Source organism: Noviherbaspirillum album (assembly GCF_035916955.1).
Taxonomy (GTDB): domain Bacteria; phylum Pseudomonadota; class Gammaproteobacteria; order Burkholderiales; family Burkholderiaceae_D; genus Noviherbaspirillum; species Noviherbaspirillum album.
In genome coordinates this window covers 310,950-368,620 of the sequence record NZ_JAWIIV010000001.1, presented here as the reverse complement: position 1 = coordinate 368,620, position 57,671 = coordinate 310,950, and the positions used below count along the sequence as shown (strand labels likewise).

General features: G+C 61.3%; 48 protein-coding genes and 1 pseudogene (1 of these 49 only partly in view). 31 read left to right on the top strand and 18 right to left on the bottom strand.

Going from position 1 to position 57,671, the window contains the following annotated elements; genetic code table 11:
• Positions 1 to 337: 337 nt before the first annotated feature.
• From RY831_RS33170 to RY831_RS01575, 3 genes are all read right to left on the bottom strand, one after another.
• Positions 338 to 529 (bottom strand): helix-turn-helix domain-containing protein, encoded by a 192-nt coding sequence (locus RY831_RS33170; RefSeq protein WP_367576072.1) that lies wholly within the window; start codon positions 527 to 529, stop codon positions 338 to 340.
• A gap of 249 nt (positions 530 to 778) precedes the next feature.
• Entirely contained in the window at positions 779 to 1,477 is a 699-nt protein-coding gene (locus RY831_RS01580; protein ID WP_326504574.1) for a potassium channel family protein, read from the bottom strand.
• Entirely contained in the window at positions 1,467 to 2,795 is a 1,329-nt protein-coding gene (locus RY831_RS01575) for a TrkH family potassium uptake protein (protein ID WP_326504573.1), read from the bottom strand. The genes RY831_RS01580 and RY831_RS01575 overlap by 11 nt, the downstream gene beginning before the upstream one ends.
• Before the next feature lie 1,142 nt (positions 2,796 to 3,937).
• Here RY831_RS01575 and RY831_RS01570 point away from each other — a divergent pair.
• Both RY831_RS01570 and RY831_RS01565 read left to right on the top strand, forming a co-directional pair.
• Positions 3,938 to 4,405, top strand: a complete 468-nt coding sequence (locus RY831_RS01570) for an acetyltransferase (RefSeq protein WP_326504572.1) — start codon at positions 3,938 to 3,940, stop codon at positions 4,403 to 4,405.
• A complete protein-coding gene (locus tag RY831_RS01565; protein ID WP_326504571.1) occupies positions 4,380 to 5,084 on the top strand; it encodes a dienelactone hydrolase family protein in 705 nt (234 codons plus the stop codon). The genes RY831_RS01570 and RY831_RS01565 overlap by 26 nt, the downstream gene beginning before the upstream one ends.
• Before the next feature lie 145 nt (positions 5,085 to 5,229).
• Here RY831_RS01565 and RY831_RS01560 read toward each other — a convergent pair whose 3' ends face one another.
• Both RY831_RS01560 and RY831_RS01555 read right to left on the bottom strand, forming a co-directional pair.
• The gene (locus RY831_RS01560; RefSeq protein ID WP_326504570.1) at positions 5,230 to 5,838 is read right to left on the bottom strand and encodes a class I SAM-dependent DNA methyltransferase; all 609 of its coding nucleotides are present in this window, start codon (positions 5,836 to 5,838) and stop codon (positions 5,230 to 5,232) included.
• 231 nt (positions 5,839 to 6,069) lie between these two features.
• Positions 6,070 to 6,519 (bottom strand): carboxymuconolactone decarboxylase family protein, encoded by a 450-nt coding sequence (locus tag RY831_RS01555; RefSeq protein ID WP_326504569.1) that lies wholly within the window; start codon positions 6,517 to 6,519, stop codon positions 6,070 to 6,072.
• Between the two features lie 678 nt (positions 6,520 to 7,197).
• On the opposite strand from RY831_RS01555, the gene RY831_RS01550 reads away from it, so the two are divergent.
• Entirely contained in the window at positions 7,198 to 7,824 is a 627-nt protein-coding gene (locus RY831_RS01550; RefSeq protein WP_437126202.1) for an ankyrin repeat domain-containing protein, read from the top strand.
• Positions 7,825 to 7,868: 44 nt separating this feature from the next.
• On the opposite strand, the gene RY831_RS01545 is transcribed toward RY831_RS01550, so the two are convergent.
• Positions 7,869 to 8,114: a hypothetical protein gene (locus RY831_RS01545; protein WP_326504567.1), complete on the bottom strand. Its 246-nt coding sequence runs from the start codon at positions 8,112 to 8,114 to the stop codon at positions 7,869 to 7,871.
• 271 nt (positions 8,115 to 8,385) lie between these two features.
• Between RY831_RS01545 and RY831_RS01540 the strand changes: the two genes are divergently transcribed.
• Positions 8,386 to 8,724: a DUF6173 family protein gene (locus RY831_RS01540; RefSeq protein WP_326504566.1), complete on the top strand. Its 339-nt coding sequence runs from the start codon at positions 8,386 to 8,388 to the stop codon at positions 8,722 to 8,724.
• A 184-nt stretch (positions 8,725 to 8,908) separates the two neighbouring features.
• On the opposite strand, the gene RY831_RS01535 is transcribed toward RY831_RS01540, so the two are convergent.
• Positions 8,909 to 9,880 (bottom strand): tripartite tricarboxylate transporter substrate binding protein BugD, encoded by a 972-nt coding sequence (locus RY831_RS01535; RefSeq protein WP_326504565.1) that lies wholly within the window; start codon positions 9,878 to 9,880, stop codon positions 8,909 to 8,911.
• 403 nt (positions 9,881 to 10,283) lie between these two features.
• Here RY831_RS01535 and RY831_RS01530 point away from each other — a divergent pair, with 403 nt between their 5' ends.
• On the top strand, positions 10,284 to 11,990 hold the full coding sequence (locus RY831_RS01530; protein WP_326504564.1) for a DUF4214 domain-containing protein: 1,707 nt from the start codon (positions 10,284 to 10,286) through the stop codon (positions 11,988 to 11,990).
• Between the two features lie 135 nt (positions 11,991 to 12,125).
• On the opposite strand, the gene RY831_RS01525 is transcribed toward RY831_RS01530, so the two are convergent.
• Entirely contained in the window at positions 12,126 to 13,136 is a 1,011-nt protein-coding gene (locus RY831_RS01525) for an AraC family transcriptional regulator (protein WP_326504810.1), read from the bottom strand.
• Positions 13,137 to 13,386: 250 nt separating this feature from the next.
• On the opposite strand from RY831_RS01525, the gene RY831_RS01520 reads away from it, so the two are divergent.
• The 8 genes from RY831_RS01520 to RY831_RS01485 all read left to right on the top strand — a co-directional run bounded on the left by RY831_RS01520 (position 13,387) and on the right by RY831_RS01485 (position 23,750).
• The gene (locus RY831_RS01520; protein ID WP_326504563.1) at positions 13,387 to 15,099 is read left to right on the top strand and encodes an AMP-binding protein; all 1,713 of its coding nucleotides are present in this window, start codon (positions 13,387 to 13,389) and stop codon (positions 15,097 to 15,099) included.
• 292 nt (positions 15,100 to 15,391) lie between these two features.
• Positions 15,392 to 18,670, top strand: coding sequence for a fused isobutyryl-CoA mutase/GTPase IcmF (icmF, locus tag RY831_RS01515; protein WP_326504562.1), 3,279 nt, complete (start codon positions 15,392 to 15,394; stop codon positions 18,668 to 18,670).
• Between the two features lie 84 nt (positions 18,671 to 18,754).
• Positions 18,755 to 20,560, top strand: coding sequence for an acyl-CoA dehydrogenase family protein (locus tag RY831_RS01510; protein WP_326504561.1), 1,806 nt, complete (start codon positions 18,755 to 18,757; stop codon positions 20,558 to 20,560).
• 16 nt (positions 20,561 to 20,576) lie between these two features.
• Positions 20,577 to 20,837, top strand: a complete 261-nt coding sequence (locus RY831_RS01505) for a hypothetical protein (protein WP_326504560.1) — start codon at positions 20,577 to 20,579, stop codon at positions 20,835 to 20,837.
• Positions 20,838 to 20,901: 64 nt separating this feature from the next.
• A complete protein-coding gene (locus RY831_RS01500; RefSeq protein ID WP_326504559.1) occupies positions 20,902 to 21,678 on the top strand; it encodes an enoyl-CoA hydratase in 777 nt (258 codons plus the stop codon).
• A complete protein-coding gene (locus tag RY831_RS01495) occupies positions 21,671 to 22,399 on the top strand; it encodes a nitroreductase (RefSeq protein ID WP_326504558.1) in 729 nt (242 codons plus the stop codon). Before RY831_RS01500 ends, RY831_RS01495 begins: the two co-directional genes overlap by 8 nt.
• A gap of 155 nt (positions 22,400 to 22,554) precedes the next feature.
• Positions 22,555 to 22,827 (top strand): hypothetical protein, encoded by a 273-nt coding sequence (locus RY831_RS01490; protein ID WP_326504557.1) that lies wholly within the window; start codon positions 22,555 to 22,557, stop codon positions 22,825 to 22,827.
• Between the two features lie 383 nt (positions 22,828 to 23,210).
• Entirely contained in the window at positions 23,211 to 23,750 is a 540-nt protein-coding gene (locus RY831_RS01485) for an RNA polymerase sigma factor (protein WP_326504556.1), read from the top strand.
• Between the two features lie 340 nt (positions 23,751 to 24,090).
• On the opposite strand, the gene RY831_RS01480 is transcribed toward RY831_RS01485, so the two are convergent.
• Positions 24,091 to 24,708, bottom strand: coding sequence for an HAD family hydrolase (locus tag RY831_RS01480; protein ID WP_326504555.1), 618 nt, complete (start codon positions 24,706 to 24,708; stop codon positions 24,091 to 24,093).
• A gap of 38 nt (positions 24,709 to 24,746) precedes the next feature.
• Here RY831_RS01480 and RY831_RS01475 point away from each other — a divergent pair, with 38 nt between their 5' ends.
• Both RY831_RS01475 and gdhA read left to right on the top strand, forming a co-directional pair.
• Positions 24,747 to 24,926, top strand: coding sequence for a hypothetical protein (locus tag RY831_RS01475; RefSeq protein ID WP_326504554.1), 180 nt, complete (start codon positions 24,747 to 24,749; stop codon positions 24,924 to 24,926).
• A gap of 227 nt (positions 24,927 to 25,153) precedes the next feature.
• On the top strand, positions 25,154 to 26,497 hold the full coding sequence (gdhA, locus tag RY831_RS01470) for an NADP-specific glutamate dehydrogenase (protein ID WP_326504553.1): 1,344 nt from the start codon (positions 25,154 to 25,156) through the stop codon (positions 26,495 to 26,497).
• Positions 26,498 to 26,605: 108 nt separating this feature from the next.
• Here the strand turns inward: gdhA and RY831_RS01465 are convergent, their stop codons facing one another.
• A complete protein-coding gene (locus tag RY831_RS01465) occupies positions 26,606 to 30,715 on the bottom strand; it encodes a DUF4214 domain-containing protein (protein WP_326504552.1) in 4,110 nt (1,369 codons plus the stop codon).
• Between the two features lie 660 nt (positions 30,716 to 31,375).
• Between RY831_RS01465 and RY831_RS01460 the strand changes: the two genes are divergently transcribed.
• From RY831_RS01460 to opgC, 4 genes are all read left to right on the top strand, one after another.
• Complete coding sequence (locus RY831_RS01460) at positions 31,376 to 33,466, top strand: TonB-dependent receptor family protein (RefSeq protein ID WP_326504551.1); 2,091 nt, start codon at positions 31,376 to 31,378, stop codon at positions 33,464 to 33,466.
• Between the two features lie 319 nt (positions 33,467 to 33,785).
• Complete coding sequence (ahpC, locus tag RY831_RS01455; protein ID WP_194721761.1) at positions 33,786 to 34,349, top strand: alkyl hydroperoxide reductase subunit C; 564 nt, start codon at positions 33,786 to 33,788, stop codon at positions 34,347 to 34,349.
• A gap of 204 nt (positions 34,350 to 34,553) precedes the next feature.
• The gene (gene ahpF, locus RY831_RS01450; protein ID WP_326504550.1) at positions 34,554 to 36,134 is read left to right on the top strand and encodes an alkyl hydroperoxide reductase subunit F; all 1,581 of its coding nucleotides are present in this window, start codon (positions 34,554 to 34,556) and stop codon (positions 36,132 to 36,134) included.
• Positions 36,135 to 36,477: 343 nt separating this feature from the next.
• Positions 36,478 to 37,710, top strand: coding sequence for an OpgC domain-containing protein (opgC, locus tag RY831_RS01445; RefSeq protein ID WP_326504549.1), 1,233 nt, complete (start codon positions 36,478 to 36,480; stop codon positions 37,708 to 37,710).
• Here opgC and RY831_RS01440 read toward each other — a convergent pair.
• On the bottom strand, positions 37,672 to 38,355 hold the full coding sequence (locus RY831_RS01440) for an SGNH/GDSL hydrolase family protein (protein ID WP_326504548.1): 684 nt from the start codon (positions 38,353 to 38,355) through the stop codon (positions 37,672 to 37,674). The two genes, opgC and RY831_RS01440, sit on opposite strands and share 39 nt — an antisense overlap.
• A gap of 406 nt (positions 38,356 to 38,761) precedes the next feature.
• On the opposite strand from RY831_RS01440, the gene RY831_RS01435 reads away from it, so the two are divergent.
• The 3 genes from RY831_RS01435 (at position 38,762) to RY831_RS01425 (ending at position 40,601) form a co-directional block, all read left to right on the top strand.
• A complete protein-coding gene (locus tag RY831_RS01435; RefSeq protein ID WP_326504547.1) occupies positions 38,762 to 39,118 on the top strand; it encodes a bleomycin resistance protein in 357 nt (118 codons plus the stop codon).
• Positions 39,119 to 39,155: 37 nt separating this feature from the next.
• On the top strand, positions 39,156 to 39,653 hold the full coding sequence (locus RY831_RS01430; RefSeq protein WP_326504546.1) for a GNAT family N-acetyltransferase: 498 nt from the start codon (positions 39,156 to 39,158) through the stop codon (positions 39,651 to 39,653).
• 114 nt (positions 39,654 to 39,767) lie between these two features.
• Positions 39,768 to 40,601, top strand: coding sequence for an NAD-dependent protein deacetylase (locus tag RY831_RS01425; RefSeq protein WP_326504545.1), 834 nt, complete (start codon positions 39,768 to 39,770; stop codon positions 40,599 to 40,601).
• A 26-nt stretch (positions 40,602 to 40,627) separates the two neighbouring features.
• Here RY831_RS01425 and RY831_RS01420 read toward each other — a convergent pair whose 3' ends face one another.
• From RY831_RS01420 to RY831_RS01410, 3 genes are all read right to left on the bottom strand, one after another.
• Positions 40,628 to 41,038, bottom strand: a complete 411-nt coding sequence (locus tag RY831_RS01420) for a hemerythrin domain-containing protein (protein ID WP_326504544.1) — start codon at positions 41,036 to 41,038, stop codon at positions 40,628 to 40,630.
• Between the two features lie 207 nt (positions 41,039 to 41,245).
• Positions 41,246 to 41,389 (bottom strand): hypothetical protein, encoded by a 144-nt coding sequence (locus tag RY831_RS33375; protein ID WP_437126192.1) that lies wholly within the window; start codon positions 41,387 to 41,389, stop codon positions 41,246 to 41,248.
• Between the two features lie 39 nt (positions 41,390 to 41,428).
• Positions 41,429 to 41,803: a hypothetical protein gene (locus tag RY831_RS01410; protein ID WP_326504543.1), complete on the bottom strand. Its 375-nt coding sequence runs from the start codon at positions 41,801 to 41,803 to the stop codon at positions 41,429 to 41,431.
• Between the two features lie 660 nt (positions 41,804 to 42,463).
• Here RY831_RS01410 and RY831_RS01405 point away from each other — a divergent pair.
• The 4 genes and pseudogenes from RY831_RS01405 to RY831_RS01390 form a co-directional block, all read left to right on the top strand.
• Complete coding sequence (locus tag RY831_RS01405; RefSeq protein WP_326504542.1) at positions 42,464 to 43,498, top strand: efflux RND transporter periplasmic adaptor subunit; 1,035 nt, start codon at positions 42,464 to 42,466, stop codon at positions 43,496 to 43,498.
• Positions 43,495 to 46,617 carry an efflux RND transporter permease subunit gene (locus RY831_RS01400; RefSeq protein ID WP_326504541.1) on the top strand — a complete coding sequence of 1,041 codons (3,123 nt, stop codon included), beginning with the start codon at positions 43,495 to 43,497 and terminating at the stop codon, positions 46,615 to 46,617. The genes RY831_RS01405 and RY831_RS01400 overlap by 4 nt, the downstream gene beginning before the upstream one ends.
• Positions 46,614 to 48,059 (top strand): efflux transporter outer membrane subunit, encoded by a 1,446-nt coding sequence (locus RY831_RS01395; protein ID WP_326504540.1) that lies wholly within the window; start codon positions 46,614 to 46,616, stop codon positions 48,057 to 48,059. The genes RY831_RS01400 and RY831_RS01395 overlap by 4 nt, the downstream gene beginning before the upstream one ends.
• A gap of 97 nt (positions 48,060 to 48,156) precedes the next feature.
• A pseudogene (locus RY831_RS01390) lies at positions 48,157 to 48,399 on the top strand (IS3 family transposase); the annotation flags it as partial.
• Positions 48,400 to 48,958: 559 nt separating this feature from the next.
• Here RY831_RS01390 and RY831_RS01385 read toward each other — a convergent pair.
• A complete protein-coding gene (locus RY831_RS01385) occupies positions 48,959 to 49,582 on the bottom strand; it encodes a TetR/AcrR family transcriptional regulator (RefSeq protein ID WP_326504539.1) in 624 nt (207 codons plus the stop codon).
• 78 nt (positions 49,583 to 49,660) lie between these two features.
• Here RY831_RS01385 and RY831_RS01380 point away from each other — a divergent pair, with 78 nt between their 5' ends.
• The 3 genes from RY831_RS01380 to RY831_RS01370 are packed head-to-tail and all read left to right on the top strand — an operon-like array spanning position 49,661 to position 52,991.
• Positions 49,661 to 51,175 carry a flavin-containing monooxygenase gene (locus tag RY831_RS01380; RefSeq protein ID WP_326504538.1) on the top strand — a complete coding sequence of 505 codons (1,515 nt, stop codon included), beginning with the start codon at positions 49,661 to 49,663 and terminating at the stop codon, positions 51,173 to 51,175.
• Complete coding sequence (locus tag RY831_RS01375) at positions 51,172 to 51,987, top strand: SDR family NAD(P)-dependent oxidoreductase (RefSeq protein ID WP_326504537.1); 816 nt, start codon at positions 51,172 to 51,174, stop codon at positions 51,985 to 51,987. Before RY831_RS01380 ends, RY831_RS01375 begins: the two co-directional genes overlap by 4 nt.
• Positions 51,984 to 52,991 carry an alpha/beta fold hydrolase gene (locus RY831_RS01370; RefSeq protein WP_326504536.1) on the top strand — a complete coding sequence of 336 codons (1,008 nt, stop codon included), beginning with the start codon at positions 51,984 to 51,986 and terminating at the stop codon, positions 52,989 to 52,991. Before RY831_RS01375 ends, RY831_RS01370 begins: the two co-directional genes overlap by 4 nt.
• A 50-nt stretch (positions 52,992 to 53,041) precedes the next feature.
• On the opposite strand, the gene RY831_RS01365 is transcribed toward RY831_RS01370, so the two are convergent.
• Both RY831_RS01365 and tagH read right to left on the bottom strand, forming a co-directional pair.
• Complete coding sequence (locus tag RY831_RS01365; RefSeq protein ID WP_326504535.1) at positions 53,042 to 53,836, bottom strand: PP2C family protein-serine/threonine phosphatase; 795 nt, start codon at positions 53,834 to 53,836, stop codon at positions 53,042 to 53,044.
• A 5-nt stretch (positions 53,837 to 53,841) separates the two neighbouring features.
• Positions 53,842 to 55,293: a type VI secretion system-associated FHA domain protein TagH gene (gene tagH / locus RY831_RS01360; RefSeq protein ID WP_326504534.1), complete on the bottom strand. Its 1,452-nt coding sequence runs from the start codon at positions 55,291 to 55,293 to the stop codon at positions 53,842 to 53,844.
• Between the two features lie 472 nt (positions 55,294 to 55,765).
• On the opposite strand from tagH, the gene RY831_RS01355 reads away from it, so the two are divergent.
• Complete coding sequence (locus RY831_RS01355) at positions 55,766 to 56,698, top strand: diacylglycerol/lipid kinase family protein (protein ID WP_437126201.1); 933 nt, start codon at positions 55,766 to 55,768, stop codon at positions 56,696 to 56,698.
• Positions 56,699 to 56,714: 16 nt separating this feature from the next.
• On the top strand, positions 56,715 to 57,407 hold the full coding sequence (locus RY831_RS01350; RefSeq protein ID WP_326504532.1) for a phosphatase PAP2 family protein: 693 nt from the start codon (positions 56,715 to 56,717) through the stop codon (positions 57,405 to 57,407).
• A gap of 46 nt (positions 57,408 to 57,453) precedes the next feature.
• On the opposite strand, the gene RY831_RS01345 is transcribed toward RY831_RS01350, so the two are convergent.
• Positions 57,454 to 57,671, bottom strand: partial view of a hypothetical protein gene (locus RY831_RS01345; protein WP_326504531.1) — the 3' end only. Its footprint extends 331 nt past the window's final position; the window shows 218 of its 549 coding nt (coding positions 332–549); the start codon falls outside the window, past its right edge — the gene reads right to left on this strand; it ends in the stop codon at positions 57,454 to 57,456.

Sequence of the window (57,671 nt, the reverse complement as noted above, 5' to 3'; positions counted from 1 at the left end):
TCCCCGATTTCGCCGTCGTTGCTGATTCATGGCATTTGAAGCCATTAATGAGAATTGAGCAAACCACAGGCAGGTTTCATGTCCTTTGCTTGACTCGTAATGTGATGGAACTGGTAATACGACAAGGCGGAACAGCGCGCATTATTCCCAAGGCGGTCATGCCAACGAATAGCGGCATAGCCACAACATATCGCTACTGAGCCAGAGCCTTAATTCGTTCAACCTCGCGTTTCACATCGAGAGGGCAACTGTTCGAACCCGAGCAGTTTCCCTTGCTAAATTCTATACTGTCCGCTAATCAAGCAAAGGAAAATCTCCAAAACCATTCAAAAAACCTTTAGCGATGGGCATCCTTAAAGGCGCGGTAGTCCCTTGATAATCGCTGATTACACCAGTAGCGGGGCTTGCTACCCAAGCCCTTGAGGCCATCGCGTTCGAACCATCTCTCCCAACGTGCGACGGTATGACAGGTGGTACGCAGGGCGGCGGCCACCTCGGTAAAGCTCTTGCCTTCCTTCAGATGCGCCAACGCGATATAACTCAGCCGTCATCGCCCGTTCGGTTCTTCCCTAACAAGCAAGTCGAAGTTGTACTGTTGCAGTCGCTGCAATGCTTCAGTCATCAACACGGTCGCCTCCAGCACAGAAACGTGTCTTCTTCAGACCCTGACCACCACACACGGTTCGCTTAACCGTGGGCTTGGTATAAGGCCGCTTGTCAAGCACAGTCGACGTGCCACGGCAATTCACCCTAAATGCATTTGCCGAAAAATCAAACTTTATTTTTTCTTCGTACCAGCGGCAAACGATTCAATTTTACGAGTCGGTCCTGACACGATTAGCAAATCGGCTGGAAGAATGCGGGTGTCTGGTGTTGCATGCTGAAAATCCTCATTCGCACGCTTTACACCAACCACCGTCACTCCAAATTTCTCCCGGACATGGGATTCGGATAGTCGTAGGTTGTGCGTGAGTGGCGGCGCGTGGGTCTTTGCAATGGCAAATCCGTCTTCGAACTCAATGAAATCCATTAGCCGGCCGGTAATAAGGTGCGCGACCCGAGACCCCATATCAGCCTCGGGATACACGACATGATGGGCGCCGATGCGCTGGGCGATCTGGCCATGTTCTTGGGTCATGGCTTTAACCCAGATGTCTTTGATGCCCAATTCAGTGAGCACCATGAGCGTCATAAGGCTTGACGCAAGGTCCGATCCAATTCCGACAATCGCATGCGCGAAGTCGGCGACGCCTAGCTGCAGCATGACGGCCTCGTTGGTCGAGTCGGCCTGGACCGCGTGCGTCAACCTGTCCGCCCATAGTTGTACGAGGTCCGGGTTTTTGTCGATCCCCATCACGTCGTGGCCTAGACGCATGAGCGACTGTGAAACGGAACCGCCGAAGCGACCTAATCCGATAACCACGACACTGTCACCTTTAGAGAAGGCGAACTGCTCCGTAAAAATTCTACCCAACAATTGGATGCTCCTCAGGATACCGATAGGGCATGCGACGTTCAACCAGAACCAGCGACGTTGCAAGCGTGATTGTTCCTACCCTGCCCAGATACATCAATATGATCAAGGTAAGTTGTCCCAGCGGCGGCAGATCGGCAGTGATGCCAGTGGACAAACCAACCGTGCCGAATGCCGAAATGACCTCGAAGATGACTCGGTCTGTAGGAAAGTCTGAAATGCGTAACAGGACCATCGTGCCGAGCACGACCATTGCGCTGCCAAGTACCAGCACGGTAATGGCTTGCCGGTGTGCCGACGCGCCGACACGACGGCCAAACGCTTCGCTGTCGGTATGTCCCCGGATCTCTGCAATGACCATCAATACGAGAATGACGACCGTTCCAACCTTAACACCGCCGGCCGTTCCGGCGCTTCCGCCGCCAATGAACATAAGAAGGTAATGTGAGGCCCAGGATTCTCGCGTCAGTGCGCCTATATCGAGGGCGTTGAAACCTGCCGTTCTTGCCGATACTGACGCGAATATCGCGTTGAGTAATTTTTCGGGTAAAGCCATTGCACCGAGGGTCTTTGGGTTGTCCCATTCGAATGCCAGTACCGCGATAAATCCCGCCAGCAGCAGTACACCTGTTCCGATAAGTGTGAGTTTGGTATGCAGCGACCAATGGCGCGGATCACGAAACCGAAGTCGCAGATCCTGCAATATGGGGAAGCCGATGCCTCCAATGAAAATCGCCAGCATGACGGGCAGCAGGATCAGCGCGTCGGCAGCATACCGGATTAGACCGTCCGCGTGGATAGAGAAGCCAGCGTTATTGAACGCGGATATAGCATGGAACGTCCCGCTCCACGCCGCCTCGCCCCAGGGAAGATCGTACGCCAATCGAAGCCTGAGCGTCAGCAGGACTGCGATAATGAATTCGCAGGCGAAGGTCACGACAAGTACCAGTCTGGTAACGCTTGTAATATCGCCTAGAGCCAGTGAGTGGGTTTCGGCTTGCGTGACTAGTTTGGTTCGAAGCCTGGGCGAGCGGTTCACCATTAGACCCAGCAACGTCGCAGCCGTCATCATGCCGAACCCGCCAATCTGGAACAGCACCATTATGAGAGCTTGCCCGAACGGCGACCAATACGTGCCCGTATCCACCACGGCCAGGCCAGTGACACATACAGCCGAGACGGACGTGAATAATGCAATCAACCACGGCGCCCCTGGCCCTTCTGCCCGGGATACAGGAAGCATCAGAAGTACAGTTCCCACAGCAATTGCAACTAAGAAGCTAAGGGCAACCGCGCGGGCCGGATGAAGTACCGGTCTCATCTAGGGAATATCTCTTTCACTTCGAAAAGCAATCGTTTGGGAGGGGGAAACGAAAGATTACCAATGCGCCAAGGCGCATGAGGAAAAGGATTGTACCGCGTCAAACTAAATGATGCATACGCGGCAATATTAAGTGCTCAATAGGTGGGTTTATGAAGAAGGTCGGCTATTGGCCGGCATGCGATCTATAGGCATCTGGGGTCAACGGCAGCTCGGTGTCGCAAACGACACGTATGCATCACCGTACTGAAGCGGGGGACGCGACCCATTGCCGGCATCCGATTACAACTATTGACAGAGGCATTGGAAGCTGAACGTATACTGGTGCTTTTAACGCCGCACAGCATGCGAATCCGTCCTTATATTCGGGGAGAGCAAGACGCTCTTCTCACCATTTTTCATTCGTCCGTCCATAGGCTTGCCAGCCGTGACTATACGGCCGAGCAGATTGCGGCCTGGGCACCGTCTGTGCTAGATACCGAATCCCAGTGGTCCTGGAATAGTCGGATCGACGCCAACCGCCCATGGGTAGAAGACCCGGACTTCGCCTGTTGTCCCGTTTTGGAGTTTGAATCCCGTGTCCGAACGCTGATCGCAACCAGTTTCGAAAAAGACGCAACTCAGAAATATTGTTGTAGTTATAAGTTTCACGTGTCTTTAAGATTACTGAAATCTGATAATAATCTCAATTCGCGATCGCGGAAGATATACCAAATATATGGGGAAGCGGGACGTCGGCTCTTGGCCTGACTCGCTAGCAAGTTGATTCCGTGCCACGGACGGCTTAGCACTATCTTTCAGCCGTTCGCGGCACAGGCTCAAAGGCGTGCTGTCGACCCTAAGCGGTCGATCACGACCGCTCAAGGCAATGGATACAGACCTACATTGCGGGAGCACCATTTGCTGAAAAGCTTAACTTCAGCGCGTATCAATCACATCATCGCTTTCAAGCATCGTCGATAGACTGTACCGCTGCTTCCACCATTACGCTTTACCGCCGTATCGTAGCCTGAGCGGCCCATGATGAGGTGTCTACGTCAGCTTTGGCCTAGAGTTGCTGAAGGCAATAGACATGAAGTCACCGACCACAGCGATTCGCAGTAATATAGCCGGCCTATTTCGTTTGCTCACTATGCTCCACGATGACCATTCGCCTCGCCTTCAGTGAAGACTTCGAAGAGATTACTGATGTCTGGGAAGCTTCCGTCACTGCCACCCATGACTTCCTAAGCCGTGAAGATATCGCAAACTTGCGAGAAAAAATACGTCACGAATACCTTTCGCTTGTTCATCTCGTGGTTCAAACAGATGAACAGGGCCGCATACAGGGTTTCGTTGGTGTCGCGGACCAAAAGATAGAAATGCTGTTCATTAGGCCTGAGCTGCGGGGCTTAGGTATTGGGCGCGTTCTCCTGCAATTCGCCGTCTCCGAGATGGGTGCCACTCTAGTGGACGTGAACGAGCAGAATCCCCGCGCAATCGGCTTCTATGAACGCATGGGTTTCAGAGTATTCGGCCGGTCCCCACTCGATGGTCAAGGGCGACCGTTCCCCCTCTTGCACATGCAGGTCAGCAAAGTCAAGCTTGGACTACCTAACCATGCTGCTTGAGCATCGATTACCCAAGAGCAGTACGAGTGAACCCCTCCCCGTTCAGGTGGCCATGCGCCTGCTGATTCTTACCGATGTCTTCGGGATTACGCCGGAACTGGTGGCGCTCGCCCACCGTTTTGTCACTAGCCCTGTTCTGCTCTCCCCATACCGCGAACAGCACGAGTCGTTTCCTAACGAGCAGGATGCGTACCAGGCATTCCTGCACAACGGTGGGCTGAATTCTTACCTTGGACGTGTGAAGGATTTGCTGCAAAGTGTTAGGGTTGATGCGTGCGTCGGATTCAGCGCAGGAGCAACTACTGCCTGGCGTGCCACATGCGGTGAAATCGGCAATTTTCCTCCCGCACTCCTTTTTTACGGCTCCCGCATCCGCGAATACGCAGGTCTGCAACCGCACTCTCCGGTGGAGCTTATTTTTGCGGAAAAAGAACCAAGCTTCGATGTCGCTCCACTTGCCGCATGTCTTTCGGACGCAGGTCATGCAGTTTCGGTATGGTCAGGCACGAGGCATGGCTTCATGAATGCCCGGTCACAGGGGTTCGACGTGCAAGCGATGGAGGCTGGCGTAAGAGCAATCGCGTTGTTTCTAGCTAAAGCTTGTCCGTCTTCGGACATTTGTGGTGATGCAGATTGGACCGAAGGATTGGGACCGACCAGCAATTGCAGCCTGCGCTGAAGGACCGGAATTGGCTGCACCCGGCAGTAGCTCGCTTTCGGGCGGTCGGCGGCTATTGACCGCTTTTTGGACCGTGCCAGGTCGGGTGGGATTTGTCGCACGCGACCCAAAGCGGACGTTCGATGATTTTAGCGAACGGCGTTCGTCAGGCAAATCGTTGGACGATGATGTATAGATGCCTCTGAGGATACTGATCGAGTTCGAAATGCCTGCACACGCAACCCGCATCCTTGATGACATCAAGTAGGTCCGGTATGCCGAGAGTGCTGTAGTAGACACTCGGCCCCATCGCTGAATCGACGTGCTCTTGGGGTCCGTCAAGTCCTCCTGCTGAGAAGATGAATACGCCTCCCATCTCCAGTGCACTCATGAGCTTGAGCATCAACGAACGTTGTTCTGCTAGTGGGACATGCCAGATGCTGTCCCATGCGGAGATAAAGCGATATCTACGCGGGGGCTGCCATGCGCAGACATCGGCATGATGCACCGTAACAGTTGGATCTGCTGCTTTAGCCAATGCAACCATCCGTTCAGAGATATCAACACCTTCAATCTCCAATCCACGTTCACGCAAAATCGGGTTGAAGCGGGTATTGCATCCGCAACCAACGTTGAGCGCCCAGCCGCTGATACCTTCAGCGAGAAATTTCAGAGCACGAGTGTGCTGTTGAACGCCGTCGGTGTGGCTGAATCGTTCGTCCAGCCACCGTTCGGCCAAATCATCGTAGGCGAGGGCGACACTGGAATGTCGCATCTCTAGAACTCCTTAGCCAAAATCGTTGTTATGATTTGCCACTGCTGTGTCACATCTACCAATTCTACACCGATTACCTGAAGTACCGTCTGTCCGCGCTTGGCCGGCACACGCCTCGTTGAGATTCGAGAACAACGGCAACTCTGGGTTACGCTCCTGCCATTGATCTCGTCGTACCGACCGGCTGGAGGCGACCCATAGCCGACATTGCTACGACCTTCAAACAAGCCTTTAACTCCTTGCGCGAGGCTTTAGGCGGAAGCTGACACCGAGCCGGTTGATCGCGTTCATGGCCGCAATGGCCAAGGTCAAGTCCACCAAGTCCTTCTCGCCGAACACAGCCAGCGCGGCTGCGTAGGCTTCGTCTGATGCATGCGTTTCGCTCACGCGCGTGACTTCCTCTGACCATGCCAGCGCGGCACGCTCGTGCTCGGTGAAAAGATACTCAGCTTCGTCCCAAACCGGGACCAACACAGCCTTGTCGACCGACACACCCTCTTTGATTAGGTCACGGGTGTGAATGTCGATGCAGTGAGCGCACCCGTTGATCTGTGATACACGCAGGAAGACAAGATGGACGAGGGTGCTGGGCAGGTTCGTGTCGTTAACGACATAGTGATGCAGGGCACCGATTACCTTTGCGCCCTCAGGGGAAACAGCGAACCAATTCGCGCGATTCATGATGTTCATTCCTTTCAAGATGGGGTCTTCGACGGCCGGGAAATTGGCCTATCCCATCTAAGACGGATGACAGCAGCGCGTTGTGACAGATTACGAGAAAAACCCATTACACCGCTTGTTTCCGACCAAGTAGTGCCCGCGACTGCCGAAGTGAATCGCCAAACAGGCAGACCTTCCAAGGGACACGTTGTGAGTGCCCGCTTTTGGCCGTTACTCGCCTAAACGGCTGTAGCGGAGAAAGGCAGGTTCACTGCTGAAACCGGCCATTAGTAGCAGTGCCTGTGCATGTCGACTGGCCATCACACCAGGGCGGCGCCAACGGATGCCCTAATGATTGCCGATGGGATGAAAACCGTCTCCTGCAATTGTCCGTTTCCCCAAAATTTCCGGTTTCGATTGTCCAAATGCTGATGGGCCTCCGCAGGCACTGGAAATTTACAGCATTAATTGTCCATTTTCGACGCTCAATTGTCGGAACCATATTTCATTAGTTCATGACTCGCCCCACTAGGGGGGAAACCGCTCTAAACATTCCTATCTCTGGATTGGTGCGAGAATAGAGCAGTGCAGGAATACAACGACGAGTTTCGCAATTTTGAGGGCGGTTGAAGGAGTCAGAAAATGTCTGTCGTGAAAATGCCGGCTTTCGTCTTCGCCAAGTGCATGCTTGTCGCCTTGATGCTGGCCGCCGCGGCCAGTGTCAGTGTGCTGGCGCAGGAATCGCAGCTCCATGCCGCTGCAAGGAAGGGTGATATCGAAACCATCCGTGTTCTGCTCGGCAAGGGCGCCGGTATCGACGCCCGGGACGCGAACGGTGCGACCCCATTGCTGGTGGCTACGCACCACAACCAGGTGGACGCAGCGAGGGTCTTCATTCAGGCCGGCGCGGACGTCAATGCAAAAGACGGCATCCACGACAGCCCGTATCTTTATGCCGGCGCGCGGGGACATGATGAAATCCTGAAGATGACACTGGCCCATGGCGCCGACCTGAAAAGTACAAACCGCTATGGCGGTACGGCGCTCATCCCGGCCGCCGAGCGCGGCCTCGTCGACACCGTACGCATGTTGATCAACGCCGGTGTGGATGTGAACCATGTGAATAAGCTGCAATGGACGGCGTTGCTTGAGGCAGTCATCCTGGGAAACGGCGGACCGCGTCACACCGAGATCGCGAGGCTGCTGGTGGCGGCGAAGGCCGACGTCAATATCGCTGACGGCGACGGCGTCACGCCGCTCCAGCATGCGCGCCGGCGCGGTTTCAAGGCCATTGAAGACATACTGGTCCGGGCAGGCGCACGCTGAGGGAAACCGGATTCATTGCGGCCGTTGTCGCCGGCGCAACCGGGTTAGTCTTTATCGGAATGTGAAGCAATGCGCATAAGCCGCTGGCCATAGATACCCCATACGGTTTCGATTCCGTCAATGTTGCCAACCAGGGCCCAGCCCGTACCGATCTTTCGCGGCTCCACCGACACGCCCAGTTCATTGCCGACCTGTTGTGCCCATTGCCTGGCGGCGCCCTGGCCCTTGAATAATTCCTGCCCTTCGAAGATGACGGTGCTTTCGAATACGGGCTTGGTAAATACGCTCATACGTGGTTCCTGCAGGTTTGCTCGCCGCACTGGCCGCTTGGCTAGAGAGTGGAGAGTAGATCTTCCTCGGTCACGGTAGGATAGCCCGTCCGGGCAGCTCTTGCAGCAACTGCGGAATCGATGGATACGGCCGCCGGTATGCGTCGGTCTCGCGATCACGGGGTCGCATGATGTTTATCCGTGTCCCTGCAGAAAGCGTCGGATATCATTTACTTTTATCCGTACTCGAGCGGCGAACGCATCGCGCTTGGGGCGACCAAGGAAATCAAAGATGGATCAACTTATTCCGCAAACGAACATCCCGACCCTGCCGGAAACCAAATCACCGGCAGAGTATGCATTCGAATCCCTGGCGCAGCAGGTCAGGCAGTTTGAAATCCAGACAAAGGAAGAAGAGGTCGTGGGCGCCATGCTGGCATCGTTCGGGCAATCGGTGATTCTCCGTATTCACCAGCTGCGCCTTTGCGGCCAGATGATTTGCATGGAGGGGGTCACCGACGCCGGCGGCCCGGCCACCCTCGTTCAACACTTCTCGCAGGCATCAGTGCTCTTGCTCAGGGTTCCCAAAGCACCCGCGGAGACCAAGCGGCCTATCGGGTTCCTGTCCTGATCGGAAGATGAACTGGCTTAACCCCGCTGCCATTGCAGGATAACTTTGTTTCTGGCCGGTCTCTTTTAGAGACTTCAGAACGCCGGGATGCAGGCGCGATTCAACAAGCTGCAGCAAAAAAAGCGGGGCCGATGGCCCCGCCGTGCTTCGTGCTTTGAATTGAACGATACCTGTCAGCCGTGCATCAGTCCGCGTAGACGCCCGCCTTCTTGATGATCGGGCTCCACTTGTCAATCTCGGACTTGAGGAAGGTGCCCAGCGCTTCCGGCGTGGCGCGGTTCTCCGCGACCGGCTCGGTGCCCAGGTCGGCGAAGCGCTGCTTGACGGTCCCATCCTTCAGGGCCGCCTGAAGCGCACCGGCCAGCTTGTCAACCACCGGCTTAGGTGTATTTTTCGGCGCATACAGGCCATGCCACACCGCAACCTGAAAGTCCGCCAGACCGGCTTCGGCCGTTGTCGGGATTTCCGGCAGCGACGGCACGCGCGCCTTGGTCGTCGCCGCGTACGCCTTGATTTTTCCGCTCTTGATATGGCTGGTGGTGTTGGTGGTCTGGTCGCACATGATGTCAACCTGGCCGCCGAGGAGGTCATTCATCGCCGGACCGGTGCCCTTGTAGGGGACGGTGGTGAGTTCGGTTCCGATGGCCGACATGAACAGCATGCCGCACAGGTGCGATGCCGAACCGACGCCGGCATTGGCATAGGTCACCTTGTTCTTGTTGGCCTTGACGTAGGAAACCAGTTCCTTGAAGTCCTTTGCCGGGAAATCCTTGCGCGCGACGAAGGTCATCGGCACGTCGGTGACCAAGCCGATCGGCGCGAAGCTGTCGATGGCGTTGTAGCTCAGCTTGCGGTACAGCGCGGGCGCGGTGGACTGGCCGATGTGGTGCAGGAAGATGGTATAGCCGTCAGGATCGGCCTTGGCCACGCGTGCCGCGCCGATGGTGCCGCCGGCGCCGCCGACGTTTTCCACGACGACGGTCTGGTTCAGCGTCTTGCCCATGGACTGGGCGATCAGGCGAGCGACCGTGTCGGTGGGACCGCCCGCCGCGAAGGGGACGACCATCGTGATGTTCTTGGAAGGATAGTTGGCTTGGGCCTGAACAGTAGCACTGGCGACCAGGGCGAGACCGGCTGCGATATAGCGAATCTTCATGTGACTTGCTCCTCATTAATGTTTTATAGACACATAGACAGGCAGCGGCATCCTCGACATGCGAACGGGCGGATGAAATTCGGCTGGTAACAGACAGCCTACTGCTGTTTAGTGCACGAATGTTATCAAGCCCGCCGGGAAGCACAACTGTGGAAAACCGTAATTGATGTTCCGCGCGCAAAGCCGGCGCGACCAGTATTTCGCATACAAAACTTGAGAATCATCAAGTCCTACACAGAGCCGAACAAAACTTGTGGTCAATTCATCAACTCTATATACGCTGGAGAGATCCACGCGTGCGCTTGTCATGCCCGTTCCCACGTTTCGTCCATGGCGGCTTGCGCTTCAATTAAAAACATAAGCAATGCCGGCATGACCGGCCCTAAATGGAGCGAAAATTCCCATGTTGAGAAACCTGAAGGCGATGCCGCTGGCTTGCGCAGCGGTCCTGCTCGCGGCCTGCGGCGGCGGCAGCGATGCGGATTACGGTTCGAGCAGCGTGCAGCTGCGGCCGACGATGTATCTTGATGACGGCAGAGTGGTCAACAGCTGCAGCGTCGAGCCGCGCTGCACCGGCCAGTACCTGGTGGTGCCCGGCAGTCATACCGCTTCCACCATCGCGCGCACGCCGACCGGCGCGACCATCACTTCCGCGCAAGGGACCACCATCAATGCACTGGCGCACAACACCCGGCTGGTGTTCGTTGACGGCACGGTCGCCCTCGATATCGACGGCAATGCCGGCCAGGTCTATCGCCTTTACCAGGCGGCGTTCAACCGCAGTCCCGATCTCCCCGGACTCGGCTTCTGGATCTACATGATGGATTCGGAGGCGATACCGACCGTCAGCGACCTGGCCGGCTACTTCTACCAGTCGCCGGAATTCAAGTCCATTTACGGCACCGCGCCGAGCAATGTCGATCTGGTGACCCGCTACTACCGCAACGCGCTGCAGCGCGAGCCCGATGCTTCGGGCCTGGCTTTCTGGGTCGATCTCCTCAACCGCGGCGTGATGACGCCGGCGCAGGTGCTGGCCGCCTTCAGTGAGAGTCCCGAGAACCGCGGACGCGTGCTGCGCGATATCCGCAACGGTATCCTTTATGCGCCGTACAGCGCCGCGCCGCAGCCGCAGCCGAATCCGCCGCAGCCGAATCCTCCGGTCACCGCCGGCGTGACCATGGCGCCGGATAATGGCGCGACGGTGAGCGGCACGGTCCGCCTGGAAATACGCGGCAGCGGCATTGCCAATGCCGAACTGCTGCCGCCCAACGGCTATGCGCCGCGCCTCGGCGTGTTCAGCATTTCGCCCGACCGCACGCTGGCCTGGCTCGATTTCGACACCACGACGCTGCCGAACGGCGCGGCCGACCTGCGAATCAGCGCATTCAACGTGGCGGCAGGCCAGCCGGATGCGGTGGAGGTAATCGCCATGCCTGCGCGCCGCTGGCAGGTCAGCAACGCCGGTACGGCGCCGGCGGTGTTCAATGCCACGCTCGCCGCGGCGCCCGCGAACGGCGCCTCCATCGCCGGCGTCACCCGTCTGGAAGTGCGCGGCAGCGGCATCGGCAATGTCGAACTGCTTCCGGCTACTGGCTATACGCCGCGGCTGGGCGTCTTCAACGTGACAGCCGATCGCAGCTATGCCTGGTTAGACTTTGATACCCGCGCCTTGCCGAACGGACCGCTCGATGTGCGCATCAGCGCCTTCAATGTGGCCGCAGGCCAGCCCGGCGCGGTGGAAATCGTGCCGATGGACCCGCGGCGCTGGAACATCAGCAACGGCTCGACCGCGCCTGTGCCGGTGCCCTTCACCGCCAACCTGACTGTCGCGCCTCCCGGCGGAGCCGTGCTTACCGGCGTTACCCGGCTGGAAGTGACCGGCAGCGGCCTGGCCAATGTCGAACTGCTGCCGGCTACCGGCTATGCGCCGCGCCTGGGTGTGTTCAACGTGTCGTCGGACGGCACCCGCGCCTGGCTGGACTTCGATACGCGCGGTCTGCCGAACGGACCGCTCGAAGCCCGCATCAGCGCCTTCAATGTGGGCGCGGGACAGCCGGGAGCACAGGAGATCGTTGCCATGCCCGCCAGGACGTGGCAGTTGCAACATTGAGGCTGCCTTGCTGATGTACTACTGATGGCTCCCGGACCGGCCGGGAACATCCTGCAAGCCCGTACGGCATACCGTGCGGGCTTGTTCATGTTCGGGCGTGAATTTTCCGGACCGCTTCGGCGGGTTTGCGGCTGTTCACGCCTCGTTCATGCGCTGCCGATACTCGCCGGGGCCGGTGCCGGTCCATTTCTTGAATGCACGATGAAAGGCGCTCGGCTCGGCGAAGCCGAGTTCGATGGCGATATCCATCACGCTTTTCCTGGTGTGGCACAGGTAATCAATGGCCATGTCGCGGCGCAGCTGGTCCTTGATGGCCTGGAAGGACTGGCCTTCGTCTTCCAGCCGGCGGCGCAGCGTGGACGGGGTCATGTGCAGGCTTTGGGCGAAGCTGTCGAAGTCGGGCCACTCGGTGCGGGCGGCGGCGCGCAGCCGACGGCGGATCTGGGCGGCGAGGCCGGCGGTGTTTTTGTATTTGAGCACGATGTTGGCCGGCGCCACGCGCAGGAATTCCTTCACCGTCCGTTCGTTCTGGATCACCGGCAGCTTCAGGTAGCTGCGGTCGAAACAGAGCGCGGTGGCGTCCTGGTTGAAGCGCAGCTGCTGCGAATACATGAACGGGTATTCGGCGCTGCGCGACGGCTCGGGATAAGCGAACGCGGCTGACAGGATGGGAATGCGCCGGCCCACCAGCCAGCAGGCCACGCCATGCTGCAACATCAGCAGCGTTTCATGGCCGAACACCCGCGGCGAACGCGGCCCGGGTTTTTCGCGGATGCTCAGGTAGCCGTGCCGGGCATCGGTCTCCAGTCCGCAGCGGAAATCGTCGAGGATGATGTTGAAGAAGCGCGCCATTCGCTCCAGCGCCTGCTCCAGCGTGGGGCTGTGGATCAGCGTCTGGCACATCATCGCGAAGCTGCCGACCTTCATGCGCCGGGTATCCTGGGCGAACAGTTCGTCGTCGAGCGCGCGCGCCACGCCCAGCCAGAGCGCGCTGAAATTCTGCGCGGTGACCCGGCCCTGCGGCGATTGCAGCAGGGCGGGCGAAATGCCGGCGGCGCGCAGCAGTTCATCGGCGTCGAGGCCGCGTTCCAGGATCGGTTCCAGGGCCGATTGGACGAAATAGATGGAGATGCTGCCTTTTTCCATGCGCTTGAGTTGAACGATCCATGAAGGCAAGACCATGCCGAACGGACAGATTTTATCCCGGATGTCCGCCCCTGCCGGCGAGCGGGCGCAAAAAGTGGCAAATACTTTCAAATGCTTTGATGTTTTTTGACATGGTCCGGCTTATCCTGCTTTTCTATACTGCAGGACAAACCGGCCGCACGGAAAACAAAATCCGACAAGTATCCGTGCGCCGCATTCCATCCTTCATCTCCGAGACAAGGTGAGCCCCATGACCGTCAACCAGTCCACCCAGGCATTTCTCGACGCGCGCGACTTCCTGCAGCGTCACCGCGAAGACTACGACACCGCATACCGCGACTACCGCGCGCCGCAGCTTACCGAGTTCAATTGGGCGCTCGACTTCTTCGACGTGCAGGCAAAGGGCAACCAGGCGCCGGCGCTGTGGGTGGTGGACGAGAACGGCGGCGAGCAGAAGATTTCCTTCGCGGAAATGGCGGAGCGCTCCAATCGCGTCGCCAATTACCTCCGCAGCCTGGGCGTGAAGCGCGGCGAACGCCTGCTGCTGATGCTGCCCAACCGCGTCGAGCTGTGGGAGATCATGCTGGCAGGCATCAAGCTCGGCGCGGTCATGGTGCCGACCACCATGCTGGTGTCCACCGAAGACCTGGCCGACCGGTTGCAGCGCGGTCAGGTCAGGCATGTGATCGCGCAAGCCTCGGAAACGGGCAAGTTCGCGCCGCTGCCCGGAGACTATACCCGCATCAGCGTCGGTGGCAGCGGCAGCGGCGGCAGCGGCGGCACGGCGGAAGGCTGGCATGCGTTCGAAGACAGCGCCGGTGCAAGCGCCGAGTTCACGCCGGACGGCCCGACCATGGCCACCGATCCGCTGCTGCTGTATTTCACTTCCGGCACCACCTCCAAGCCCAAGCTGGTGCTGCACAGCCACCAGAGCTATCCGGTCGGCCACCTTTCGACCATGTACTGGATCGGCCTGAAGCAGAACGACGTCCATTGGAACATCAGCTCGCCCGGCTGGGCCAAGCATGCCTGGAGCTGCTTTTTCGCCCCCTGGAATGCCGGGGCCGCGGTGTTCGTCTACAACTATGCGCGCTTCAACGCGAAGAACTGCCTCGACGTGATCGCCCGCTGCGGCGTGACTTCGCTGTGCGCGCCGCCGACCGTCTGGCGCATGATGATCCAGGAAGACCTGGGCAGTTTCAAGGTGCCGCTGCGCGAACTGGTCGGCGCCGGCGAGCCGCTCAACCCGGAAGTGATCGAGCAGGTCGAGCGCGCCTGGGGCATCCGCATCCGCGACGGCTTCGGCCAGTCGGAAACCACCGCACAGATCGGCAATGCGCCGGGCCAGCTGCTCAAGCCGGGCTCGATGGGCCGGCCGCTGCCGGGGTACCGGATCACGCTGCTCGACCACAACGACGCTCCTGCAGACGAGGGCGAAATCTCCATCCTGCTGGAGCAGCGCCCGCTCGGCTTGATGCTTGGTTACGAAGGCGACGACAGGAAGACCGCGGAAGTCATGCGCGACGGCCATTACCATACCGGCGACACCGCGGTGCGCGACGCCGACGGTTATTACTTCTATGTCGGCCGCAACGACGACGTGTTCAAGTCTTCGGACTACCGGATCAGTCCCTTCGAGCTGGAAAGCGTGCTGATCGAGCACGAGGCGGTACTGGAGGCGGCCATCGTGCCCAGCCCTGATGCGCTGCGGCTGTCGGTGCCGAAGGCGTTCATCACGCTGCGCGAGGGCCATGTGCCGAGCCGGGAGCTGGCCTTGTCGATCTTTCAATTCGCGAAGGAAAGGCTTGCGCCGTACAAGCGCATCCGCCGGCTGGAATTTTCCGACTTGCCGAAGACCATTTCCGGAAAGATCCGCCGCGTGGAATTGCGCAAGCAGGAACAGGCCAATCCCGGTGCGGAACGGCGTCCGAACGAGTATTGGGAAGATGACCTGTCTGCATGAAGCGGGCTTTTGCACATCCATGGCAAATCCTCGCAGCGACTTTGACATTTTCCGGCATGGAAAGCGGCGCGCCGCCTTTCTATACTTGATAGATCTGCACAAAATTTCAAGGCTGTTGTTTCCTCCCCTTCAAGGGGAGGGTTAGGGCGGGGATGGGTTGCCTGCCGTGAAAAGGAAACATTTGCTCACCTCGCACTTAACCCATCCCCATCCCCACCCCCGCCCTCCCCTTGAAGGGGAGGGAGTGAAAACCATCCGTCCGAATCACTGAAGAATTATTGAGGGCCTGACAATGACCGACCTCTCCATCGCCCAGAAGCTGACCGAATACAAGCCGGCCAACAAGGTGCGCTTCGTCACCGCCGCCTCGCTGTTCGACGGCCACGATGCCTCGATTAACATCATGCGCCGCATCCTGATGGCCAACGGCGCGGAAGTGATCCACCTCGGCCACAACCGCTCGGTCGATGAAATCGTCACCGCCGCGCTGCAGGAAGACGCGCAGGGCATCGCCATTTCCAGCTACCAGGGCGGCCATGTCGAATACTTCAAGTACATGATCGACCTGCTCAGGGAGCGCGGCGGCTCTCACATCAAGGTGTTCGGCGGCGGCGGCGGGGTGATCGTGCCCTCGGAAATCGCCGACCTGCATGCCTACGGCGTGGCGCGCATCTTCTCGCCCGAAGACGGCCAGCGCCTCGGACTGGTCGGCATGATCCTCTCCATGATCCAGGCCTGCGACGTCGATCTGTCGAGCTATGCACCGGCCTCGCTGGAGGCGCTCACCCAGGGCAGCATTGCCGAGCGCCAGCGTCCGCTTGCGCAATTGATCACCGCGCTGGAAAACGAAAAGGCCGACCCCGGCCTGAAGACAGAACTGCACAAGGCGGCCGACGTCATCAAGACGCCGGTGTTTGGCATCACCGGCACCGGCGGCGCCGGCAAGTCCTCGCTGACCGACGAGCTGATCCGCCGTATCCGCCTCGACCAGGACGATGCGCTCAACATCGCCGTCATTTCCATCGACCCGTCGCGCCGCAAGTCGGGCGGCGCGCTGCTCGGCGACCGCATCCGCATGAATGCGATCAATCCCTGGAACGGCCAGTCGCGCGTGTTCATGCGCTCGCTCGCCACCCGCGAAGCCGGTTCGGAAATTTCGCAAGCGCTGCCGGACGTGATTGCCGCCTGCAAGGTGGCCGGCTTCGATCTCGTCATCGTTGAAACATCGGGCATTGGCCAGGGCGACGCCGCCATCGTGCCGCACGTGGACCTGTCGATGTATGTGATGACGCCCGAGTTCGGCGCGGCTTCGCAGCTGGAAAAGATCGACATGCTCGACTTCGCCGATTTCGTTGCCATCAACAAGTTCGACCGCAAGGGCGCGCAAGACGCGCTGCGCGACGTCGCCAAGCAGTACCAGCGCAACCGCGAGCTGTGGAGCAAGAAGCCGGACGAGATGCCGGTGTACGGCACCCAGGCTTCGCGCTTCAACGACGACGGCGTGACCGCGCTGTACCAGGGTCTGCTGCCGGCGCTGGCCGAACACGGCCTGAAGACCCAGCCGGGCAAGCTGGCGCCGGTATCGATTCGCTTCTCGTCGGGCAAGAATGCGATCGTGCCGCCGGCGCGAACACGCTATCTCGCCGAGATCGCCGACACGGTGCGCGGCTATCACCGGCACGTGGGCGCGCAGGTGGAACTGATGCGCGAGCGCCAGCATCTGCAGGAAGCGGCGCGCATGCTGCAGGCCGCCGGCAAGGCGGCCGACGTCAGCGAACTGGTCGATGACCGCGAGTCCCGCCTCTCCGCCGAAGCGAAGAAGCTGATCACCATGTGGCCCGACATGCAGGCCGCCTATGCCGGCGACGACTACGTGGTGAAAATCCGCGACAAGGAAATCCGCACGCGCCTCGTGCAGACCACGCTGTCCGGCACCAAGATCCGCAAGGTGGCGCTGCCCAAGTTCAAGGACCATGGCGAGATCCTGCGCTGGCTGATGCTGGAAAACGTGCCCGGCTCCTTCCCGTACACCGCCGGCGTGTTCGCCTTCAAGCGCGAAGGCGAAGACCCGACCCGCATGTTCGCAGGCGAGGGCGATGCCTTCCGCACCAACCGCCGCTTCAAGCTGGTGTCCGAGGGCATGGATGCCAAGCGCCTGTCGACCGCCTTCGATTCGGTGACGCTGTACGGCGCCGACCCGGCGCCGCGCCCCGACATCTACGGCAAGATCGGCAACTCCGGGGTCTCCATCGCCACGCTCGACGACATGAAGGTGCTGTACGACGGTTTCGATTTGTGCAATCCGTCGACCTCGGTTTCGATGACCATCAACGGCCCGGCGCCGACCATCCTGGCGATGTTCATGAACACCGCGATCGACCAGCAGCTCGACAAGTTCCGAGTCGACAACAAGCGCGAGCCGACCGACGACGAAGCCGCGAAGATCAAGGCATGGGTACTGCAGAACGTGCGCGGCACGGTGCAGGCCGACATCCTGAAGGAAGACCAGGGGCAGAACACCTGCATCTTTTCGACCGAGTTTTCGCTGAAGGTGATGGGCGATATCCAGGAATATTTCGTGCACCACCAGGTACGCAACTTCTACTCGGTGTCGATCTCCGGCTACCACATCGCCGAAGCCGGCGCCAACCCGATCTCGCAGCTGGCCTTCACGCTGTCGAACGGCTTCACCTTCGTCGAAGCCTATCTCGCGCGCGGCATGCACATCGACGATTTCGCGCCCAACCTGTCGTTCTTCTTCTCCAACGGCATGGACCCGGAATACACGGTGCTGGGCCGCGTCGCACGCCGCATCTGGGCTGTGGCCATGCGCGAAAAATACGGCGCCAACGAACGCTCGCAAAAGCTCAAGTACCACATCCAGACCTCGGGCCGCTCGCTGCACGCGCAGGAAATCGACTTCAACGACATCCGCACCACGCTGCAGGCATTGATCGCGATTTACGACAACTGCAACTCGCTGCACACCAATGCCTACGATGAAGCCATCACCACGCCGACCGATGAATCGGTGCGCCGCGCGCTGGCGATCCAGCTGATCATCAACCGCGAATGGGGCCTTGCCAAGAACGAGAACCCGAACCAGGGTTCCTTCATCGTCGAAGAACTCACCGACCTGGTCGAGGAAGCGGTGCTGCAGGAATTCGAGCGCATCGCCGAGCGCGGCGGCGTGCTCGGCGCGATGGAGACTGGCTACCAGCGCGGCAAGATCCAGGAAGAGTCGATGTACTACGAGCAGCTCAAGCACGACGGCACGCTGCCCATTATCGGCGTCAACACCTTCCGCAATCCCAAGGGCGACACCATTCCGCAGAGCCTGGAACTGGCGCGCTCCACCGACGAGGAAAAGCAGTCGCAGCTGAAGCGCCTGGCCGAGTTCCATGAGCGCCATGCCGGCAAGTCGCAGGCCATGCTGCAGAAGCTGCAGCAGGCGGTGATCGAAGACCGCAACGTGTTCGAAACGCTGATGGACGCGGTGCGCGTCTGCTCGCTGGGCCAGATCAGCAGCGCGCTGTTCGAAGTCGGCGGCCAGTACCGCCGCAGCATGTAAGGCATGTAGAGCCCCGCAGGTCCGCCGCTTCTTTCACATGTATGGAGCGGCGGTGCCATCCCCCATTCTTCGCCGCATAAGATCATGAGCCAATACCGCCCCCCGTTATCCGACATCGCCTTCCTGCTCAGGCAGGTGTTTCCGCTCGACGAGCATGCCCGCCGCTGCGGCTTCGACTTCGATGCCGACACCGCGCTCGCCATTGCCGAGGAAGCCGGCAAGTTCGCCGCCGACGTGATCGATCCGCTCAACCGCGCCAGCGACGTGCAGGGTGCGCGCTGGAACAATTCCGAAGTCACCACCACGCTGGGCTTCAAGGAAGCGTACAAGGCCTTTTGCGAAGGCGGCTGGAACGGCCTGCGCTTTCCCGAGCAGTACGGCGGCCAGGGCCTGTGCGCGGTGATGGCGACGGTCGCCGACGAAATGTGGCATGCGGCCAGCTTCAGCTTCGCGCTGTGCCCGATGCTCACCAACGGCGCGGTGGAAGCGCTGCTGACCGCCGGCAGCCAGCATCTGAAAGACACCTATCTGAGCAAGCTGGTGACCGGCGAATGGACCGGCACCATGAACCTGACCGAACCGGCCGCCGGCTCCGATCTCGCCGCGGTGCAGGCCAAGGCCGTGCCTCAGCAGGACGGCAGCTACCGCGTCAGCGGACAGAAAATCTTCATCACCTTCGGCGAACACGACTTCACCGAGAACATCATCCACCTCGTGCTGGCGCGCACGCCGGATGCGCCCAAGGGCGTCAAGGGCATTTCGCTGTTCGTGGTGCCGAAGTTCCTCGTTAATGCCGACGGCAGCCTCGGCGCGCGCAACGACGTGCGCTGCGCCTCGCTCGAACACAAGCTCGGCATCCATGGCAGCCCGACCGCCGTCATGCTGTACGGCGAGAAGGAAGGCGCGGTCGGCTACCTGGTGGGCGAGGAGAACCGCGGCCTGGAATACATGTTCATCATGATGAACGAGGCGCGATTCTCGGTCGGCCTGCAGGGCCTGTCGATATCCGAGCGCGCCTACCAGCATGCGCTGGCCTATGCGCTGGAGAGGGTGCAGGGCCGCGCCGTCGGCGAGGATGGCAGCGGCAACCTCGGCAACACCATCCTGCGCCATCCCGACGTGCGCCGCATGATGCTCGGCATGAAGAGCCGCAATGAAGCCATGCGCGCGCTCGCGGTGTATGTCGCGATGCAGAAGGATATGGCCCATTCGGAAAGCCTTGATGCCGAGGTGCGCAGGAACGCGCAGAGCCGGATGGAACTGCTGATCCCGGTGCTCAAGGGCTGGTTCACCGAGACCGCGCAGGACATAACTTACGATGCCGTGCAGGTATTCGGCGGCATGGGCTTCATCGAGGAAACCGGCGCCGCCCAGTATTACCGCGACGCGCGCATCACCACCATCTATGAAGGCACGACCGCGATCCAGGCCAACGACCTGGTCGGCCGCAAGACGGTGCGCGACCGCGGCGCGGCCGCCTATGCGCTGATCGACGCCATCGGCAATGATGCGCGCGCATTGCGCGAACTCGATCATGCCGATGCGCGCGCGCTGGGCGAACGGCTGGAGCAAGCCTGCGGCGCCCTGCGCGGCACCGTGGCCTGGCTGCTGGAACGGCAGGAGAGCGCGGCGCGCGAAGTGTATGCCGGCTCCGTGCCCTACCTGCTGTTGTGGGGCAATGTCTGCGGCGGCTGGATGCATGCGCTGCGCCTGCGGGCCGCCTTGCAGGCCGGCGGGGAAGGAGCGGCGTCGGTAGCAGCATCGGTGGCGCCGACCGCGGTCTCCGCCCGCTTCTACGCCGAGCAGGTGCTGCCCGATGCAGCGGCCTCTGCTTCCGCCATTCAGCGCGGCGGCGCGAGCGTGCTCGATTATCCCGACAGCGCCTGGTAAACGGGAAAAATTCCGCATGAAGCGCAATCAGGTCCGACAGCTCAAGCGCGCCGCCTCCGCCGGCCGCGATGCCGAAGCCATGCAGGCCCTGCTGCAGCGCTCGGTGCGCTTCGGCCACAAGCGGCTGGCGCTGCTGCGCTGCCTGCAGGCCGAGCGCATGGGGCTTGCCGTTCTGCCCGAGACGCTGCGCTATTGCCGCGAGATCGCCGACCGCATGCCCGCAGAGGAAGTCGCCCGCATCGTCCGGCTGAGCAGCCAGGCCGCCCGGCCGGCCTGATGCACTCGGTCTTGGTAACATTGCGGCTGAATCGAACAACCATAAGAGAATGAAAGGAAACGCCATGCAGGAAGAACTGGTACTGAGCCGCAAGGAAGGCCGCGTCGGCATACTGCAGCTGAACCGTCCGGCGCAGCTCAATGCACTCAACGATGCGCTGATGGATGCGCTCGGCGCAGCCCTGCTGGCGATGGAAAAGGATGACGCCATCGGCTGCATCATCCTCACCGGCAGCGCCAAGGCGTTCGCGGCCGGCGCCGACATCTCCGCGATGCAGCCGATGACGCTGTCCGACGTCACTCGCAACAACTTCATCGGCCGCAACTGGGAAACCATCCTGCAGGTGCGCAAGCCGGTGATTGCGGCAGTCGCCGGCTACGCGCTGGGCGGCGGTTGCGAACTGGCAATGATGTGCGATTTCATCATCGCCGCCGACAATGCCAAATTCGGCCAGCCGGAAATCAAGATCGGCATCATTCCCGGCGCCGGAGGCACCCAGCGCCTGCCGCGCGCGGTGTCCAAGTCCAAGGCCATGGACATGGTCCTGACCGGCCGCATGATGGATGCGCAGGAAGCCGAGCGGGCCGGGCTGGTATCGCGCATCGTGCCGGCCGACAAGCTGGAGCAGGAAGCGCTGGATGCCGCCACCATCATCGCCGGCATGTCGCTGCCTAGCGTGATCGCCGCCAAGGAAGCGGTCAACCGTGCCTACGAAACCACGCTCACCGAAGGCGTGCGCTTCGAGCGCCGCAGCTTCCACGCGCTGTTCGCCACGCAGGACCAAAAGGAAGGCATGAAGGCCTTCCTCGAAAAGCGCAAGCCGGATTTCCGCCATGAGTGAAGCCGAGCGTGAGGCCGATCGCCAGGCCGACCGCGTCGCGACGGCGAACGAGACCCTGGAGATCATTGCCGGCCGCCGCTCCGTGCGCGCCTTCCTGCCGAAGCCGGTGGAGCCCGCCACCATCGCGGCCATCCTGGAAACCGCCAGCCGCGCGCCGTCCGGCACCAATACCCAGCCGTGGAAAGTGTATGTGGTGACGGGCGACACGCAGCGGCGCGTGATCGAACGCCTGGTGCAGGCCTTCGACGATCCGGACAAGAGCACGAAATACCAGGAGGAATACCCGTATTACCCAAGGGAATGGGTTGCGCCGTATATCGACCGCCGGCGCAAGGTGGGCTGGGACCTGTACACGCTGCTCGGCATCGGCCGCGCCGACAAGGCGCGCATGCATGCCCAGCACCGGCGCAACGTGGAATTCTTTGGCGCGCCAGTCAGCCTGTTCTTTACCATCGACCGCATCATGCAGCAGGGCAGCTGGCTCGATTACGGCATGTTCCTGCAAAACGTCATGCTGGCGGCGCGCGCGCATGGCCTGGAAACCTGCCCGCAGGCGGCAATCAATGAGTTCCACCCCATCCTGCGCGAGATGCTGGGCTGGCCGGACAATGAAATGATGGTTTGCAGCATGTCCTTGGGTGTCGAGGATATGAGCGACATCAGCGGCCGCCTGGTGACCGAACGCGAGCCGGTGGCAGGTTTTGCCCGCTTCTTTACCTAATCCCAATCCCAATCCCAAGTCATGACATGACTTGGGATTGGTATAAAGCGCCTCCGGAACCCCGGATACGACGGAAAGAAGAAAGACCTTCTGCGTCAGGAACCTGACATAACTCCATCGGTCAGTAAGTAATAGGTACTGACGATGGGGTGCTCATGACAGTCACGGAAATTCTGGAATTCATCAAAAGTACCGAGACGGCGGATGTGGACGCGACAACTGTTGCGGAAATTTATGCCCATGCGCTTTCCGCTATCGAGGGCAATATTTCCGAAACGGATATGCGCAGGCTGCTGCTGCTCGGCGCGGCAATGTATCGCAACAGCGAGAAGGGCAAGGGCCTTGACCTGCAGATGCCCATCTCTTCCGTCGAGGAACAGGTCTCCGATTTCTACACGGACCTGAGCCCCAAGGGCGGCTTGCACTGACAAGCCGGCGCCATGCGCCGGCCGGCGGCGATGCATGCAATGCATCGCCGCAATCACTGCGGTCGCCAGTTCTTCGTTCATCCCTCACTCTCACTCCGCCATTCCCCTACGCTGACGTGTGACGTGCTGCGCTGTGCGCATCCGCGCGGCCTATTTCCTGTTTCCACGTCCATCCGCGCACCCGTTCCCCGCGCCTTCCGCGGCGAAGTCCACGCCGCGAGTCTCAAAATATTTCAATCCCTCATGATTTCTCATCAAATCTCCTCCGAGCGTCACTCGCTGGGTATCGTGCAGTCACGGCACAGGCATGCATAGAAAAATAATCTCCACCAGAAAGCGCTCCGCCAGCCAGACCACAAGTGCAGATCAACTGGGAGATCACGATGACAAACGCCGTCGCTACGGACGCCGATGCCGGTAACCTCGTTGCCATCGACGTCAAGGCTTTATTCCTGCAGTACCATCGCCAGCTTCACCGTTTCGTGCTGCGTTACGTGCGCAATCCCGAAGATGCGGAAGACGTCGTGCAGACCACATTTCTCGAAGCTTTGCGCTGCTCGGAGCGCTTCTCCGGTCTCTCCAAGCCTTCCACATGGCTGTTCGGGATCGCGCTCAACCTGGCGCGCAACCATGTGCGGCGTATCACCTCCTCGTTATGCGATGCCATCGACGAGGCGGAACTGGAACAGATCATCGACCAGCACTGCATCGATCCGATGATCGTGATCGAATCGCGCCAGATCGCCGGCAAGATCCACGACATACTGGGCCGCATCGATCCCGGAATGCGCGCCACCTTCGAAGCCGTGCTCGACGGCGGGACCACTTATGAGGAAGCGGCGCGGCAATTGAACATCCCGATCGGCACGGTGCGTTCCCGCGTCTCCCGCGTGCGCGCGGCCGTGCGCGAGGAATGCCGGTAAGCGATGCCGTCCGGTTCGGACAGCGCATGTGTTGATGATGTCCGAACCGCGCCGCCGGAACAGGGAATAATTGTCGTAGTCCGGAACGATCGAAGACGGAGAAAAGATTTTCATTGCTGGCCCTATACGATCCGATGCACTGCGCTGACATCCTGCGCCCCCGTGTTTGTCTCGGGAATGGGTAGGTGGCGGCACGAGTGGATATAGTTCCATCGGAGTCGCGCGGGTTTTGCGATCGCTTCCGTTCACTCGCAATCGCGGACATCGATCATGCATCCGACGCAGGCCAAGGCGCGCGGGTGCATGCCGGCATCGCCAGTACAGTCAAGCCGAAAACGCGCTAAGCCGCGCCGCGGCCCTGCTCCAGCCACCAGCCGGCGAAGGCGGCCAGATCCTGGTGCGTCGACTGGATGTTACGCAGATCGGGACCGACGTTCGGGCTGCCGTTGGGTTCCCTGAGAATAAGGGCCGCATGAACATGCGGGGGAATGCCTGCGAAATAGGGCAGATAATCATCGACGAAAGCGACCGGCCGCAGTTCGGTGAGCGCTGCCACCTTCGGACTGTCGCCGTAGACCGACATGGGCGTGGCAATGACCCGCTCGATGGGGAAGCCGGCATTGCGCAGGTTCGCCAATCGAGCCTGTTCGAATTCCATGCCGATCGCCGTCACGCAGACCAGCTCGTAGCCGGCATCGTTCAATCGGTGGCAAGCCTCGACGGCGCCGGGCAATGCGGGCAGCGAGGACCAGTGCACATGGTCGAAGCACTGTCGGAAGCGCGCACGCTCCTCGCCTTCCAGGCGGCGCACCTCATACCGGTCCATCGCCCAATAGGCCTGCGGGTCCACGATCTCCGGCAGGACGCCGAAGGCGCGCTCCCAGGCGAAGCGGTAGGCGGTATGGTAGTCGAGCAGGACGCCGTCTCCATCCAGCGCGATGATTTCCTTCTTGGGCATCAGTCAGATTCCTTGTGCGTGGTGGCCGGAACGCATGAATGCTCCGGCTGGTCTGCGGCAATTTTACCTGCGGCGGACTGCTCGTGTTGGGTGCGGGCGTTGCGGCCGCAACGCCCGCCGTCGGTCATCGATTCGAGAACCATTCGGCCACGGCCGTGCCCTACGGCGATGAAGCCGGAAAGCGCCTGCAAAAAGCCGGCGATTGCTCGCACCACTAACATCCGAGTTGCCTGCTCATGCCGGCACTACGGCAAGGGAAATGCCGGATCCTGCCAGGCGCCTCGCGTCGTCCTGCGCACCGACACCGCTCCACCTACACTGTCGGCCCTCCCGGCATGGGTAAGGTGCCGATCCATTTTGGTGCATGTTTTATGCCAAAATGCCCCTTCTGGATCTCGGTCTTTTCCTCTTTCCCATCCGCCCGTTTCTTTTATAGGACCTCTATATGAAGTACGCCTCCGTGCATCAATTCCTGCAACATGTTGCCGACCGTAATCCCGGCCAGCCCGAGTTCCTGCAAGCCGTCACCGAAGTGATGGATAGCCTGTGGCCTTACATCGCGAAACATCCCAAGTATGCCGAACATGGATTGCTCGACCGCCTGGTGGAGCCCGAGCGCGTGGTGATGTTCCGCGTGTCCTGGGTGGACGACCATGGCCAGGTGCATGTCAACCGCGGCTACCGCATCCAGCAAAGCATGGCCATCGGCCCCTACAAGGGCGGCTTGCGCTTTCATCCTTCGGTCAATCTTTCGGTACTGAAATTCCTGGCCTTCGAACAGACATTCAAGAACGCGCTCACTACGCTGCCCATGGGCGGCGGCAAGGGCGGTTCGGACTTCGATCCCAAAGGCAAGAGCTCGGCCGAGGTCATGCGTTTCTGCCAGGCGTTCGTCACCGAACTGTTCCGTCATGTCGGCGCCGATACCGATGTCCCCGCTGGCGACATCGGCGTGGGCGGCCGTGAAGTCGGCTATATGACGGGCATGATGAAGAAGCTTACCAACCGCGCCGACTGCGTGTTCACCGGCAAGGGCCTGAGCTTCGGGGGCTCGCTGATCCGACCCGAGGCCACTGGCTACGGCACCGTTTACTTTGCGCAGGAAATGCTCAAGACGCGCGGACGCTCCTTCGACGGCCTGCGCGTGAGCGTCTCCGGTTCGGGCAACGTGGCGCAGTATGCGGTGGAAAAAGCCATGGCCCTGGGCGCCAAGGTTGTGACCGTGTCCGACTCCAGCGGCACCATCATCGATACCGAAGGTTTCACTCCCGAGAAGCTCGCGGTGTTGATGGAGGTGAAGAATCATTATTACGGCCGCGTCAGTGATTATGCGCAACGCACCGGCGTTCAGTTCGAAGCCGGCGTGCGGCCCTGGCATGTGCCGGCCGATGTGGCGCTGCCCTGCGCCACCCAGAACGAACTGGACGCCAATGATGCCGCAACCCTGATCAGGAACGGCGTGATGTGCGTGGCCGAAGGCGCCAACATGCCGTCCACTATCGATGCCGCCAAGGCATTCGAGGCCGCCGGCGTTCTCTACGCGCCGGGCAAGGCCAGCAACGCCGGTGGCGTTGCCACGTCGGGCCTGGAGATGAGCCAGAACGCGGAGCGCATGTCATGGCCGCGCGAGGAAGTCGATGCCCGCCTGCTGCAGATCATGCAAGGCATCCACGCGGCCTGCCTGCAGTACGGCAGGCGCGACGATGGCGGCGTCAGCTACGTGGACGGCGCCAACATCGCCGGCTTCGTGAAGGTGGCCGACGCCATGCTGGCCCAGGGCATTATCTAACTCTCCGCTCTGTCCATGGAAGCTACCTGCTGCACGCGCCGCGTGCGGCAGGTAGGCTCATGCATTGCCCAACCCGTCTTCCAAGGCAGTGAAGCATCGGCGGCGGATCTATTCCGCATTGAACAGCAGTAGATTAAAAGCCGCGACTGCGGGCAGACCGGAACCGACGATCTTGATCACGGTATCGGACGCATTGATGCCCGTATTGCTGTCCTGTCCATCGTTGATCACAAGGTACTGGCTGCCGTTCAGAAACCGCGCAAACATGACATCATTGTTTGCCACCTTGACCGATGCATACGTCGCGTCCAGCGCGGCAAGCAAGTCTGTTCCGCTGCCGCTGACTGGATTCGCGATATTCAGTACGGTATGCAGGGCAGAGAACGCTGCGATGTAGAAACCGTCTCCGCCCCTGGTATTGACAACATCAAAGCCCGCGGCGGCGGCCGATCCGGAATTCACCAGGGAATCGGTGCCCTTGTCCGAATAGATATAAAGGTCTCTGCCGGCTCCTCCATCGATCGTGTCGGCGCCAATATTTCCGTTGATATGGTCTTCGCCTTCGCTGCCGAGAATGTTGTCGTCGCCGGCGCCCAGGTCAATACTGACGCGCACGGTGACGGTGCCGCCGCGGTTGAGATCAATGTTGTCATTGCCGGACGAGGCCGAGATGAACATTGCATCCGCGCCATTGAGCAAGCTGGTGTCCGCCGCTCCGATTGCGGATGCGAGATCGGCGATCACGTAACGCAGGTTTGCAAGCGCAAGTCCTTCGCTTTGCAGCAACTGGATATTGTCGATAGACGTATTGCTGTCCAGCTGATATTTCGTTACGCCGGAAATGGTGTGATTGGCGCGAATTGCGTTGAAGGAGTCTTTCACCGAGAAGACATGGCCGTTGACGCCGAAGCCATTAACGGCCGACAAGGCCGAGGCATCAGCGACCGACATGTCCATGGCATCGGCACTCAAAAGAAAAGCGGTGACATAGGGCATGCCGGCATGCTGGCTTAATATCGCCGTGTGGGTATCGAGCACCTTGTACGCTGTTACTCCTTCAATGGCGTGACTGGCGAGAATCGCCGCTGCAGTATCCTGGACGGTAAATTGCTTGCCGTTGACTTCAAAGTCGTTGAGGCCCGCCAGAATGGTGGCGTTTGCTACGCTGAGATTGTCAGCGTTTTCGCTCAACCTATAGATTGATACGCCGGTCATGGAGTGATTGGCAAGTATCGCGGCGGCGGTGTCTTGCACGGTAATCGTCTTGCCGTTTGCGCTGAAGCCGTTTCCGCCGCCGATGCCGACGAGGATCGCGGCATTTGCTACGCTGAGATTGTCAGCGTTTTCGCTCAACCTATAGGTTGACACGCCGGTCATGGAATGATTGGCAAGTATCGCGGCGGCGGTGTCTTGCACGGTAATCGTCTTGCCGTTTGCGCTGAAGCCGTTTCCGCCGCCGATGCCGACGAGGATCGCGGCATTTGCTACGCTGAGATTGTCAGCGTTTTCGCTCAACCTATAGGTTGACACGCCGGTCATGGAATGATTGGCAAGTATCGCGGCGGCGGTGTCTTGCACGGTAATCGTCTTGCCGTTTGCGCTGAAGCCGTTTCCGCCGCCGATGCCGACGAGGATCGCGGCATTTGCTACGCTGAGATTGTCAGCGTTTTCGCTCAACCTATAGTTTGATACGCCGGTCATGGAATGATTGGCAAGTATCGCGGCGGCGGTGTCTTGCACGGTAATCGTCTTGCCGTTTGCGCTGAAGCCGTTTCCGCCGCCGATGCCGACGAGGGTCACGGCATTTGCTACGCTGAGATTGTCGGCGTTTTCGCTTAGCTTATAGATTGAAACGCCGGTAATCGAGTGATTGGCCAGTATTGCCGCCGCCGTGTCCTGTACGGTGATGTTCTTCCCGTCTGCGCCGAAACCGCCGATGCCGACCAGCGCAGCGGCATTGGCGACACTCAGGTCATTGGCGTCCGCGCTCAGCTTGTAGGCGGTGACGCCGGTGATGGCATGATTGGACAGCAAGGCGGATGCGGTATCAACGACGCCCAGTGTCAGGCCTGCCCTGTTCGTCAGGCGGGACAGCAGTTCCGTGGCGACGGCGACGCTGTAGAACGCATTCGTCCCCGCGATGACAGTCACCTCCTGCGCGTTGCTGAGCGTTGCCGGCGCCGCGTTGAGAATGTTGGCTGGCGTATCCTGGATTCGATAGCTCAATCCTCCGGTGAAGCCGTCAAAATGTAGGTCATTCAGCGTTGCGATCGCCAGGGCTCCCTGAATGATGAGGTTGCCGCTGCCCTTGATGGTGAAGTTGACCATCTGTCCCAGTTGGGAATTCGTCAGCTCGAGGGTCTGGTGCGCGGAGAGTTCGATGATGACAGTTGAAAGTGCCGAGCCTTTCGTAGCCGCCGTGATCCCGCCTCGCGAGAATGAAATCACGTTGTCCGCGTCAACTGCAAGCGTAATGTTGCCAGTGGCGCTGCCGCTGAAGTTGAATTTTCCAAGCGTATTGGTGACGTGGAAATCCGGCGACGGAATGGCATCGCCTTGTCCAGCGGGTGGCGTGGCATTGAAGATGCGGTCGATGATGGCGCCGGCATTCGTGCTTTCGATGCCGTTAGAGATTTTTCCAATGACGAAGGCACGTACAGCGACACCAAGATCCCTGCTCATCAGGAGGGCCGCCTCATCCGACAGGCTGCCATCCTGCATGCCCGTTCCGATCAATGCCTGTAGCTCGCTGATTGCAAATCCTTCCGTTTTGGCGATCAGGGAAATCGCATCGATCAGATTGCTCGATTCAAGAGCAGGCAAGTTGCCGGTGAATTGTACGGTTTTGCTGATCGGCGTATTGAACGTAGTGATAATCTTCGCCGCATCGGCTGCAAGGCCGTCGCGTTGATTGGCCGCCGCGATTCTCAATGGGTCAAGGCCTGTCGCTTCGAACCTGCGCAGGCTGTCCGCCATTAATTGCGAAACGACATCAAGTCTATCGAGGCCGAGCAGGGTGCCGGTTTGATAAGGCTTTCCTCGTGCGGAAGCATTGGCCATGGTATCCGCCAGTGCCTCGGCAACAAGGAGCGAGACCATTCTGGTATCGACGCTGCCACTTCCCGGCATGCCTTTCAACAGAATTTCCGCGCCTTCGGTCAATATGGATAGTTGCGCAATGACGCCTTTGATAATCAACGCATTCTTTCTATCGGCCGTCGAAGAAGTATCCGAAGTCGCCTTGTCGAGATGATGAAAGGACAGCAGATCGACGCCGGGGTCGATGCCGAAAGCGCTATTGACCAGCGCGACCGCATCCGCAATGCCGGTTCCTTGCCTGCTGAGTGCATGAACGATGGCTGTCAGAGGAGTGATTACGATCTCGCCGCTGTTGGCATTCACCACTGTCGCTAGCCATCTGTTGTTCGCTGCTCCGGTTGTGATATCCCTGCCGCCGGCAGCATACAAGCTTCCATAACCTCCCGTGAGTACGAAGCGCCCACTGGCGTCGGCTTCAACCGGGGACAGTGAGAGGGTTTCCAGCTTGACTTCATCGATGGACCGGTACACATGCACCTGCTCAATCGTACCCGCCAGGACTGTTCCTTTTACTGTCTGAAGCTCGGTGATCGCCTGAAGCAAGGGATGCCCGGCGAGGGCTTTCACGGATTCCGTCGACGGGGCGCCCCCCTTTGACGAGCGCAACGCAAGATAGCTTTCCGCGAAGCGGGTAGCAGGGCCTTGCGCCGCGGTTGCCTCACTGGATGCGGTGAACGCCGCCGCTACTTGGCCAAGGGTCCATCCTGCGCGCTCGACCAGGTTCAACCAATGACTCTTGCCGTCGGCATCGCTAGCCCTTGCGAACAGGTTGTTATAGAAAATCTCAACCACATCGCCGGCGGAAGCGTTCGGATATTGTTGTTTGAATTCTTCCGATCGGGAGAAAGCGGATGCAATGTCGTTCAGGCTCGATCCCCTTTGCAGGGAATTGACCCAGTGGCGCAGGCCGTCAATGTCCGCCGCGCGACCGAAGAAGATCTGGTACAGGCGCAGCACTGCCGTGATGGATTGCGCCTCCGAAGATGTGATGAAGCCCTTTACCATCTCAACCGAAGTCAGGCCATTCCCGGCCAGTCCGGCCCAGTGCGCGATACCTTCGGTTTCCCCATCCCGCAGGAGAATGTTCCGGTACAGCTGTTGTACAAAATTTTTGACCACGCTATTCATCTGATTGTGATTCAACGGCGCATGAGTCCGCCGGATTCAGATGAATCTGGCGGAACTGATCGCTATGCGGGAAGGAAAATGAGAAAGATTGTGGACAAGTGCATCGCCGCCAGCGCCAAGGAACTGCCGGACAATGTTGTTCGGACAGGGAAAATGGCCTTGCGAATTTGCTTGCTTCAATCGCCTGCTCTTTCCACGGGCCCGCGCATCGGTAACTTGAGAAAGCAATATCGAGCGCGGACGCCGCTCTCCCATCTCGGAATATAGGCGAAATAGTGCTACATGGAAAGAGTTTCAAGCCGGTGGCGCCTCTTTCTCCTGGAAATGATGTTGCATATATAAAACGAGCGACACTGCTTGTTTCGAGAATGAGGGGGCCATGCATACACAGCCGGGCACGAAACGTCCGGCCAGACCGATGCCATCTTGAAAAGGCTCCTGTTCTTCAGGCTACGCTGGTATGGCGGATTCCGATCGGCGCATTGGATCTGTCTGCTCACCCGCGATGGCCGCACATGACAAGATTCACGGTCGCTGTGCCTTCGCAAAGCTTCCGGGGTGGCAAATCATAAAATCCCCTATTTAACCGGCGTGCAAGTTGCCTACCAGGAAGGCCGCACTGTCCAACATAAATCCAGCATCAAGGGATCCATGCACAAATCCAATTCTCACGAGCGCAGCCTTGCGGCGGCGCTATCAACCGGCGCGCTGCTCTTCCTAAGCACCGCCGATGCAGCCGCCCAGCAGGAAAAGCAGCTTGATGAAGTCGTCGTTTCCGCCAGCCGAAGCGAGCAAAAGCGCTTCGACGCTGCGGCTTCCATCGACGCCGTGCAGGTCGACCCGCTACGTGCCGCTTCGCCGCTGGTCAATCTCTCCGAACTGCTCGGCACCGTACCCGGCATCCAGATCCGCGAGCGCCAGAACTATGCGCAGGACCTGCAGTTGTCGGTACGCGGGTTCGGCACCCGTTCGACCTTCGGCGTGCGCGGCGTGCGCGTGCTGGTCGACGGCATTCCCGCGACCATGCCCGACGGCCAGGGCCAGGCCGCCACCGCCACGCTGACTTCGGCGAGGCGCATCGAGATTCTGCGCGGACCGGTAGCCCAGCTTTACGGCAATGCGGCCGGCGGCGTGGTGCAGGTGTTCACCGCCGAGCCGCCGCTGGCTCCGCAAAAGCCCTACGCCAGCGCTTCCGTCGGCGCCGGCAGCGATGGTCAGCGCCAGTTCGGCTTCACGCTCGCCGGCGGCAGTGAAGCGCTTGGCGGGTTGCTCGACGTGTCGCACTACGAAACCGACGGCTATCGGGACCATAGCGCCGCCGAGCGCACGCAGGTCAATGCCAAGGTGCTGTGGCGGCCTTCGCCCTCCACCAAGATCACCGGCATCGTCAATGTCTTTGACCAGCCGCTGGCGCAGGATCCGCTCGGCCTGACGCGCGCGCAGTTCGAACGGAATCCGCGCCAAGTGGCGCCGGTCGCGCTGAGCTTCGACACCCGCAAGACTATCGAGCAGCAGCAGGCCGGCCTGCTGTTCGAACACAAGCTCGACCGCAGCAATACCCTCAATGCCCGCCTGTATGCCGGTACCCGCGAGGTATTCCAGACGCTGTCGTTTTCCGGCGTTGCCGCCACCTCGTCGGGCGGCGTGATCGATCTTGACAACCACTACCGCGGCGCGGGCCTGAGCTGGACCCATGCGATGCAGGCCGGCGGCATGCCGCTCAACTGGACCGTCGGCATGGAAGCCGACGATCTCGACCAGACCCGGCGCGGCTTCGTCAACAACAACGGCACGCCCGGGGCGCTACGCCGCGACGAGCGCGACAATGCCAACAATGTCGATGTCTTCGGCCAGGTCGACTGGACTTTCGCCGAGCAATGGAAGGCCACGGCCGGCCTGCGCTCGAGCCGGGTGCGGCTGTCGGTGGACGACCGCTATGTCACCGCGGCCAGCCCCGACGACAGCGGCAGCGTCGAATACCGCAACACCAGCCCGGTGCTCGGCCTGGTCTGGTACGCCGCCGACAATCTCAACTTCTATGCCAATCTCGGCCGTGGCTTCGAGACACCGACCCTGGCGGAGTCGGCTTATCGCGCGGGCGCCACCGGCCCCAATCTCGGGTTGCAGCCGTCAAAGAGCAGGCAGGGCGAAGTCGGGATGAAATGGCGTTCCGGGGCGCAAAGTGTCGACCTGGCCGTCTTTACCGCCCGCAGCCGCGACGAGATCGTGCCGCAGGCCACCGAGAACGGCCGCTCGATCTTCCAGAACATTGACAGCGTCGAGCGCCGCGGCATTGAAGCCAGCTGGCGCAGCGACATGGGCGGCTTCGGCACCCAGCTGGCCTATACGCTGCTCGACGCGCGTTTCAAGCGGGGCTATGCCAGCGGCGGCGGCGCGGTTGCCGCCGGCAACCGACTGCCGGGCGCGCCTATGCATAGCCTGTTTGCCCAGCTTGAAGCGCGGCCCCTGGAGGGCCTGAGCACCGCTGTTGAAATGCGCGCCGAAAGCAGGACCTATGTCGATGACCTCAACAGCGAAACCGCACCCGGCTACGCAGTGTTCAATCTGCGCGCCGCGCAGGAATTCCGCGCCGGCGCAACGAACTGGACGCTGTTCGGGCGCATCGACAATGTGTTCGACCGCCACTATGCCGGCTCGGTCATCGTCAACGACGGCAACCGCCGCTTCTTCGAACCCGCGCCAGGACGGCGCTTCTTCATCGGCCTGCGGGCACTGCTGTAACTGCCTCGCCGGTTCCTGGTGCCGGGTGCCATGCTTGTTCCCGGCATCAATGGATGCCTGCAAGCCGATAGCAAACAGCTAGCCGCCCGATGAAAAAAAGCCATGATAAAGACGGGAATTCATCGGTTCCGGGATTGACTAAATGCAGACTCGCCGCCACTTGCACCGAGGGTGGGTACTGAAGGCAGATGTTAAGATGACAAGCCAATCAGGCAATATAGCTTCCCTATCAGTCTGATTCAGACTATTAATTTCACGCCGTGATTGATTGCGGCTATCATTCAACTACTCCAACTTCTTCAACCAAGAGAGAAAAACCATGTCTCTGATCAACACACAAGTTAAACCGTTCAACGCGACTGCTTACCACAATGGCAAGTTCGTGCAGGTTTCCGACGCAGATCTGAAAGGCAAATGGTCCGTGGTGGTGTTCTATCCGGCCGACTTCACCTTCGTCTGCCCGACCGAACTCGGCGATCTGGCCGACAACTATGACACCTTCAAGTCCCTGGGCGTTGAAGTCTACGGCGTGTCGACCGACACCCACTTCACACACAAGGCATGGCATGACACATCGGAAACCATCGCCAAGATCCGCTATCCGCTGATCGGCGACCCGACCGGCGCCATCACCCGCAACTTCGACGTCATGATCGAGGAAGAAGGCCTGGCACTGCGCGGCACTTTCGTCATCAATCCGGAAGGCCAGATCAAGCTGTGCGAAATCCATGACAACGGCATCGGCCGCGACGCCAAGGAACTGCTGCGCAAGGTTCAGGCAGCCCAGTACGTCGCATCGCACCCGGGCGAAGTTTGCCCCGCCAAGTGGACACCGGGCGCAGAAACGCTGGCACCGTCGCTCGACCTCGTCGGCAAGATCTAAATCTTCACCGGCTGCGCCGAACCGGCGCAGCTTCTACCGGGGCGCAAGGCACCGCGCCCCGCGGCAGTACCACTCCCCGATCAAGCTGTTGATCCGGAAGGCTTCAGCCTGATCCGGCGGTGGCACTGCACCCGGAAAAATTTGTGTACTCACAAAGTACAAACGTAACGTACATACAAAGTACAAACACTCTGAGAGGCCAAGATGCTGGACACCAATCTGAAGAATCAACTGAAGGCATATCTCGAAAAAGTCACGCAGCCGATCGACATCACCGCATCGCTGGACGACAGCGACAAGTCGCGCGAGATGCACGAACTGCTCAAGGAAATCGCGGAACTGTCTCCCCGCATCACGCTGACCGAGCGTCGCGGCGACGGCGAGCGCGCGCCCTCGTTTTCGCTCAACCGCTCCGGCAGCGACATGGGCATCCGTTTCGCCGGCATCCCGATGGGCCATGAATTCACCTCCCTCGTGCTGGCGCTGCTGCAGGTCGGCGGCCACCCGCCGAAGGCCGACGCCGACGTGCTGGAGCAGATCCGCAATCTCGATGGCGAGTACCTGTTCGAAACCTACATTTCGCTGTCCTGCCAGAACTGCCCGGAAGTCGTGCAGTCGCTGAACCTGATGGCGGTGATCAATCCCAAGATCCGCCACGTGATGATCGACGGCGCGCTGTTCCAGGATGAAGTCAATGCGCGCCAGATCATGGCCGTGCCGACCGTCTTCCTGAACGGCGAAACCTTCGGCCAGGGCCGCATGGGCCTGGAGGAAATCCTTGCCAAGCTCGATACCGGCGCCGCCGAGCGCGAAGCCGCCAAGATCGGCCAGAAGGACGTGTTCGACCTGCTGGTGGTCGGCGGCGGCCCCGCCGGCGCGTCGGCTGCGATCTATTCGGCGCGCAAGGGCATCCGCACCGGCGTCGTCGCCGAGCGTTTCGGCGGCCAGGTGCTCGATACCATGGGCATCGAGAACTTCATTTCCGTGAAGGAAACCGAAGGACCGAAGCTGGCGGCCGCGCTGGAACAGCACGTCAAGACCTATGACGTCGACGTGATGAACCTGCAGCGCGCATCAGCCCTGGTGCCGGGCGACATCATCGAAGTCAAGCTGGCCAGCGGCGCAAGCCTGAAGGCCAAGAGCGTGGTGCTGGCCACCGGCGCGCGCTGGCGCGAAATGAACGTGCCGGGCGAGAAGGAATACCGCAACAAGGGCGTGGCCTATTGCCCGCACTGCGACGGCCCGCTGTTCAAGGGCAAGCGCGTGGCGGTCATCGGCGGCGGCAACTCCGGCGTCGAGGCGGCCATCGACCTGGCCGGCATCGTCGCCCATGTGACGCTGCTCGAGTTCGACACCAAGCTGCGTGCCGACGCGGTACTGCAGCGCAAGCTGCACAGCCTGCCGAACGTGAAGGTGATCCTGAACGCGCAGACCACCGAAGTCACCGGTGACGGCGCCAAGGTCAACGGCCTGCGTTACAAGGACCGCAGCAGCGGCGAGGAACTGAAAGTCGAACTCGAAGGCATCTTCGTCCAGATCGGCCTGCTGCCGAACACCGACTGGCTCAAGGGCACGGTCGCGCTGAGCAACCGCGGCGAGATCGAGGTGGATGCGCGCGGCCAGACATCGGTGCCCGGCGTGTTCGCCGCCGGCGACGTGACCACGGTGCCCTACAAGCAGATCGTGATCGCGATGGGCGAAGGCTCCAAGGCCGCGCTGAGCGCCTTCGATCACCTGATCCGCAGTTCTGCGCCGGTCGAGGAAAAAGAGACCGTCGCGGCCTGATCGGACTCGGCCAAGCATCTGCAGGCCTTTCCGCAGGTGCTTGGCCGGAACGCAACCCCGCCACGGACATCGTCCGTCGCGGGGTTTTTTGCGGCCATGCGGCCTGCAGCGCCGGCCGGCGTGATTGCCGAATGCAACAGACGCGCAACGAACCGCAACAAATATTTGAAAAGAAAGAGGGCCAGGATAGCTTCGCGCTATGTCTGTTACATGACATGAGTCCAAGCAAAATCAACATGATACGGGGCGGCGGTCGGTATGCTTGATGGACATGCCTGCGAAGGGCAGCACGGCATTGCCACCACGAATAACCGGGTTCATACCGGTTCCCAAGGAGAACTTAATGAACCGCCTCTGGGACCTCGACATGCTTCGAGGCCTGATGTTGATATTGATGTTCGTCACACATCTGCCGACACGCTTCTCCAGCATGCTCAGCCAGCCGTTCGGCTTCGTTTCAGCGGCTGAAGGCTTCGTCATGCTATCGGCCTTCATGGCTGGAATGGTCTATGCCGGCAAGGGGCTGCGTGATGGCATCCCGGCCATGCGCAATGCCTTTATCGCGCGCGCGCTCAAGATATACGCCTGCCATGCTGCACTGCTGCTGTTTCTGTTCAGCGTAATGGCCACGGTCGGATTGCTGCGCGACCAGCGTGCGCTGACCGATCTGCTCGGCTTTTACCTGAACAATCCGCTGGCCGGACTCTGGGGCGGCCTGCTGCTGATCTACAACCCGCCGCTGCTCGATATCCTGCCGCTGTACATCATGTTCATGCTGCTCAGTCCCCTGATCCTGGAGATCGGGCTGCGGCGCGGCTGGCAAGGCATCTTCGCCGTCAGCATTGCCTTGTGGGTCATGGCGCAGACGAGGATATCTGAGACCTTGTACGACGTCTTCGTGATACTCACCGACTTCCAGGTGCCATACCGGGAAACCGGTTCCTTCGAAACTTATGCGTGGCAGTTCCTGTGGGTGCTCGGCCTGTGGATGGGCGCGAAGATGGCAAAGGGCGAATTGAAAGACCGCAAGCCTTTCCCGAAGGCGCTCATTGCGGTGTGCCTGCTGTATGCAGCTGTCATGCTGATATGGCGCTATGTCGCCGGGCAAGTGCCGATCCAGGGCGACAGCATGATCAACCACCTGTTCGACAAGTGGCACCTCGGCCCTTTCCGCCTGCTCAACTTCTTTGCCATGGTGATCCTGATCATGCATTTCGGCGATGCGATCAAGGCGCGCCTGCCGCGCATCGGCGCACTGGAAACGATGGGCGCGGCATCACTGCCGGTATTCTGTGCCCATCTGGTGGTGGTGCTGCTGGTGTTGTCGATCTACGGGGGAAGTACGCCCGAGCGCGGCATCATGGTCGATGTGATGTTGATGGCCGGCGGGCTGGCGATTTTGTATGTCGTTGCGGTGATCACCCTGATGATCGACAAGGAAAGCAATCCGAAGCGCCGCTCCGGCACACCCGGTTCGGAAGGGACGGGCGCCGCTGCGTCGGGCGCCGGTGCGTCGGGCGTGAAGGTGACGAAACCCCTAGCGCAAGTGGGTGGGCAGGTGCGCGGTGATCACTGAACGCCAGAGCGCATAGCCGGAAGCATTGAGGTGCAGCGCATCTTCGCGGAACAATTCCGGCCGCGGCGTTCCGGCGCTGGTGAGCATCGGCGAGAAAATATCGATGTAATCGGTGTTGTCGGTGTTGCTGACATAGTTGCTGATGAGCGAGTTGGCCTTGCGAATGTTCGGAAGCAAAGCAGCCCGCGACGGACTTGGCTTGATGGAAATATAAGCAATCCGGGTGTCGGGCAGCTCGGCGCGCACGCCCTCGACAAATGACCTGAAGCTTTCCAGCACCTGCTGCGGCGTGCGTCCCTCGGCCAGGTCATTGTCGCCGGCATACACCAGCACCATGCGCGGCTTGTACGGCACCACCAGGCGGCTCAGGTAAGTCTTGCAATCTTCCATGCGCGAACCGCCGAAGCCGCGCTTGACCACCATCGGCAGCGATTCGAACTGCGTTTCAAGTCCATCCCACATGCGAATCGACGAACTGCCGACGAACAGCACGCCGCCCGGTGCCGGCGTCTTCAACTTGTCCGCTGCATCGAATGCGGCAAAGCTGGATGCCCACTTGGGATCGATTGCAGCAAGGGAAACTGAAGACGTCGCAGAGGCCGAAATGCCGGCCAGATCTTGACTGAATGCGGGCGCGGCTGCCATGCAAAGCAGACCGGAAAGCAGGAAGGCGCAGGATCTTTTCACTGGATACAAGCTCGCTAAAGATAGCGGCGCGAAGGTCGGCGGCGCTAGCGGGTTGACGTAATGGGGATGCGCCTATGATAGGGGCCGGCTATGCGGATGAAAAGACCTTGCGGGCAATTCTTCAAAAAAAATGCATCGCATCAGCATGTTTGCCACACGCATGCCTGCATGAAATTTCCAGCCGTAAAAGTTCGCGCGCAGTGAGCGGCCGCAAGCAGGGCAGGCTTGGCATAATGCAATGCGGTTCTCCACAATCCAGCGAAAATCGACGCCATGTGTTTTAATGCACGCCATCAATCCGCACAATGCCCTCCGCATGATCATTGATCCGGAGCAGTGCCCAGCCATGCGAGAAAGCCGCTTCATGACTCGTCAGATCACAAATACGGTACCGGTGCTGGCATCGCTTGACCTTGATGCCTCCATCGCGTTCTATGTCGAGCGCCTCGGGTTTGCCGAAGCGGCACGTTACGAAGACTATGCAATCGTGCGCCGCGATGGATGCGAAATTCATTTCTGGGCATGCAGCGAAAGGCGCATCGCCGAGAACACGTCATGCTACGTGCGTGTTGCCGATGCGCAAGCGCTGCATGAAGAACTATCGCGCAACGGCCTGCAGATGGAGCCGCCAGTGGTGCGGCCCTGGGGCATGAAGGAATGCCATGTGATCGATCCGCATGGCAACCTGTTGAAGTTCGGCGAAGACCTGTCCCCCGCCTGAGCATTACCCGACACACCCAGTACCGAAAGAGAATCGCATGCAGATCCGCAAAGCCATGGAATCCGACTTCACTTCAATGTGGGCGATCTTTCATGCCATCGTTTCCGAAGGAAGCACCTATGTATTTGCCGCCGACGCCAGCAGGCAAACCGCATTCGATTACTGGTTCGGCAAGGATATCAAGACTTATGTTGCCGAAGACGGCGGCAAGATCGTCGGCATGTACAAGCTGGTTGCCAACCAGCGCGACCGCGGCGCGCACGTGGCCAATGCATCCTTCATGGTTGATTCCGCAGCGGCGGGCAAGGGCGCCGGCAAAGCCATGGGCGAACACTGCCTGCGCGAGGCGAAGGCGGCGGGCTTTCTCGCCATGCAGTTCAATTTCGTTGTAAGCACCAACGAGCGCGCGGTGCGGCTGTGGCAAGGGCTCGGCTTCCAGATCGCAGGCACCTTGCCGAAAGCCTTTCAGCATCCGTCGCTGGGATATGTTGATGCCTATGTGATGCATCGCTTCCTCGACGATATTGTCCTCTGACTTCACAAAGCCGGAAAAGCGGCAAGGCGCTGCGGCAAGCCTGCATGCATTCCGCCATTCTCACGCAAGCGATCCCGCACAACGCGCCAAGTTCCTGATTCCGCATCCATTCCAATGCCGAACACGATCCCTCCCAGCGACGCGCTCAGCCAGTTCATGCAACGCCATGACCGTCTCCTCGTACTGACCGGCGCGGGCATGAGCACGGCATCCGGCATTCCGGATTACCGCGACAGGGATGGTGTGCGCCGGGGGCGGGCACCGATACAAGGCCCCGAATTCCGCAGTTCCGAAGCCGTGCGCCGACGCTACTGGGCGCGCAGCATGATCGGCTGGCCGGTGCTGTCGAAGGCCCGGCCCAATGCCGGGCATCGCAGCGTCGCCATGCTTGAGGCCCGCGGCAGGCTGGCCGGCCTCGTCACGCAGAATGTCGATGGCCTGCATCAGAGTGCGGGCAGCCGCGGCGTGGTTGAGCTGCACGGCAGCATTCACCGAGTGCGCTGTCTGGCGTGCGAGGCGAGATTCGAGCGTGCCGCGATCCAGGCCGCGCTGGAAGCCCTCAACCCCTTCATGGCCGATGTCACCGCAGTGGCGGCGCCGGACGGCGATGCGCATCTTGAGCCGGACTTTCCGGATACCTTCCGCATCCTCGCATGCGCGCGCTGCGGCGGCGTACTGATGCCCGACGTGGTCTTCTTCGGCGACGGCGTGCCGCGCGCCTGTGCCGAGCAGGCTGAAACCGGCTTGCAATCAGCCAATGGCGTGCTTGTCATCGGCTCGTCGCTGATGGTCCTGTCGAGCTTTCGGCTGTGCCGGATGGCAGCCGAAGCGGGCAAGCCGATCGCGGCGATCAATCTCGGCAAGACGCGCGCCGACCATCTGCTGTCATGCAAGCTTGATGCCGAGGCCGAACAGGTATTGCCGGCATTGGTCGACCTGCTGGACTGACCGCATGCCGATAAGGCGGGCAAGTCTCACGCAAGCACCGAGATGGCCGGATAAAGCTCGATATTTTCCTGCTGTATCCTCTGGTGCAGCGCTTTGAACACGCTGTTGGCCTCCATGCGGAATCCCTCCGGATCGGCATGAATTTCTCCCGGCGTGTTCCATTTGCGGGAGAACTCCAAATAGGAACCGGCGATGCCTCCCATCTCCTGCTGATACCGCGAGCCCAGCGCGGCAAGCTCCCGCCCGCCGGCAGCCAGTGCCGGATAGAGATGCGCGTCCTCGCGTGCCAGGTGAAGCTTGATGATGCCGCTGATGGAAATCACCAGCCGGGATATTGCCTCGGCATTCTCCGCGATGCCGCTCCTGACGAGTTTGCGCATCTGCGCCACTGCGGTCAGTATCTGGACATGCTGGTCCTTGAGCTTGTCGATGTTCATGTTGATCTTCCCCCTCGATAAGGTTGGCGCAAAACCGCCGGACTCGGTTTCATCCTGAACCGGTCCGTCGTGAATCTGTTGCCATGCTACATAAGATGCATTTTAAATGCAACTTATGTTGTCGGGCCGAGGTCGTTTTAAAACCATCGGGCTTGGGAAGAACACCGTTAAACCTTTTAAAGAATGTCGATTGGTCGTTGCGCTGTACTACTCGGTATTCGCCGCCGGCGCCAGGGCGTCGAAGTCGATCGATGCGATGACAATGGTGTGGATGGCGGTTACTCTCGCCTTGCTATTGATCGCGCTGCGCTTCGTCAGCCGACCCAGCTGGTCGGTCGGGTCAAGGAGCATCCGAAAACTGCCTGATGCAGGATGGCGGCAGGGTAGACCTTAAGCAAAATACCAGGCAAGAGCGCCGGCCAATGCCGCGACGGACACGCCGGACGCGCTCCAGGCAATGTTCCTGGCCTTGCGCCTGCGCGCATGGTCTTCCTCCAGGCGCCGCGTTTCGGCGGCCGCCCGGCGCGCGGCGAGCTCCGCCTGCTTGCGGTCCCAGAGCTTGCGCTTCTGTTCATCGTCGGCCCGGTGCGGCTTGCGTCTCGCCTGCGGGTGTTGCGGGGACTTTTCCCGAGGATGCGGCTCGTGGGCCTTTCCCGACGGCCCTGCAGTTTTCCGCACGGCTTCCTGCCCGGCCTTGCGTGGCAATGGCGCGTTTCCCTGCGGGCGACGGCCCTTGCCGCCACTAGACTTCTTCTGTTTTTTCATAAAGCGAATCTGCATCCGGCGCAGGCATGGCAATACCGATCTGGCAAAGATTGACCTGCGCGCATGACTGTCTTGAAAGAAAGGCTTATGACCTCCCGGAAGCTGGCACAGTTCCTTCAGGAAAACTGATTTTCGCAGGCAATAGCAAGCCTGGATAGACGTTGCTCTTCTGGCGCGCCACCGCAGAAATGAATATCGGGAACAGCATACTCCGCGCACTTGCGTACGATCTAGCAGGCCGTTCCGTACGCTTCCTGTTAAGCCATAATTCTTGCTGTTCCTCTCCCTGACCAGCAATCAATTAGCCGATGAATAATCTATGCCGGCTCATGGCTTCGACACCGCCATCTCCGGGATTTTATGAAATTGCGCGTTTCAGCCGAGAGGCGGGCACGTTGCCGATCCGTCCGTGCTTCTTGAACTATGTGCATTAACCTTTCTCATAGCTTTATGCTGCCTGCAATGGAAATACCTTCGCATGAACCTTTTGCTTTTGTCGATTTTGCTTTGATGTATTTCTAACCAAGCTTCTCAACAAATTTTTCACCAGGAAAGCCTCTAATCCAGTTGCCTTTACTGCCAAAGTCTCGCCGGACAATTGCCCTTGCCTTCGTGGCCCTGTCTATTTGCTTGGCTGGAGGGTGGGCTGCGTCCAATCTCATGGACGACAGCAGTGCAACGCAGACCGAGAACGCAACGCAGGTGGAACGGGCCGTTCCTGTCGTGGTGGAGCAGGCAAGGGAAGCAACCAGCGACGTGACGTTGAACATTTTGGGTTCGGCTTTGGCGTCCAAATCCGTGGTGGTTTTTCCTGCAGCAGCCGGGGAGGTGGAGAAAGTTCTGTTCCAGGCAGGAGACCGCGTCAAGACGGGACAGCTGCTGGTTCAACTGGTCGATCGTAGAGAAGTGCTGGCGGAAAAGCAGGCGGCAGTCCAACTAGAAGCGGCAGGAAGGTTGCTCAAGCGCTATCAGCGTACCGAGGGCACGGGCGCCGTATCAGCTACAGTAATCGACGATGCCCGGATCGCTTATCGCCAGGCAGAACTGGCGCTGGCCCAAGCAAAGGAGCAACTACGGGACCGGACCGTGAGGGCAGCGTTCGATGGCGTAGTGGGAATTGCCTTGATAGACCCGGGCGACCGGGTGGCGCTAGACACGCCGCTGACGACTCTGGACCTGCGTTCACCGCTGATGGTGGAATTTCCAGTGCCTGAACAATTCCTTACCCGGCTCAAGGTTGGACAGCCCGTTTCAATGCAAAATATTTCTTTAGCGGAACGTGTGTTCACCGGGAAAATCCAGTATATCGACAGCAGGGTGGACGAATTGCTGCGCACCGTAAAAGTACATGCTGCGGTGCCCAACACCGACGACTTGCTGCGGCCAGGCATGTCGCTGGATTTAAAGCTGACGCTGCAGGGCGAGCCGGCACTCATCGTGCCGGAACTGGCAGTGCAGTGGAGCCGCGAGGGCAGCCATGTATGGGCTGTTCGGAACGGAACCAGCGTGAAGGTCCCGGCGCGCGTCGTCCAGCGACGCGAAGGCAGGGTGCTGGTAACCGGTCAGTTGCGCCCAGGAGAACCCGTAGTGGTAGAAGGGGTGCAACGGCTGCGCCCTGGCCGCGCAGTGAAGATACTGCAGGCCGCGCCCCAGACGAATCCTCAACTTCAGCCAGCTAAGGCGAGCGGTACATGAGCCGGGACCAGGTATCCGGCCTCCCGGCGCTGAGCGTGCGCCGCCCCTGGCTGGTCATCGTTCTTAACCTGCTGATCGTCATTGCAGGAATGGCGGCCATCGCTGGCGTCGAGGTGCGCGAGCTGCCAAATGTGGATCGACCGATTGTCACCGTGCGCGCGGTTTTCCAGGGCGCCTCGCCAGATACTCTGGACACCGAGGTCACGCGGATCATCGAGGCAGCGGCTGCGCGGGTGACAGGCGTGAGGACGGTACGCTCGGCAAGCGAGGAAAACAACCTGCGGGTGAATGTCGAATTCCGTCCCGATATCGACTTGAATGACGCAGCCAACGACGTGCGCGAGGCAGTGAGCCGGATCGAGCGTGAATTGCCGGCCGGCGTCGAGGAGCTGACTGTCGTCAAGGCGGATGATGACGCGGAGCCGATCATGCGGCTGGCAGTCTCCAGCAATGCGCTGGAGAACGACCAGCTCACGCGGCTGATCGAGGACCAAATCCAGCCAGAATTGACGGCGGTGGATGGTGTGGCGGACGTGACCCTGTTCGGCGAGCGTGAGCGGGTGATGCGGGTACGTGTCGATCCTGCCCGCCTGGCCAGTTATGGCTTGGCAGTGGACGACGTGGCCGCCGTTCTGGAGTCGGCGCGGGCAGACGTGCCGGCCGGCAGCTTCGAGTCGGTGGACCAGGAAGTCCAGGTGCGCGCCAATGCCTCGGTCGAAACGCCCGAGCAGGCGGCCGCCTTGCGCGTGCGGGAAGACGTGCGCCTGGGTGATGTGGCCGAGATTTTTTTCTCGCAGGCCGATCCTACTGCATATGTCCGGCTGGACGGACGCAACGTCATAAGCCTCGGCATTCTGCGTAAGGCGCAATCCAATACAGTCGCCATCTCGGAACAGGTACACGCAGTAGTGGCGCGCCTGAACCGGGACATCCGAGACGTGCAGATCCAGGTGACCGTTGACGACGCGGTTTTCATCCGGGGCGCAATCCGCGAGGTGCTGTTGAGCCTGTTCATTGCGGTGGTCATCGTGGTGGCGGTGGTCTGGATTTTCATGGGGCAATGGCGGCTGACTCTGATTCCGCTGGTGGCCATTCCAGTGTCCCTGGTAGGCACGGTGGCGGCTATCTGGCTGATGGGATTCTCACTGAACCTGCTGACGCTGCTGGCCCTGGTAGTTGCCAGCGGGCTGGTGGTGGACGACGCGATCGTCGTCCTGGAAAACATCCAGCGCCGCAGCGGCGAGGGCCTGGGCAACCTAGCGGCGGCGGTACTCGGAACCCGCGAAGTCTTTTTCGCGGTACTCGCCACGACGGCCACGCTGGTTTCTGTCTTTCTGCCGATCTCCTTCTTGCCTTCTGAGGCAGGGCGCCTCTTCGTGGAATTCGGCTACGTGATGGCGATTTCGGTGGCGATCTCCTCTTTCGTGGCCTTGTCGATGGTGCCGGCCTTTGCGGCACGCCTGGCTTCAGACCGTCCGCCGGGCCGCATGCAGGCGCGCCTGACGCAAGCGGGGCGGCGCATTGCCGATCAATACGGACGCATTCTTAAGCGCCTTCTCGCACGGCCTTGGGCCGTTATCGGTGCCTGCCTGCTGCTTGTCGGCGTGGCGGGACTGATATATCCACTAATCGGCGAGGAGCTCGTGCCAGATGAGGACCGCGGCGTGGTGCGGATTGTCCTGAATGGCCCGGACGGCGTGGGGCTGCCTTACATGGACCGGCAGGTGGAGCAAGCCGAGCAGGCGGTGGAGCAGCTCGCGAAAAGCAATGCGGTAGAAAGCATGCTGTCCATTACCGGCGGACGCGACCCGAACTACGGCGTGGTGATTGCCCGGTTGCGGGACTGGAGCGAGCGGGACGTGAGCCAGGCCGAGGCGGCGGCTCAGCTGCGCAGGCCGCTTGAGGGGATTCCCGGGGCGCAGATCCGCATTGCAAGCGGTAACAGCCTGGGCATCAGGGGGGCGGACGGTGGCATCAGTTTTGCGCTGACCGGGGTGAGTCACGAAGTCATCGCCAAGGCAGCCGACGCGTTCAGCCGCAAGATCGAAACTTCGCTTCCGGCCATTCGCGACATCCGAGTGGAGTACCAGGCCACTCAGCCGCAGGTCACTCTGGAGCTGGACCGTCGGCGCGCCGCAGACCTGGGTATTTCCGTGGATTCCATGCGTGCCGTGCTCAGTGCGCTGGTGGATAACGACGAGATCACCGAACTGTCGATTCAGGACCGCGCCGTGCCTGTCTTGCTTGAATCGGCCGCCGGCGCGGTACGCAGTCCCCAAGATTTGCTGATGCTGAATGTGCGCGCGGCGGACGGACGGTTGGTGCCGCTGTCGCAGTTCGTGCGCTTTTCCGAACAGGGGGTGGCCACCGAACTGGACCGGCACGGACTGCGACGGGCAGTGGAGATCACGGCCGACCTGGACGACAGTTATCCCCTGCGCTCCGCGGTGGACGATCTGCGCGCCCTCGCCGCGCAGGAGCTGCCCTCGGGCATCAACCTCCTGTTCTTGGGCGAGGCCGCCACGCTGGAGGAAACGTCGCGCGGCATCTGGATCACTTTTGCCGTCGCGTTGTTGGTCGTATTCTTGGTGCTGGTGGCCCAGTTCGAAGGCTGGGCCAGCGCAACGGTGGTGATGATCACTGTCCCGTTTGCCCTGTGTGCCGCAGTGTTCGCGATGATTCTGTCGGGCGTTACCCTGAACATCTATAGCCAGATCGGCCTGCTGCTGCTGGTCGGCGTGATGGCCAAGAACGGCATCCTGATGGTCGAATTTGCCGACCAGCTGCGCGACCAGGGACGTTCGGTTCCAGAGGCCTCTTATGAAGCCGCCACGGTTCGCCTGCGGCCTATCAGCATGACCATTGCCTCCACCGTCCTTGGCGCGTTGCCGCTGGTAATCGGAAGCGGCCCCGGCTCTGAATCCCGCGCAGCCATCGGTTGGGTCATCTTCGGCGGGCTGGGGCTGGCAGTGGCATTCACCCTGTTCCTGACGCCGGCTGTCTATACCGTGGTCGCCCGGTTCTCGCGCCCTCGCGCGCACCAGTCCGAACGCCTGGAGAAGGAGCTGTCGTCGATCGGCGGCACGAAGGCCTCCGTCGGCAGCGAAACCGAATCATGAAACAATGCTTATTGCTTGTATCGCTGCTGCTTTCCGGCTGCGCCGCAGTCGGGCTGAACTACGAGCGCCCTGACGTAGGCCTGCGTGAAACGGATGTGTTTGCTTCCGCACCGAATGTGGCCATGCCAGGCGAACAGGATCTGCGCTGGTGGCTGCGCTTTAACGACCCGCTGCTGACTCGCTCGGTCGAAGCGGCGCTGGCTGGCAATCTCGACATTGCCCTTGCCCTGGAAAGAGCGGAGCAGGCCCGCTCGGTACTGCGTGCGGCACAGGCGCGACGTGTCCCGGCACTGGCGCTGGGTTCAAGCCTGGGGGGCGAATACCGCCGGGGTTCAAACCGCAGTGATGCCGGCCGGGATGAAAACGGTCTGTCCTCCAGCGCGGGATTGACGGTCGACTGGAATGCAGACCTGTGGGGCGGCCTGCGGCAAGCAGAGCGGTCCGCCGCCGCTTTGCTGATGCGTTCGCAGGATCTGGCTCAGGCAGCCCGACTGGCAACGGCAGGACTGGCGGCGCGGGGATACATCACGTGGCTGCAGTCACGGCATGAACTGGCACTTTTTCAAAAGGCGCTGCAGGTGCGGCAGGAAACGGTGCGCCTCGCGCAAGTCCGGGTGGACGCAGGCCTGGCGCCGTTGCTGGACCTGACGCGCGCCCAAGCCGATCTGAACGCGGTCAAGGCGGAGCTGGATGGTGTTGCCGGCAGCTTGCGGGAAGCGGCGCTGGCGCTGCAGGTATTGTCCGGCGTTGCGCCGGTGGCCGGCGCGCCGGGTTCAGCGGAAGTTCGGGGAGCACTTCCACCCCTTCCTGCGCTTGAGAATCCCTTGTCCGCTCCGCGTCCGGTCGACTTACTTCGCTTGCGTCCGGACGTGCGGGCCGCTGAGCACGCCCTGGTGAGCCGTTTCGCGGAGATCGGCGTGGCGCAAGCAGCCTTGTATCCGCAGCTGACCTTGCCAGGCGAACTGCTGTGGACTGCAAGCGGGTTGGGAACCGGATCGATCGTTCGCGCGCTCACCGCTGGTTTGACCGCTTTACTGCAGGCGTCTGTGTACGACGGCGGGCTGCGGGCGGCCGAGGTGGATGCCGCGCGTTCTCTCGCGCGGGAAGCCGCGCTGTTATACCGGCGCACAGTGCTTGAAGCGCTGGAGCAGGTGGAAACCGCCCTTATTGGCGACCAGGTTCTGCAATCGCAACGCGCCGCGCGGCAGGCAGCGGTCCGTACCTCCCAGATTGCCTTAGACCAGGCAAACGTCCTGTACCGCGAAGGCCTGACCGGATTTCTCGATATCCTCGAAGCGCAGCGAACCTTGCTTGCCAACCAGCTGGCGCTGGTGCGAACCGAGGCCGATGCCGTACGCGCGTCCGTCGCCCTGTTCGAGGCGACCGGCTTGATTACCTCACCTGCTGCGAGCGAAACGAAGCGGCTTGCAGCAGACGGCTGAAGCAGGGCCGCACCTGTTTGAACAGGTCCTGGCAGTATTTGCGCTTGGCATTTCGCACTTCATCAGCCATATGGTGGGCCAGCGACCATGTGAATGAAAATATGGCGGTGACGACTGGAAGCGTTTCTGCCAGGCGAACAATCTGCAGCCAAGCATGCGCCGACAAGGAAATTGCTGGGACAACGCCGTGGCGGAATCCTTCTTTAGCAGCCTGAAGAAGGGGAGGATCCGTAAGCGTATGTACAAAACACGTGATTTGGCGCGCGCCGACATCTTCGATTACATCGAAGTCTTTTACAATCGTGGCATGGTTTCGACGAACGGAAATAAAGTTTTGTAAGCAGTCCTAAGCCGGATGGCGTGCGGGTACTTGCTCGGAACAATTGGGGTCGGGCCGGAATGCACAATAAGGCGAGATGGGCGCCATGTGGCAGAGCCACACAAACGAAAAACGACCCCACCGGCACGGATCGAGGCGGCCACGCCTCCATTACGTTTAGAGCTAGGTGGCATAAGTGGCACATTGATTGTCCGCAGTTCCAAATTCGATACGCGGACTCGATCAGCTCTGAAGGTGCCGGGCAATCGTGGTGCCCTCCTGGCTGGATTATTAAGTGTTGGCTCCGCTGATGTACGCCGGCCCGGCGTCCGATGCGCATAGTCGTGAAAATTCTTGTCCGGAATGGAACCAACTTGCGGCTGCCTGCCACTCAGCACGATTTATTGACAGCGCTTCCATATCATTGCCAGACACCGAATTGCGTCGCTCCGGCGGTACCGAAATGCATCCTTCGTCCATTCGCTGGTCGATCATCTTATTACGGTCGGGTGAGGAGGAATGGACAGCATCATGCGGTCAACGCGGGCAAGGCAGACGCCGCATTGACCGCATTACTGCCTCAAGGCGCATCCAGCCACTTGCTTCCCAGCTGCAGGGAAATTCCGATCAGTTCCTCGATCGACGGAGCATAGCCCTGCTGTATCCACTGCAAGGCGATCAGGCTGATGCCGCCGACCACGCCCAGCGCGAACAGGTCATGCACTTTTTCGCCGTCGGAAGAGAAAATGTCTCCGACCATCCGCGCAACGCCGCGCAGGGTATCGGTATAGGCATCGGTCGCCGCCGCGCTCACGCCGCGAATCTCCACCAGGATTAGCCGCGCCGCGGGCGGATTGCGCTTGAGCGCGGTGAAGTAGGCATGCAGCATCGCATGCGCGCGCCGGGCGCGGTCCTCCCCGGCGGCCTGAGCAGCCTGTGCCGCCTGGGTCATTTCCGCGACCAGTCCCCTGATCGCCTCGTTGTAAGCCGCCAGCAGCAAGTCCTCGCTGTTGCCGAAGGATTCATAGAAGTAGCGTTCCGTCAGGCCGGCCTCCGCGCACACGGACTTCACCGGCGACTGCCGGTAACCTTGCCCGCCGTACACTTCGATCGCGGCCGCGATCAGGCGCTGCCGCCGTTCGGCGCTGCGCTCTTCCTGCGACAAGCCGCGATAGGAACGTGATGAAGGTGTCTTGGAAGTCATTCCGCCATTTTGACACGAGCAATTGTCAAATCAAAACTGACAATGTACAGTGTCAGAATTAAACCGGAGGCCGACAGCATGCCGCAACCCCTTTCCACGTCCGAAGACGACCGCCTCGACCGCCTCGACCTCCCCGATATCCTCGACGTCCTGATCATCGGCGCGGGCCTGTCCGGAATCGGCGCCGCCTGCCAACTGCGCAAGCAGTGTCCCGGCAAGCGCTTTGCCATCCTGGAAGCGCGCGATGCGATCGGCGGAACATGGGACCTGTTCCGCTATCCCGGCATCCGTTCCGATTCCGACATGTACACGCTGGGCTATCGCTTCCGGCCCTGGACCAACCCCAAGGCAATTGCCGACGGTCCATCAATCCGCGAATACATCCGCGACACGGCGCAAGAGGGCGGCATCACCAGGCACATCCGCTTCCGGCAAAAGGCGATCAGCGCGGCATGGTCGAGCAGCGACGCCTGCTGGACCGTCACCACCGAACATGCCGAATCCGGCGAACGCGGCGCCGTACGTGCGCGCTTCCTGTACAGCTGCAGCGGCTATTACAGCTACGACGAGGCCTACCGGCCGGCATTCGAGGGCGAAGCGGATTTCCGGGGCGCGCTCGTGGTGCCGCAGTTCTGGCCGGAGCAATTGGATTACGCCGGCAAGCGCGTGGTCGTGATCGGCAGCGGGGCCACGGCGGTGACCGTGGTGCCATCGATGGCGGAGACGGCAGCGCACGTGACCATGCTTCAGCGCTCTCCCTCCTATGTCGTCACGCGGCCCGCCGAGGACAGAATCGCGCAAGCCTTGCGCCGCATCCTGCCGGAGGGCGCCGCCTATGCGGCGACGCGCTGGAAGAATGTGCTCGTCGGCATGTTCTTTTTCAAGCTGGCGCGCAGCCGGCCGGAGCCTGTCAAGCAGCACATCGTGAAGATGGCGGCAAGGCAGCTCAACGGCGGATATGACGTCGCCACGCATTTCACGCCGGATTACAAGCCCTGGGACCAGCGCGTCTGCGCGGTGCCGGACGGCGACCTGTTCCGCGCCATTCGCAAAGGCCGCGCCTCGGTCGTCACCGACACCATCGAGCGCTTCACCGCCGGCGGCATCCGGCTCGCCTCGGGCAAGGAACTGCCGGCCGATATCGTGGTGATCGCAACCGGCCTCAAGCTCAACGTCATGGGCGGCATGACGCTCACCGTCGATGGCCGGGCCTGCCATCCCAACGAAGCGATGGCCTACAAGGGCATGATGCTCAGCGATGTGCCCAACCTCGCCATGGCGTTCGGCTATACGAATGCCTCCTGGACCCTGAAGGCCGACCTGACCGCCGAGTACGTGTGCCGCCTGCTGCGCTACATGGACCGCCACCGCCATGCGATCGCGGTGCCCAGGCGCGAGCCCGGTGTCGAGCGCATGCCGTTCCTGAACTTCACCTCCGGCTATGTGCAGCGCGCGCAACATCTGCTTCCCCAGCAGGGCACGCGCGCTCCATGGCAGGTGTATCAGAATTACCTGCAGGACCTGGTGACCATCCGCTACGGCCGCATCGCCGACGGCGTCATGCGCTTCGGCGGGAAGGGAACGCTGCCATGAAATTCAAGCTCAGGGACCGAGTGGCCGTCGTCACCGGCGCCGGCGGCGGCATCGGCCGCGCGGTCGCCGTTTCCCTTGCGCGGCGCGGCTGTCATCTTGCGCTGGCCGACATCAGCGAAGCCGGGCTGGAACAGACCGCCGGCATGGCAAGAGCGCTGGGCGCGCGGGTCAGCTGCCACCGGCTGGACGTGGCGGACGCGACGATGGTGCGGGCATTGCCGCAGCAGGTGAATGCCAGCCATGGCCGCATCGACCTGCTGGTCAACAATGCCGGCGTGGCGCTGGGCGGAAGCTTTGAACAGGTCAGCGAGGCCGACTTCGACTGGCTGATGGATATCAATTTTCATGGCGTGGTCAGGATGACGCGCGCCTTCCTGCCCTATCTGCACGCCGGCGACGATTCGCGCCTCGTGAATGTCTCCAGTCTCTACGGGCTGATTTCGCCGGCGGGCCAGGCCGCCTATTCCGCCAGCAAGTTCGCGGTGCGCGGCTTTTCCAATGCCCTGCGCCATGAACTGGAAGGCTCGAACGTGGGAGTGACGGTGGTGCATCCCGGCGGCGTCGCGACCTCCATCGCCAGGAGCGCCCGGGCGCCCGCCGGCGTGCCCGAAGAGGAGGTGTTGCGCCGCAGGGCGCTCAGCGAAAAGCTGCTGCGCATGCCGGCGGACAAGGCGGGCGAGATCATCGTGCGCGGCATCGAGAACCGCAAGGCCAGGATCCTGGTCGGCATGGATGCGAAGATCGTATCCGTCGTCGAGCGCTTTGCCCCGGTGCGATACTGGTCACTGCTCAAGAAGGGAGTACAACAATGATGGCAATACGGCTCGCCGTGATGGCGGCAATCGTTCTTCTCGGACTCGGCGCAATGCTGGCGCTGTTCGCCTGGTGGACCGCGCGCAGGATAAAAGCGGCGCTGCCGCCGCAGGGACGCTTCATCATTGCCGGCGACGTGCGCTTCCACGTGCACGAGGAAGGCGAGGGGCCGCCTCTGCTGCTGATCCACGGCCTGGCCGGGCAGATGCGCCACTATACCTACGGTGTCAGCAAACGCCTATCGCGCGAGTTCCGGGTGGTGAGCATAGACCGTCCCGGGTCCGGTTATTCGGAACGTCCTTCATCGATGTCCGCCGACCTGTCGGCGCAGGCGGCGGCGATTGCAAGCCTGATCGATGCGATGCAGCTAGGGCCGGTCTGCGTGGCCGGCCATTCGCTGGGTGGCGCCATTGCCCTGACCCTGGCGGTCGAGCATCCACGCTGCGTTTCCGCGCTGGCGCTGATTGCGCCGCTGACTCACCTGCCGTCCGGGCCCCACGGCAACGACGGCAAGGACGGCAACGGCGGCGGCGAAGTGCCCGCGGCATTCCGTGCGCTGACCATATCGTCGTCCTGGCTTCGCACGCTGTTCGCCTGGACCTTGGCCGTTCCCGCGTCGATTGCCGGGAGCCGCACCGTGCTCGACCAGGTCTTCGGACCGGAGCCGGTTCCGCGCGATTTCGGCACCCGCGGCGGCGGACTCATGTCCCTGTTCCCGCATCAATTCATCGCCGCTTCGCGCGACATTCAGGCGGTGCCGGCGCGGCTCCCGGCGATTGCCGCGCGCTATGGCGAATTGCGGATTCCGGTCCGCGTCCTGTTCGGGCGCGAAGATCGCATCCTGGACTGGAAAGTGAACGGGGAGGCGCTGGCCGGCAAGGTGGCCGGCGCGCAGCTTGAACTGGTCGAGGGCGGGCACATGCTGCCGGTGACCAAGGCCGAGCTGACGGCCGCATTCATCCGGGAAAGCGCGCTGCAGGCGAGCGAGCAGGCCGCGCGGTAATGCTGCCGCCACAGTGCTTCCCATGCCGTCCATTGGCGGCCGCCACGCGGTCAGATTTCAGGGAGGCTTTGGGCAAGCGGCGCCGGGATGGTGCGCATGTTGTCGGGCACTTCGCCGCACCATACGCCCAGCGCGGTGTAGTTGTCCGAACCCCGGTGCACGCGCGGCGTGATCAGTTCCTCCAGGTAGCCGAGCCACTCTTCCGATGAAGCGGCGCGGCCGAGGCCCTGCTCGAAGGCAATGTCTTCCAGCATGCCCCACACGCCGTCGCTGCACAGCAGGAACGCATCGCCGTCATTGAGCGCGCACGGCGTGCCGAGCACGCTCGGCTGGAAGGCGTCGACCGAGCCGATGGATGCGACCAGCACATTGCGCTCGGCATGGGTCAGCGCATCTTCCTCGGTCAGCAGGCCACCGTCGATCATGGTCTGCACCAGGCTGTGGTCGCGCGTGCGCGCGGCGATTGCGCCGTTGCGGAAGTAATAGAGCCGGCTGTCGCCGACATGACCCCATACCGCCGTCTGCTGCAGCGGATCGAACACCAGCACCACCAGCGTGGACCGCATGTCCGACACGGCGGGGTCCCTTTCCTGTTCCCGCAGGACCGCTTCGTTGGCCTGGTGCAGCAGGGTGCCGAGTGCGATGGACGAGACTTCCGGCGCTCGCCCGAATTCCTCCAGCACGGTCTGAATGCAGATGCGGGAAGCGACATCGCCGCCGCGGTGGCCACCCGCGCCGTCGGCGAGCGCGCAGCAGATCAGGCCATCCTTCTCGATGTAGGCGCACGCATCCTCGTTGCGTTCGCGTCCGCCGACGCGTGAGAACGCGGAAACTCGACATTCCATGGAATTCACCTTTCGCCCGTTGTGCCGGTGTTGCCGGGGTTGTCTGCGTTGCCTGCATGGCCGTGGATGCCCGCATTCGAGGCGGCGGGCCGGTGCCTTAGTTCCGCGATCCGCTCTTCGTAGGCACGCACGAAGGCTTCGCTGAACAAGCCTTCGAAATCATCCTGGGCCTCGCCGCACACCGCTTCATAGAGCGCCTCGAACTGCTCCCAGAGTTTCGCCTTGCGGTTCATCGGCAGCACGCCGCCCAGCAGCGACTTCGGCGCAAGGCGCGCTTCCAGCCGCCGGGGTTCGAAGCGCAGCAGGACGCCCTCCAGCGCCGCGCGCATGCCGCTGAGCATGCCCATCTGGTGCGCCAGCAGATCGCTCATCGCATCCTCGACCGCGAGTTCCGGCGCCATGAAGCCGCGCGGCGATTCAGGCGCCAGCAGGAAGGCGAGGGCGGTGCAGGCATCCGGCGAAAACTTGAGCGGATTGTTGCCTTGCACCGCGATGACCGTAACCGCCGCATGCATTTCCGATTTGAGCATGGTGCGCGTCGCCAGCAGGTCGATCACACCCTGGGACAGCAGCCGCAACAGGCTGCCGAGGCGTTCCATGGTGTGCTCATCGAGCTCGAAGTGCTTGCCGCTGACCGGATCCTGCGGCGCTTCCTGCAGCCCGGCTCCGGCCAGCAGCGCCGCAAGCAGGGAGGAAGCCGATGCCGCACCGGGCCCGGGAGGCCGTTTGGATTCGAGGACGGGCGTCGCTGGCGATGGAGGCTTCGCCCTCCCGCCGGCGAACGGACTGAAACCGGTGCCGCGCGGCTCGAACGTGCCGTGAAGGGGCGGCGCCTGCATCGCACATTGCGGCGCTTCACGGTGCCGGCCGGGATTGATGGCGGTGCTGCCGACGCCGTCCGAGCTTTCCCAGGAGCGGAACGCGATGTTGCCCCCGGCATTGAGATTTTCAACCGGGTCAACTGACGCGGCTGGCGAGCCCGTGCCCGGGCTTGAATGCCGGTGCGCCGCCTGGCCGTTGTCTGCGGGCGCGAGGTCGAGATTGCGTGCGGTTGAGGCGAGTTCAGCATCGGCACAGGGCTGGCCGTTGGTGCCGCTGGTGCCGTTGTCGCCCCGGGTGCCGCCGGTGCACCGGGCCGCGCGCGGCGGTGGCGATTCCACGCGCAGCACATAGTCGCCGATATGCAGTTCATCGCCATCGGCCAGCGGCACGGTCTGGCCCATGCCGACCGCCTCGCCATTGCGCAGGGTCGAATTGCCGCTGCCGCGATCGGTGAGCAGGAACGCCGTGCCGGACCAGCTTACTTCCGCCTGGATGCGGGAAATATGGCGGTCGGCGTCGGGCAGCGCCAGCGTACACTGGCTGCTGCGGCCAATGGTGCCGCCCGCCTCGGAGAATTCCGCCTCCGCGGCGACGTCCGGCGTACGTCCCTTGCAGCGCATGATCCGAATCAGCACCAAGTCCTCCTATCCGCACGGTAAGCGCGTCCGGCACGATTCGCCCGCCGTGGTCAGGCGCGAAGAGGGCCGCCGGGCGGTTTCACGATGGCATGCGGTCTTGCCGGAGTCGACGCCTGTGCGGCTCGGCGCACCTGTTCGAGCCTGTCCGACTTCGAGCATCTCAATAATTGCTTCCTTAAGCCATACGACTGAAGTACAACAACGGCCTCGCTCGTCGATGCCGGATTGACCATGCGCAAGATGACGGCATGGCCTTGAGGGCTTAATAGCATTCGAAGCCGAGCCCCCTCCGGGCAAGCGGCATGAGCCGTCCAATGACTGGCATCAATTAGAATACCGGGAAAGCAAGCGCTCCTATCCATTTCGCCATGTCCAAACCGCAGCAAGACTTCCGCTCCGCGCTCAACGAAACAGTGCATTTCACATGGCAAGACCGGTGTGCGTCTTCCGCGCCGGGCAGGTCTGCAGCATGGCACCGGCGGTAAACGCGATTACCGGCTACCACATCATCCTCAATGCCCGTTCCGGCAACAGGGATGTCGACGGCAAGTGCGCGGTGATTCGCGACGTGCTCGGCTCGGCCGGCAGCCGCTACCGGCTGCATATCGTCAAGGATGCGCGCAAGCTGCGAGAGACTGCCATCCGCGTGGTGAACGAAGCCAGGCAGGACGGCGGCGCGGTGGTGATCGCCGGCGGCGACGGCAGCATCAACACCGTCGCGCAGGCGGTGCTCGGCAGCGGTTGCGTGTTCGGTGTCTTGCCGCAAGGCACATTCAATTACTTCGGCCGCACCCATGGCATTCCGGAAGACCTGGCCGAGGCGGCCCGGGCGCTGCTGCGCGCCGAGGTGCGCCCGGTGCAGGTCGGCCTGCTCAACAACCGGATCTTCCTCGTCAACGCCAGCCTCGGCCTGTATCCGAAACTGCTGGAAGACCGGGAGTTCTACAAGCGGCAGCTCGGACGCAGCCGCCTGGTGGCGCTGTGGTCGGCGCTGGTGACGCTGTGGCGCAGCCATCGCATCCTGCGGGTACGCATGGACGGAGAAGACGGGGGACGCGACCTTGTCACGCAGACAGTTTTTGTCGGCAACAATGCGCTGCAGCTGGAACAGGTCGGCATACCGCTCGCGTCCCAGCTCGACAATGGACGGCTCGCGGTTGTCACCCTCAAGCCGGTCGGACCGATGGCCATGCTCGGCCTGATGCTGCGCGGCGCCTTCGGCAAGCTCGACGCCGCCGACAGCGTGGTCAGCTTCGCGGCACGGGAACTGACCGTGAAACCGAAGTTCGTACTTTCGGCATGGACCAAAGTGGCGACCGACGGCGAAATCTTCTGGCTGCGCGCGCCGCTGCGTTTCAAGGTCGCCTCCGAACCGCTGCTGCTGCTGAAGCCGCCCGCATGACCGAGACCAATAACCGATGGCAGAAAAATTCCGCAAATTCCTGCATTACCTGGGCCGTGTGCCCCGCCGCCGCTGGTTGGACACGCTGCTCCTGTTCGTCGGCGTGCTGGCGCCGCTCTATCTGTTCGGCGAGCTGGCGGAGGAAGTGCTGGAAAAGGAAGCTTTCGCGATCGACCGCCCCATCCTGATGTTCATGCAGGAAAACGCAACGCCGCTGCTCGACCGCGTGATGGTGCTGGTGTCGGAGATGGGATCGATCCGCGTGCTCGGCCCCTGCGCGGTCCTGATTGCCGTCGTCTTCATCATCCGCCAGCAGTGGGCGCGCCTCGTGTACTGGGTCCTGGGCTTCGGCGGCGCGATTCTTCTCAACATGGGCGCGAAACAGATCTTCAGCCGCACCCGGCCGGACCTGTGGATCTCGATCGCCCCGGAGACTTCGTACAGCTTTCCAAGCGGCCACTCGATGCAATCGATGGCCTTCGTCGCGGCGCTCGCCATGCTTGCCTGGCATCGGCCGGCGCTGCGGCCGCTGGTCGCGGCCGGCGCGGTGTTCGTGGCCATGGTCGGCCTGTCGCGGGTCTATCTCGGCGTGCATTTCCCGACAGACGTGGTGGCCGGCTGGACGGCGGCGCTGGCGTGGTGCGTCGGACTCGCGTTCGTGTTGCGCAGACGCCTGTCGGCGGAAAGAACGGCGGGCGGACCGCGTTGATCGCGCGGTCCGCCTGGCCCTCCGAAGCAACTACCGGCCGCTTGTCTTACTGGCCGCCTGAATTTCCCGTGCCTCCCGCACTCGCGGCATCGCGGCCGCCGCTGGCTCCGCCGCCGGTCAATGCGGTACCGGAGCCGGACGTCGTGCCTGTCCCGGTCCGCGTATCGTCCGCGCTCGCGGCAGCGCCCAGGCCGGTGCCGCCGGCCGCATCGGCGCCCGCTGCGGGGCTGATCCGGTCGCCCGAAAGCGAACCTCCCGGCGCAC

Coding starts and splice junctions, on each gene's coding strand:
- RY831_RS01575 (WP_326504573.1), bottom strand. CDS start 2,795: ATGAGACCGGTACTTCATCCGGCCCGCGCGGTTGCCCTTAGCTTCTTA.
- RY831_RS01570 (WP_326504572.1), top strand. CDS start 3,938: ATGACCATTCGCCTCGCCTTCAGTGAAGACTTCGAAGAGATTACTGAT.
- RY831_RS01560 (WP_326504570.1), bottom strand. CDS start 5,838: ATGCGACATTCCAGTGTCGCCCTCGCCTACGATGATTTGGCCGAACGG.
- RY831_RS01555 (WP_326504569.1), bottom strand. CDS start 6,519: ATGAATCGCGCGAATTGGTTCGCTGTTTCCCCTGAGGGCGCAAAGGTA.
- RY831_RS01550 (WP_437126202.1), top strand. CDS start 7,198: ATGCTGGCCGCCGCGGCCAGTGTCAGTGTGCTGGCGCAGGAATCGCAG.
- RY831_RS01545 (WP_326504567.1), bottom strand. CDS start 8,114: ATGAGCGTATTTACCAAGCCCGTATTCGAAAGCACCGTCATCTTCGAA.
- RY831_RS01540 (WP_326504566.1), top strand. CDS start 8,386: ATGGATCAACTTATTCCGCAAACGAACATCCCGACCCTGCCGGAAACC.
- RY831_RS01535 (WP_326504565.1), bottom strand. CDS start 9,880: ATGAAGATTCGCTATATCGCAGCCGGTCTCGCCCTGGTCGCCAGTGCT.
- RY831_RS01530 (WP_326504564.1), top strand. CDS start 10,284: ATGTTGAGAAACCTGAAGGCGATGCCGCTGGCTTGCGCAGCGGTCCTG.
- RY831_RS01525 (WP_326504810.1), bottom strand. CDS start 13,136: ATGGAAAAAGGCAGCATCTCCATCTATTTCGTCCAATCGGCCCTGGAA.
- RY831_RS01520 (WP_326504563.1), top strand. CDS start 13,387: ATGACCGTCAACCAGTCCACCCAGGCATTTCTCGACGCGCGCGACTTC.
- icmF (WP_326504562.1), top strand. CDS start 15,392: ATGACCGACCTCTCCATCGCCCAGAAGCTGACCGAATACAAGCCGGCC.
- RY831_RS01510 (WP_326504561.1), top strand. CDS start 18,755: ATGAGCCAATACCGCCCCCCGTTATCCGACATCGCCTTCCTGCTCAGG.
- RY831_RS01505 (WP_326504560.1), top strand. CDS start 20,577: ATGAAGCGCAATCAGGTCCGACAGCTCAAGCGCGCCGCCTCCGCCGGC.
- RY831_RS01500 (WP_326504559.1), top strand. CDS start 20,902: ATGCAGGAAGAACTGGTACTGAGCCGCAAGGAAGGCCGCGTCGGCATA.
- RY831_RS01495 (WP_326504558.1), top strand. CDS start 21,671: ATGAGTGAAGCCGAGCGTGAGGCCGATCGCCAGGCCGACCGCGTCGCG.
- RY831_RS01490 (WP_326504557.1), top strand. CDS start 22,555: ATGACAGTCACGGAAATTCTGGAATTCATCAAAAGTACCGAGACGGCG.
- RY831_RS01485 (WP_326504556.1), top strand. CDS start 23,211: ATGACAAACGCCGTCGCTACGGACGCCGATGCCGGTAACCTCGTTGCC.
- RY831_RS01480 (WP_326504555.1), bottom strand. CDS start 24,708: ATGCCCAAGAAGGAAATCATCGCGCTGGATGGAGACGGCGTCCTGCTC.
- RY831_RS01475 (WP_326504554.1), top strand. CDS start 24,747: ATGCTCCGGCTGGTCTGCGGCAATTTTACCTGCGGCGGACTGCTCGTG.
- gdhA (WP_326504553.1), top strand. CDS start 25,154: ATGAAGTACGCCTCCGTGCATCAATTCCTGCAACATGTTGCCGACCGT.
- RY831_RS01460 (WP_326504551.1), top strand. CDS start 31,376: ATGCACAAATCCAATTCTCACGAGCGCAGCCTTGCGGCGGCGCTATCA.
- ahpC (WP_194721761.1), top strand. CDS start 33,786: ATGTCTCTGATCAACACACAAGTTAAACCGTTCAACGCGACTGCTTAC.
- ahpF (WP_326504550.1), top strand. CDS start 34,554: ATGCTGGACACCAATCTGAAGAATCAACTGAAGGCATATCTCGAAAAA.
- opgC (WP_326504549.1), top strand. CDS start 36,478: ATGAACCGCCTCTGGGACCTCGACATGCTTCGAGGCCTGATGTTGATA.
- RY831_RS01440 (WP_326504548.1), bottom strand. CDS start 38,355: ATGGCAGCCGCGCCCGCATTCAGTCAAGATCTGGCCGGCATTTCGGCC.
- RY831_RS01435 (WP_326504547.1), top strand. CDS start 38,762: ATGACTCGTCAGATCACAAATACGGTACCGGTGCTGGCATCGCTTGAC.
- RY831_RS01430 (WP_326504546.1), top strand. CDS start 39,156: ATGCAGATCCGCAAAGCCATGGAATCCGACTTCACTTCAATGTGGGCG.
- RY831_RS01425 (WP_326504545.1), top strand. CDS start 39,768: ATGCCGAACACGATCCCTCCCAGCGACGCGCTCAGCCAGTTCATGCAA.
- RY831_RS01420 (WP_326504544.1), bottom strand. CDS start 41,038: ATGAACATCGACAAGCTCAAGGACCAGCATGTCCAGATACTGACCGCA.
- RY831_RS33375 (WP_437126192.1), bottom strand. CDS start 41,389: ATGCTCCTTGACCCGACCGACCAGCTGGGTCGGCTGACGAAGCGCAGC.
- RY831_RS01410 (WP_326504543.1), bottom strand. CDS start 41,803: ATGAAAAAACAGAAGAAGTCTAGTGGCGGCAAGGGCCGTCGCCCGCAG.
- RY831_RS01405 (WP_326504542.1), top strand. CDS start 42,464: ATGGACGACAGCAGTGCAACGCAGACCGAGAACGCAACGCAGGTGGAA.
- RY831_RS01400 (WP_326504541.1), top strand. CDS start 43,495: ATGAGCCGGGACCAGGTATCCGGCCTCCCGGCGCTGAGCGTGCGCCGC.
- RY831_RS01395 (WP_326504540.1), top strand. CDS start 46,614: ATGAAACAATGCTTATTGCTTGTATCGCTGCTGCTTTCCGGCTGCGCC.
- RY831_RS01385 (WP_326504539.1), bottom strand. CDS start 49,582: ATGACTTCCAAGACACCTTCATCACGTTCCTATCGCGGCTTGTCGCAG.
- RY831_RS01380 (WP_326504538.1), top strand. CDS start 49,661: ATGCCGCAACCCCTTTCCACGTCCGAAGACGACCGCCTCGACCGCCTC.
- RY831_RS01375 (WP_326504537.1), top strand. CDS start 51,172: ATGAAATTCAAGCTCAGGGACCGAGTGGCCGTCGTCACCGGCGCCGGC.
- RY831_RS01370 (WP_326504536.1), top strand. CDS start 51,984: ATGATGGCAATACGGCTCGCCGTGATGGCGGCAATCGTTCTTCTCGGA.
- RY831_RS01365 (WP_326504535.1), bottom strand. CDS start 53,836: ATGGAATGTCGAGTTTCCGCGTTCTCACGCGTCGGCGGACGCGAACGC.
- RY831_RS01355 (WP_437126201.1), top strand. CDS start 55,766: ATGGCACCGGCGGTAAACGCGATTACCGGCTACCACATCATCCTCAAT.
- RY831_RS01350 (WP_326504532.1), top strand. CDS start 56,715: ATGGCAGAAAAATTCCGCAAATTCCTGCATTACCTGGGCCGTGTGCCC.